Origin of the sequence: Sediminibacterium sp. (assembly GCF_019264485.1) — a bacterium.
Lineage (GTDB): Bacteria > Bacteroidota > Bacteroidia > Chitinophagales > Chitinophagaceae > Sediminibacterium.
Window position 1 is genome coordinate 57,672 of sequence record NZ_JAHVAA010000008.1, and the last position, 57,671, is coordinate 115,342.

A 57,671-nucleotide genomic window follows, 5' to 3' on the forward strand; every position below is an offset into this window, starting at 1 on the left:
CAGCATTATAGCTTACATTCTTTGGGAGATAATAACTCAGTTCCTGTGCATGAAGGTTTACAGATAAAACCAGTAAACTGGCCAGTAGCAGATTTCTCATGGTATTTATTTAGGGTGCCTAAGATAGTGAAAACAAAAAAGCCATCCGCTGGTACGGGATGGCTGGGTGAATTGTTTTCAAAATGACTTAAATAAGTTGCATTTTCATCACTTTGGGATCAATATGAACAGTGTCATGTTCAAAATCTAGTTTTATTCGCCATTTCTGCATCGTGGCTGCGCCTATCACTGCTTCTTCTGTTAGTCCAGGCACTATCAAAAACTCGTCACTGACCAGCACGTCATGAATAAAAAATTCAAGCCAAACTGCATGAGTAACCTTTATCTCATGTGATTCTTTTGCTGTAAGGATTGACCGGGATTGAAACAAAGGCAGAGCAGTAGCAAGATTGCCTATTTTATCCGGGTTAATGCAAGAAATACTTGCCCCACTATCAAATAAAGTATATAAACGGTCTTCACCTTTATGCCCCATAAAGAGAAGAGGAAATTTTATAACAGACATTTTATTGCATTTTAGATTACATCAATTTCAAATCCATCACCTTGGGATTAATATGAACAACATCAAGTTCAAAATCAAGTCTCATACGCCATTTCTGCATCGTGTATGCACCTATTACCACCTCCTCTGTTAAATCAGAAACAAGCAGGAATTCATCACTTACCAATACATCATTAATCCAGAAATCTAAAGCAACACGATGTGTCACTTCGATAAAATGTCCTTCACCTGCGGTAATCAGCTTTCTTGGAACACCCAGTTCAGTAGCTATTTCCAAACCATGTACAAAATCAGGATGAATACAAGAAAGATGCGCGCCGCTATCAAATAGGGTAAATAATCTTCTCTCCCCTAATGAGCCAGCAAATAATAACGGCAATTTAATTATTGACATAAAAATTGGTTGTTTAAATGTAATCTACAGTGTAATTACATTCAAACAACCAATTAGAAAAAATTTGCGGGAAATACGCTACTGCACTACGCTTCAGGCGAATTATGCATACAATTCTTCTCTTAATTCCTTCACACGTTTATCTTCCATGTATTCATCAAATGTCATCAGGCGATCAATAATTCCTTTGGGTGTTAACTCAATAATTCTGTTGGCCACCGTTTGCATAAAAGTATGGTCATGTGAGGTTAACATTACTATACCGGGGAAGCTGATACATCCTTCGTTAAAACTCTGGATACTTTCCAGATCGAGGTGGTTGGTTGGCTGATCGAGAACAACAAGGTTAGGATTCTGCAACATCATTCTGCTTACCATACACCTTACTTTTTCTCCTCCGCTCAGCACATTGGTTTTCTTCATGATATCATCACCACTAAACAGCATCTTACCCAGGAATCCACGAATAAATGGCTCATCAGCATCTGTTACATGCGATGGTACAAACTGGCGCAACCAATCCATCAGGCTCAGTCCCGCTGTAAAAAATTCGTTATTCTCAACAGGCAGGTAGGCTTTGGTGATAGTGGTACCCCATTCAAATTTTCCACCATCGGCCTGTGCCTTTTCATTGATGATTTCAAAGAAACTGGTTACTGCCAATGGATCCTTACTCAGAAATGCAATCTTCTCTCCTTTATTGATACTGAAATTTACTTTATCAAACAACACACGACCATCTACTAATTTTTTCAGGTTTTCGATATTCAGTATCTGGTTGCCCACTTCTCTCAATGGCTGAAAAATGATACCGGGGTATTTTCTGTTGGATGGTTCTATTTCTTCGATCGTCAGTTTCTCCAATGCTTTCTTTCTTGAAGTGGCCTGTTTACTCTTTGAAGCATTCGCCGAGAAACGTGCGATAAAGTCGATCAATGCCTGTCGTTTATCTTCTGTTTTCTTATTCTTATCATTGATCTGGCGACTCATTAACTGCGACGATTCGTACCAGAATGTATAGTTACCGGTAAACACTTTGATTTTAGCACGATCCACATCGGCCACGTGCGTACAAACCGTATCGAGGAAGTGACGGTCGTGACTCACAACCAGTACAATATTTTCATAATCTGCGAGGAAATTCTCCAGCCAGCCGATGGTTTCAATGTCAAGACCGTTGGTAGGCTCATCGAGCAGCAGGATATCGGGGTTTCCGAATAATGCCTGTGCCAGCAACACCCGCACTTTCATGTTGGATGGAATATCTTTCATGAGACTGCCGTGCATATCATCTTTGATACCCAGACTGCTCAGCAAGGTAGCAGCATCGCTTTCGGCGGTATAACCACCCATCTCACCAAATTCGGCTTCCAGTTCACCAGCGCGGATACCATCTTCTTCGGAGAAATCGGCCTTGGCATAAATGGCTTCTCTTTCATGCATGATGGTCCACATTTTCTGGTGGCCCATTAATACAGTATTTAAAACGGTACACTCATCAAACTCAAACTGGTTCTGTTTGAGGAAGGACATTCTTTCTCCGGGTGTAATTTCCACGGTTCCTTTATTGGGCTCAATTTCGCCACTCAGGATTTTGAGGAAGGTTGATTTTCCCGCTCCGTTGGCACCAATAACACCATAACAGTTGCCTTTTATGAAATTGATGTTTACTTCATCGAACAATACCCTTTTACCATATGCCAGGGTGATATTTCTTGCGCTGATCATTGCTTTGCTTTGTTTTCAGGGCGCAAAATTACGGTTAAAGACCGGATTTTCGGCTTTTTTCATAATGGCCTTTCTATCAATAAAAAGGGGCTGCCTTTTCAGGCAACCCCTTTATCCTATTAAAAACTGAACTCTACCTTCTTACTTTGATCAGTTGTACCACTTTGCGTTGGTTACCCTGGGTAAACTCTGCATAATAAGTACCACTTACAAAATTACCACCTACCTGTACTGTGCTGTTGGCACCCAGGTTAGCCCTGCTTTCCACTGCTCTTCCTGTTGCATCTGTAATACGCAGTTGTATCGGCGCATTGTTTTTGCTTTGCAGTTTGAGTGTGAAAATAGTTGCACTTGGGTTTGGCATTACGATTACCTGTAGCTGAGTTACCTCATTTGTTGCAGGTTGTTTAACCGTTTCTGCTGTAATCAGTGCACTTGAAGCTGTGCTGGTTACGGCAACAGTTGGTGCGGGAGCAGAACAACTGAAATTGTTCCAGATAACGTTTTTGCCCTCACTTTCTACCTCTTCGGCTATGAACAAGCCAATCATATGTACGTTATCCTCACAATCTTTTTCCCCATGTCCACGGTGATCGCAATCTCTGTGTCCATGTTTGTTGTTGTTATGCTTGCAATACTTAGAACTGTGTGCCCGATGATCACATCTGTCGTCATCATCATCATTACCATTGCCACCACGTACTTTCAGCTTACCATTTGGCATGTACACATTAGCAATCACTTTCGTGTCATCGCCTTTTACATAGAATTTCTCTTCATCACATTTCAGGTCGCCCATGTAGAACGTTACACTATGGTAATCAGGATTCACGATTACATCGTTTCCAATGCTTACATTTTTACTTACACGTACGCTGGTTGCCTGTGCAAAGCGAACATAGCTCATCGTAGTTCTTGAACCTTTATCAACTCTCAGTACTTCTATATTTACCTGTGCTGCTGTAAACCTGATACTGGCACCTTCTTCTACCTTAATACTTCCAAAGATGGTTCCGTTCAGCGTTACATTGGCGCCTTTACGAATATTAAGATCCCTGAAGTTACCATTCAGTGTTACTGTTGCATTTGAACCTACAGTGTAGTTAGGCAGGTATTTGGTTAGGCTTGTGTTATACTGCATAGCTGGTAAGCTTACAGTGGCCACAGCATTGATCTGACTCAGGATGGTTACACCTTTATCTTTATCAATTTCAGGCGATTTCACAAATGAACCCGGTCCATTCACCTTACTATACTTTTTGAAGTCTGCTTCACCTCTACTGCTCATTACACCCACACTACCTGTCTGAACTTCATTGTACGCGCCCAGTTTTACTTCTTTGTAAGCCAGGATGGTATAACTGTTGGTAAGGTTTTGTTTGTTGTACTGATAAGTAGCAGGGAACTCACTGGTACATCCGTTAGCATCTGTAATAGACAGTTTATACAATCCGTCAGGATTGGTTAATCCAAGTGTCAACACCTGAGTACCGCCTACCGCATTACCATTCAGCGACCAGTTATAAGCAAATGGTCCATTCTGGTTGCCAGATCCTGTTAAAGTGAACTCACTACAGAATACATTGGGTGATGCCGCCTGAACAGTTGGTATTGGTAAAGGATTGATCCTTACCGTGAAGCTGCAGGTTGATACATTACCATGAATATCTGTTACCGAATAAGTTACTGTTGATGTTCCAACTGCAAATGCACCGCTTGCATTGGTTCCGTTTCCTGTTCTTGTTGTAGCACCTGTTATAACATAAGTAGTGCTTGCAATACCACAATTATCAGTCTGCGTAAGAGCAGGGATGGTATAATTATTATTTCCGCCTGTATTCGCACAGAACACCTGGTTGGCAGGACAAACAATAACAGGGTTTTCTGTATCTGCTACCGTTACAGTTTGTGTAGCGGTTGACACATTACCATGAATATCTGTTACCGTCCAGGTTACTGTTGTGTTTCCAACAGGGAATACTGCAGGTGCGTTATTTACCACTGATTGCACACCACAATTATCAGCTGTTATTGCATTACCTACACTTGCTACAGCAGTACACTGACCAGCATCATTATTTACCTGAATTGCTGCAGGAGCCGTAATAGTTGGTTTTTCGGTATCTGCAACTGTAACAGTAAAGCTTCCGATGATAAAGTTACCTGCCGCATCAGTTGCCGTGTATGTAACTGTTGTTGTTCCAACAGGGAATACATCTCCGGGCTGATGTGTTGCATTCAACACAACACCAGAACAATTGTCAGTGGCAGTTGGGAGGCTCCAGATCACTTTGGCTCCACAAATACCAGCATCATTTGATACAGCAGCATTTGATGGTAATCCATTGATTACTGGTTTCTCTGTATCATTTACTGTTACAGTAAAGCTGGCGCTTGTACTGTTACCAGCCGCATCGGTTGCTGTATACGTAACGGTTGTTGTTCCAAGCGGGAACAACTGACCTGAAATATGCGATGAAGCGATGCTTGCACCTGCACAATTATCGGCAGTCGTAGCAGCAGTCCAGCTTACATTGGCTCCACATACGGCTGCATCGTTCGATACAGTAATATTGGATGGTATTCCGTTGATCACTGGTTTCTCTGTATCATTTACTGTTACAGTAAAGCTGGTACTGATTGTATTTCCATGTGCATCTGTTGCTGTATAAGTAACAGTTGTGTTACCCACAGGGAACAGATTTCCTGGCTGATGAGAAGAAGTTAATACCACTCCAGGACAATTATCTGTTGCAGTTGGAACTGTCCAGTTTACATTGGCACCACAAACTGAAGCATCATTTGATACTGTAATGTTTGCAGGGTTATTACTGATAACTGGTTTTTCAGTATCGGCAACTACTACATCAAAGCTGCAAGTTGAAGTATTACCTGATTCATCGGTAGCAACAAATGTATTGGTGGTTGTACCTACAGGGAATAATGATCCGCTTGGTAAACCTGCTGTTTGTGTAATAGTAGCTGATGATGACTGATAGCTGATAATTACTTCTCCGTTGCCATCATTCACACCTGTAATATTTACCTGGTTGTTTCCAACATTGAATGATGTACCACCGCTTACAGGTTGAGTACCTGCACCGCACAGTGTATTGTCTCCACCATTACCACCGGTATAACCACCGCCGCCACCTGGGCCACCGCAGTTACCACCGCCACCTGCACCGCCACCAAAACCACCGGCAGTACCTACATATCCACCTGCATTAGTACCACCAACTCCTGCAAGACCTCCGTTCAAAGGAGATTTGCCACCTAATCCAGGATTGGCACCAGTTCCGGCACCATTCGATAACCAGCCGGCTCCTCCACCGCCACCATTGTTGATACCGCAATTAAAGTTGCCACCCAGTCCGCCATTACCTGATCCGCCTAAAGTAGCCAGACCTGGTTTAGACTGTTGTGAATTACAGGTTCCGAGACCGGTTCCACCACCGGCAGCCAACAACAATGTGTTGCTTGCAGTGCTGTTCCATACAAAGGAACCACCACCGCCGCCGGTATTTAATACATTAGAGTTATTAATTGCATCTTCTCCGTGTCCGGCTACCAGTATTTTTAATACCTGACCGGGAACCACCGTAAAGTCGCCTTGTATAGAAGCACCTTTACCACCGGCTCCACCACCACCAAAACCATTGATGCTGTTACCACCGCGACCGCCCAACGCCTTGATATTAATTTTCGTAACACCTGCTGGAACAGTCCAGTTAATAATTGATCCGGTATAACTAAATGTAAAGCTGCCATTTGGTCCAACACAGTTGTCGGTTGCATTTACTGCATAATTTACCACGGCACCACACTTAGATGGATCATTGTTTACTGCCACATTTGGCTGACATATAATTACAGGAGGAGTTACATCTTTAACTGTAACAGTTTGTACTGCAGTAGTAACATTACCACTTGCATCCGTTACAGTCCATGTAATATTGGTCACCCCTTTCTCAAACTGAGTTGGAGCATTGTTCGTTACTGTCCATCCGGTACAATTATCTGTAATGATTGGTGTACCCAAACTTACATTGGTTGCAATACATAAGCCTGCATCCGTATTTACTGTTAGGTTAGCAGGGGCTGCTACAACAGGCGCGAGGTCATCCACCACTGTAATGGTAGTTGAGCAACTGCTGCTGGCTCCTTTGCTATCGGTAACTGTTAATACCACATTGGTTACCCCTTTTGCATAAGGACCTGCAGGTAATACTGAATAAGTTAATGCATCACCATTAGGATCACTTGAACCGTTATTGAAATCAATAGCAGCTGCAATTCCCTGACAGTTTGCATTGGCAGAAACCGTTAATGGTTTACATACCGCAACAGGAGGCTGGTTACAATAAGAACCCGGATCTGTTACTGTTACAGTAGCTGTACAACTGCTTTGGTTGCCCTGGGCATCAGTAGCGGTTAATACTACATTGTAACTATTACCTACATCAGCACAACTATAAGAAGTTTGTCCTGTGATAGTCACATTAACAGCACCACAATTATCAAAACTGCCATCATTCACTGAAGCTGCAGTAATAGAAGCAGTTCCGTTGGCATCGATGGCTACAGTAATATTTCTGCATTTTGCAACCGGTGGTACATTATCTGTAGCACCTACTACAACTGGTGCAGAGGTATTGGTACATCCGAACTGGTTAGTTACCGTTACAAAATAAGAACCTACTTGTGTAACTGTGATAGCCTGTGTTGTTGCACCATTGCTCCATTGGAATACGCTACCTGCACTCGCAGTAATTACGAGCGATCCATTACAAAGCGATGCACTACCTGAAGGTGTAGTGGTTACTACAGGAGCCGGACTAACCGTTACAGTTACCGGACTTGAAGTACCAGAACATCCGCCAGCATTGGTTACTGTTACAGAATAATTACCTGTTTCAGTTGCCACATATGTTTGAGCTGTTGCTCCGTCAATATCCACCCCATTTTTCTGCCACTGATAACTATCACCCAGGTTGGCATTCATGGTTACTGTTTGTCCTTCACATACCGTTGACTGACCAGTTACAATAACAGCAGCAGGTGCCACCGTTACTACTGCAGTACAGGTTGAAACATTGCCTGCGCGGTCTGTAACAGTTAAGGTTACATTATTGGCACCAATATCTGCACAGGTAAAATTGGTTCTGCTGAGTGCCAGTGATTGTATACCACATGCATCACTTGAACCATTATCTACCATTTGAGGAGTAATAGTAACAGTGCCTGCGGGAGAAAGGGCCACTGTAATATTTTTACAGGAAGCAGTAGGAGCCGTATTATCTATTACGGTACTGTTATTCCTGTATATACGAAGTGTATTGTAATTAATACCGCTTGTTGCAATATCTGGTACATTATCTCCATCAAGGTCACCAATCAATACACCACTGGTTTCTGCCAGACTTGGATAATCTACCCTTGTAGCAAAAGAAATGCTACCTGGACCGGTACTTGTATTTTTATAAACCGAGAATACACTTACACCACTTGATTTTGTAATAAGATCCACATTTCCATCTCCATCTGCATCACCTACACCAATACGATAGTTTGATGAAGGGCTTGTAACATTTACAGTTGGTGCAAATGAAATGGTTCCTGGAACTGAAGTATTTCTGAATACGGAAACTGTTCCGCCACTGAAATTATTTGTTGTAAAATCGATCTTACCATCTTTATCAAAATCACCTAAAAAGAGTCGGTAAGGATAAGCTGAATTGGTTGGATAAGATACAGGAGTTTGAAAAGAGAATGAAGTTGCTCCTACAGCAGTGGTATTACGCAAAGCTGTAACCCTGTTATCACTCGGACAACTGGTACCCACATCTGGTTTTCCGTCGCCATCCACATCTGCAATAGCAACACCTGTAAGGTAATAGGTATTACTAAATGTTCCGGCTGAAGCAAAGCTGATGGTGCCACCAGTAGAAGTGTTACGGTAGGTACCAATACTGCTGCTGCTTCCATAAACGAGGTCCATTTTACCATCGCCATTGATATCACCAACAGACATCTGGTATGCGCCTGATGCAGTAAGGTTGATAGGTCCTGAAAAACTAAGGGTACCGGGAACGCTGGTATTTTTGTAGATACGAATACCTACGCCATTGTCTACAACGGCAATATCAATTTTACCATCGCCGTCAAAATCACCGGGAGCAATACAACGTGTAGCACCCTGAAACGCAAGATCAAATTTGGGAGCAAAACTGAAATTACCCGGGGTACTCAAGTTGCGCATCACAGAAACCTTGTTTGCTGTAAATCCGCAAACCAACAAATCGGGTTTGCCATCCAGATCCATATCCTGCGATATCATCTGATAGCCACCGCTTACATTGGTAGAATAATTTTCTGTATTGTAGGTAGTATTGGTAATAGTTGTTCCACAAAAAATTCCATTAAAGGAAAGTGGTGAACTACCAATCAGTCCACATGCATTACGAACAGTGATCGGACCATAAGTAGCACCTACAGGTACCCTTACTTCCAATACACCAAAAGTAGCAGACAGTACTTGTGCCTGTGTAGCGCCAAAAAACACCTGGTTATTGGCTGGAATAGGATCGAAATTAGATCCGTTAATGGTTACCACACTACCAATAAAACCCGTTACCGGGGAGAAGCTATTGATAGCGGGTTTATTACATACCTGTGCCTGCAACAGGGTTGTGCAGGACAGCAGTATGACCATAAGAAATAGTAATATTCTTTTCATATCTGGGTTTTAGGATTTGAATTCAATGGCAATTTTCACCTGCGCTGGATCATAACCCTCTGGCAGGTCAATTTTCAACACGTTTGTACTCGCATCACTATTGCACTCCGCTTTAGTAATGGTTGCTTTAATTATGCTGAATGAAACTTCTTTGCTGAATTTTTGCTGTGTAGCCGGATTGGTTACTTCAATTACAAACTTGCTGACCTGGTCAACACTGCTTTCATTGAATATCATCAGGTGTACCTGACTTGCAGAGGTGCACTTGATCACACGTGCAAATACATCGATGTGGTTACTGGATTCGCCCAGTTTATCCCAGTTTTTGTAAACCACTTCATCTTTGGGCTGATAAGGCCTGGCATGAAGAGAAAAGGAAAGAGACAAAAGAAAACAAAGTACAGGCAATACAATGCCGTACCGCTTTTGAAGCATTTTCATAGCAGTTAGTTTTGATTATGGAGTATTAGCGCACCAGTTCTAAAACTTCATTTAAAAGCAGTTTGCAGTTAAAATGACGTTTTTATACCTGGCCACGTAGTAAAATCACTACGTACAGTGAATGTCTGTAATATATCATACCAGAAAACACGCATTTGATGATGCTATGAATAAAGTCGATAAAGCAGGGATCTGAGTAGACTAAAAACAGCTCTACACAAAATTGAGTACCCTGTTTATCGATGCAATTCAACAAATACTTATTTAAATTCTTTTTAGTCAACTAGTTAGTGCTTCCTATATTTACACGAATATCAATCATACCAATAGCCAGATGTATACCGTTATTATTGCAGACGATAACCTGATTGAAAGAGACGCACTTGCCTTGCACTTATCGAGAATAAAAACTGTATCAGTGGTTGCAGAATGCTCAAACGGAGAAGAAACTGCTGCCTTTTTACAGAACCAACCGGTTGATATGGTTTTTTCCGATATCGATATGCCGCGTTTAACTGGTATCGATTTACTGAGAGGCATTAACAAACCACCTGTTTTTATTTTTGTTTCCTCCTATCCTGAATATGCTGCTGAAAGTTATAACCTTGATGCCATCGATTATATTGTTAAACCTGCCAGCGCAGAGCGTGTTAAAAAAGCTGTAGACAAAGCAATAGAGTATATTGAAATAAAGAACAACACAAAACTCTACAGTGAAAAAATAGTTCCGGATATACCTTTAGTTGAATTCGGCAACCAGATATCTACTGAAAACTTTTTTTTTATTAAAGAGAATAACAATTACAATAAATTGAATATCCAGGATATCACCCATATTGAAAGCATGGGCGACTTCTCAAAAATTCATACAGCCGGACAAAAAAAGTTTGTAGTACTGGTGAGTCTTAAAAATATTGAGAAACAATTATCTCCTAAAATATTCAGACGAGTGCACCGCCAGTTTATCATTAATATTTTACAGGTTGGCGTAGTAAATAGTACAGAAGTGCAACTGCTCGATAAAACGGCAATTCCCATCAGCAGTTCATACCGACAAAGCCTGATTGAATTAGTGATTGAGAAAAAATTATTGAAAAGGTTTGGCGATTAGTATTATCCTATGTTCTCCGATATCGGCAACCACACAGTAAATACTGTGCCTTCATCGATTTTACTCTTTACTTCCATCCTGCCATTCATCATGGCAACAAATGATTTACAAAGAATCAATCCCAGACCATTGCCCTTCTCCTGCCCTGTTCCCTTTGAACTTTTTACTGAGCGGCTCGCAGCATCATTTATCAATGCTACTTTTTCAGCTCCCATACCCATACCCTCATCTGCAATCACCAGTTTTATATGTGTACCCGTGATCATTGACTCTAAACGTATGCTCCCTTTTTTGTGACTGAATTTTATAGCATTGGAAAGTAAATTTCTGATAACAGATGCCAGCATTTCCCTATCAGCCAGCACACTGCTGCCAGCGATTATATTATGTTCAATCAAGAGTTCTTTTTGTGTTGCTGCGTCTGTTAGTGTTAACAATACCTGATCTGTTATCTCACGCGGATCAACTCTTTCAATATTCGGTGTAAATCCATGCATCTGACTGGTGGCCCATTTCAACAGGTTATCCATCAGCCCCTGGGTATATCCAAGTGTATTTTTCAGTTGCGCCGCATACAGTTTCATTTTGTCTTGCGGTATGGTATCTCTCTCCAGTAAATGTGTAAAAGATATCAGTGAGTTGATGGGTGTACGCATATCATGACTCAGCGTTCCCAAAACCTGATCCTTAACAGTAACCAGTTCTTCCAGCGTCTTTTTTTGTTCACTGATTATACCATTCAGTTTTTTTGTTTTCCGCTGGCTATAATAAATACTACTTGCTGCTCCCAATAAAACCAACACAGCAACCAGGAAAAATAAGTTGAGGTTTCTGTTATACTGCAATTGCAGTTGTTGGTTACTGATTTGTTTTTGCGCAATGGCTTTTTCAAACCTGGAACGGTCTTGTTGCTGCTGAAAAACAATTGACTGCTGACGCGCTTCATTTTCCAGTTTCGACTGTTCCTGTAAAAACAATAAACGCTGAAGGCTTTTTTCTTTCTCTGCCAGTTCCAACTGATCTTTCTGACGCTCGGCTACTAACAATTGCTGTTTCAGTTCTTCATCAATCAATTGTTTACTGTATTTGTATTCTCTTTCTTTGATATCCATATCCAGCCTCAACTGCTGTCTTGTGATTTCTTTTTCTTTTTCTTCCCCGTATAAACTATCTCTTACTACAATGTATTTCTTATAATAGGCCAATGAGCTATCGAACATTCCAACGCGCTCATACAAATAACTCATTTGTTCATACAAAGCTTTGAGTGAACCTATGGCCATGTATTTTTCTGCTACCCGCATAGATGAACGGAAATAATTCAGTCCGTTCATATCATCTTTTAATTTTACAAAATGAATTCCGGTACTCAACAGATTATCTGCCGCAACTGAATAATCTTCATGCTCTCTGTCAAGCTCCATTGCCCGGTTAAAAGCCTGAAAGGCTTTTTTAGCATCCCCCATTTTATCATATATCTCCCCTATATCAGACTGTATATCCGCAGCAAGTGCCGGATCATCTTCTTTCAATGCAATTACATATGCTTTATTGTAACAATTAAGTGCCAGCGTATACTGTTGATTTGCCTTTATCCCTTCCTTGTTTAGTTCTGCCTCTGTGGCCTTCATATATGCAGCTGCAATGGCACTGTTTGCAACAGCCACGCCTCTGCTCGCGGGATCTTCTTTCTCAAATCCGGCCAGTGCTTTCTTCATATAGGGCAGCCCTTCTGAAATCTGTTTCAAATCGAGATAAGTCAACCCGATATTCATCATACAATTCAGCACACCATCTTCCCGCCCCATCTGTTCATACAAATTCAGGCTCATTTTATTGGCCTCAAGTGAATGAACATAATCTTTAATAATCAGGTATAAATCGCCCATATTTAGCAATACACCAGCTTCTCCAATTTTATACTTGTATTGTCGGCATACTTCCAATGCCTTCTCGTAATAACTTACTGCTTTGGCATATTGCGATATTCCATGATGAAGCCTGCCCGCTTTTTCATACACATAATATAATAAACTTCCCTTTTTTAGTTGTTGGGCCAGGGCAATAGCACTGTCTGTATAAGTATTGGATTCAGGCATTCGTCGCATAATACCATACTGCCTGAAGAGGTTACAATAGTGAATGACTTTCATTGAATCGCGAACAGTATAATATCTGTTAACCTTCAATAAACTATCCAATCGCTTTTGTTGCGCCGTGGAAGAAAAACAAAAAAATAAACAGATGAAGACTGCTAAACATCTCACTATCGACATACATCAGCATTAAAACAATAAGATGATAAAAAAAATGATCCTGGTAAATCATGCAGAAAAAACAGATGCAGAAAAAAAATTCTCTTCATGTGCAGTTAACATTTCGATTGGCAAGATAGTTCGTTTTACTGCTGCTTGTCATTAAAAATAGCTTGAAAAATAGTTGCCAAGAATGAAAGATTACCAGGTGGCTCTGGCAGACGGACTGGCATCCAAATCAATAAACTGCTGATCGAGGAATTTGTAGTGAGCGGTGATGGCTATCATGGCAGCATTATCAGTACAATACTCAAAAACAGGTATATATGTTTTCCATCCGAGTTTTTCACCGGTTTCCTGCAGCGCACTTCTTAATCCGCTGTTGGCACTTACACCACCTGCGATACAAATATTTTTAATGCCTGTTTGCTGTACTGCTTTTTTGATTTTTTTGATCAGGATATTTACAATCGCATACTGCACCGATGCACAAAGATCATTGAGGTGTTGTTCAATAAAACCTGGCTCCTGTTTTTGCAGGAAATAAAGTACAGATGTTTTTAACCCACTAAAACTAAAATTAAGCTCAGGTATCTGTGGTTCAGCAAAACTGAAAGCTTTGGGATTACCTGTTTTTGCATGCAGGTCAACCAGCGGGCCTCCGGGGTATGGTAAGCCCAGTAATTTGGCTGTTTTATCAAAAGCCTCTCCTGCGGCATCGTCAATTGTTTCACCAATTACTTCAAGTTGTAAGGGAGAATGAGCCAGTACAATCTGTGTATGTCCACCACTCACCGTTAAACATAAAAAAGGAAAAGAGGGTGGGTTGTCTCCAATTAGGTTGGCCAGTACATGTGCCTGCATATGATGAACACCAATAAGAGGTTTATTCAGCGCTAATGCCATTGATTTCGCAAACTGTGCCCCTACCAGTAAACTGCCAATTAAACCGGGTGCCTGTGTAAAAGCAATGGCATCTATTACCGACAAATCGTTACGTGAAATATGGGCAGCCGACAAGGCTTGGTCAACCACCGGAACAATATTTTGCATATGTGCCCGGCTGGCCAGTTCAGGCACCACACCTCCATACTGCTCATGTACAGACTGATTGGCAATATAGTTGGAGATTATTTTCCCGTCCACACATACCGATGCGGATGTTTCATCACAGGATGATTCAATGGCCAGTATGGTAACAGGTTTGCTGATATATGAGGTATTTCAATGAAATGAGGGGCAAAATTAACTGAATGAAGGATGCAATCCTTCTATTTTGTGCGGATCGCTACCACAGGATCCATTTTAGCAGCAATAGACGCAGGAATGATACCTGAAATAATACCCAGTCCAATACATATACTCAATGCAAGGATGATGATATTGGGAGCAATATATATCGGAAAAGGAAGTACAGCACTCAATACCAGCGACATCAGCCAAACAAGTCCTAAGCCAATAAGTCCGCCGATAATACACAGAAATGCACTTTCGAGCAGGAATTCGGTGAGTATGGTTCTGCGTTTGGCACCAATGGCTTTTTTTAATCCAATCTGGCTCGTTCTTTCACGAACGGTTACAAACATTATATTAGCTACACCAAAAGCTCCCACAATCAGACTCAAACCGGCAATGGCCCATCCTCCCGCACTTACCTGTCCAAAAAAGCCCCCTACCTGCTCACTGAATTGTGCTACATCATTACAGGAGAAATTGTTTTCTTCTGCAGGACTCAGTTTCCTCAACTGTCTCATCACCCCTGTCAGTTCATCGGCCAAAGCCGGCGATGGTACATCTTTTTTACCCTGCACCATAATAAACGGACTGCTGTAATCCGGATTATATACACTGGCAAAGTAGCGGTAAGTAACAATGAGCGACTGATCATAATCAAATCCACCCACAAAACTTTGCCCTTGTTTTTTAATAACGCCAATGATGTTTACACGTTTACCATTATAAGATACCTGTTTACCCACTGCTTTCTGCGGGTTGCCAAACAATTGTTCCGCTACCACATATCCAAGTACTGCAGATGTGGTACCTCGCATAAACTCTGCTTCATTCAGGTAACGGCCATAGTCTATATCAATGGTTTGAATGGCTGTGAATTCCTCTGTAATACCATAAATATTCACATTGCTGAGGATATTGTCCTTATAACTCAGGTTTACATTACTTGAAACAAAAAAACAGAGATTACTGGCCAACTGACTTTTGAGCTTGATAAAACGCATTTCCTCCACTTTCATGTTGGGACGTTTCATGTATTTCCACCAGGGATAATCGGGGCCTCCGCCGCTGTAGTCCCATTTGTCGATATAAATGGTATTGTTACCAAAAGCTTTGATATCGTTCTGTACCTTACGTTCCAGGCTGTCAACCGTTGCCAGTACCCCGATAATGCAGAATATACCGATGGTAATACCAAACAGCGATAAAAAGGTACGCAGTTTATTCACGCGTAACTCCTGTAGCGCCATCCGGAAACTGTTCCATAATATATTCAGCAGTTTGAACATATTTCAAATGTAAGTGCAGATTATGGATAGAGAAACTAAATTTTATGGGCGGGGAAGGGATGAGACCGAAAGTCCGGAAGCCTGAAAGAAGTAGTGTACTTTTGTTTGGCTTGCTATTATTTGCATAGAGGCTTCAACGTTAAACAAGTTTCTACCGGACTTTCGGTCTTTCCAACTACTACTGAACCATTCCGGCTTAAACATTGTTTATCAACATAAATGCATAAAAGTTTTTACGTTTTCGGAAAATGCTATTGCGTTCTGCGCTATTTTTGCAGCGATTTCTTCAACTATAAACTTGCAATATGACCTGGAAACAAATATTTACCTCCTCTGTTGGAAAGAAGCTGGTCATGGGCTTTACCGGTATTTTCCTTATTCTCTTTCTCATTGTACATGCCGGATTGAATGCCTGTATCTGGGCCAATGATGGTGGTGAAATGTTTTTACACGCAGCCCATTTTATGGGTGCAAACTGGGTTCCCCGTATCCTTGAAATAGGTTTATTTGCAGGATTTATCCTCCATATTATACAGGGTTACCTGCTAACCGTAGAAAACCGCAAGAAAAGATCGGTTGGGTATGCGGTGTCTTACAGCGATGGTAGCAAATGGTATAGCCGGAGCATGGGTTTACTCGGTACACTTATCCTCCTTTTCCTCATCATGCATATGTCGCATTTCTGGTTCCCTAACCGTTCCAATCAGGGTTTTCTGTTAGGACCTGAAATCAACCTGTATGAGAAAATGCAAACAGAATTCAGTGTTCTATGGGTAGTGATTCTTTATGTGATTGGCTGTATTTCACTGGCCTACCACCTTGCGCATGGTTTCCAGAGCGCTTTTAAAACACTGGGTGTTCACAATAAAAAATACAATAAAATGCTGACCAGCATCGGGTATGGTTTCTCAATCATCGTACCTCTGGTATTCGCGATGATGCCCATCAGCTTTTATTTTAAATGGATTTAGTAATAAAGTCAAAAGTGAAAAGTCTGAAGTAAAAGACCCTTCACTTTTCACGATTCACTTTTCACGTTATAAACACATCTCGTATGTTGAATGCGAAAATACCTGCCGGGCCATTGGAAAGCAAATGGACAGATTACAAGGGACACTGTAAGTTGGTGAATCCGGCCAACAAACGCAAGCTGGAAGTGATCATCGTAGGTACCGGTCTGGCCGGTGCTTCTGCGGCCGCTTCACTGGGTGAACTGGGCTATAAAGTGAAAGCTTTCTGTTTCCAGGATTCGCCCCGCCGGGCTCACTCTATTGCCGCGCAGGGTGGTATCAATGCCGCCAAGAACTATCAGAATGATGGCGACAGTGTTTTTCGTTTGTTCTACGATACCATTAAAGGAGGCGACTACCGTGCCCGTGAAGCCAATGTGCATCGCCTGGCTGAAGTGAGTACCAATATTATTGACCAGTGTGTGGCACAGGGTGTTCCCTTTGCCCGTGAATATGGCGGACTACTGAGCAACCGTTCTTTTGGTGGTACACAGGTACAAAGAACTTTTTATGCTGCCGGACAAACAGGTCAGCAGTTATTGATAGGTGCTTACCAGGCCCTCGAGCGTCAGGTGGCATTGGGTAACGTAAAAATGTACAGCCGTCACGAAATGCTGGAGATCGTTAAAATCGATGGAAAAGCACGCGGTATTATTGCACGTGACCTCGTTAGTGGTGAACTCGAACGCCATTTCGGACATGCGGTATTATTGTGTTCGGGTGGTTATGGTAATGTATTCTACCTCTCTACCAATGCCATGGGCAGCAATGTAACTGCAGCCTGGAAAGCACACAGACAGGGTGCTTTATTTAGTAACCCCTGTTTTACACAGATTCACCCTACCTGTATTCCGGTAAGTGGCGATCATCAGTCGAAACTGACACTTATGTCGGAGTCGCTGCGTAACGACGGACGTATATGGGTACCCAAAAAACAGAACGATACCCGTAAGGCTACAGATATACCTGAAGAAGAAAGAGATTATTACCTCGAAAGAAGATATCCGGCATTTGGTAACCTGGTTCCCCGCGACGTAGCATCGCGCGCTGCAAAGGAAAGATGTGATGCCGGTTATGGGGTAGGCTCATCGAAACAGGCCGTTTATCTTGATTATGCTTCTGCCATTGAACGTTATGGCCGTACAGAAGCCAATAAACAAGGTAGAAACAATGTTAGTCTCGAAGAAATCATCGCCATGGGTAAAGAAGTGGTGAAAGAGAAATATGGTAACCTGTTCGATATGTATGAAAAGATCACAGGCGAAAATCCATATGAAGTGCCCATGCGCATCTACCCTGCTGTACACTATACAATGGGTGGACTATGGGTGGATTATGAATTACAAACTACGGTTCCGGGTTTGTATGCATTGGGAGAAGCCAATTTTAGTGACCATGGTGCCAACCGTTTAGGTGCTTCTGCATTGATGCAGGGTTTGGCAGATGGTTATTTTGTTATCCCCTATACTATTGGTAATTACCTTGCCGACGAAATTTACAGCAAAGCCATTGCTACCGATCACCCCGCATTTGCGGAAGCAGAGAAGGCAGTTAGTGACAGGATCAATCAACTGATGAATATCAGGGGAAAACAGTCTGTTGAAAGTTTCCACAAACGTCTGGGTAAGATCATGTGGGACAAATGTGGTATGGCCAGAAATGAAGAAGGACTGAAACAGGCTATTCAGGAAATACAGGCACTGAAAAAAGAATTCTGGAGTGATGTGCGTATTCCCGGTGAAATCAACGGCATGAACCCTGAGTTGGATAAAGCCAATCGTGTTGCCGACTTTATTGAACTGGGTGAACTCATGTGTATAGATGCACTGAACCGTAATGAAAGCTGTGGCGGACATTTCCGTGAAGAATCACAGACAGAAGAAGGTGAAGCCATGAGAGATGATGCCAACTTTATGTATGTAGCCGCCTGGGAATTCAAAGGCGAACACCAGTGGGAACTGCATAAAGAAGCCTTGAATTATGATGTAATTAAGCCAAGCCAGCGGAATTATAAATAATTAGGAAATGTGGCAATTTGGAAATTTGGAAATAAAATTGCCCATTTTCGATAGTTGATTAGTACCCAGGGTGGAGCGTGAGAGAAAATTTGAATTGATAGTAAATTGAGATTTATTTCAATGACTTTAATTCAAGCTTATGCGGCGAGATAAGGATAATTTGATCGTAAGGAAAGCAATTGAGTTTTCTTTGAAGATCATTAGATATACTGAAGTTCTTGAACAAAACAGGAAATTTGTAATTGCGAAACAGTTATTGCGATCTGCCACTTCTATTGGCGCGAATGTTTGTGAGGCCCAGAATGCAGAAAGTAAAGCCGATTTCGTTCACAAAATGAAGATCGCCTCTAAAGAAGCTAGTGAAACTTTATATTGGCTGATCTTGTGTGAACGAAGTGATAACTATCATTTTGATGTACAGATTAGAAATGATGTTGATGAAATCATCAGGATACTTTCTAAAATAGTCTCTACATCGAAGTCGTACTAACTGCCCTCATTTTCAAATTTCCAAATTTCCAAATTTTCAAATTGTTACCATGGAACATTATACAATGAATCTGAATCTTAAAGTCTGGAGACAAAAGAATAGTGCTAGCAAGGGCGAGTTTAAACTCTATAGAGTAGAAAACATTTCTTCGGAAATGAGTTTCCTGGAGATGTTTGATGTGTTGAATGAGCAACTCATCCGCGACGGTGAAGATCCGGTTACGTTTGACCATGACTGTCGGGAAGGTATCTGCGGAGCCTGTTCCATGTATATTAATGGCAAACCCCATGGTCCATGGCAGGCCAATACCACCTGTCAGTTACATATGCGCGCTTTTAAAGACGGTGACACTGTGGTGGTAGAACCCTGGAGAGCCAATGCTTTTCCTGTAATCAAAGACCTGATGGTTGACCGTACTGCATTCGACCGTATTATCCAGGCCGGTGGTTATATCAGTGTAAATACCGGTAATGCCGTTGATGGTAATGCTTTACCGATTGAAAAAGACAAAGCAGATGCTTCCTTTGCAGCAGCCATGTGTATTGGTTGTGGTGCCTGTGTAGCAGCCTGTAAAAATAGTTCGGCCATGTTGTTCCTCAGTGCCAAAGTATCGCATCTGGCCCTGTTACCGCAGGGAGCACCTGAACGCAAATCGCGCGTAATGAATATGGTGGCACAGATGGATAAAGAAGGTTTTGGTTCATGTACCAATACAGGAGCATGCGAAGCTACCTGTCCGAAAGAAATTTCCATCAGCAATATTGCCCGACTCAATCAGGAATATTTGATGGCGGGGCTGACTGCTGAATAAGCTGCTAGCCACTCGCTACCAGCTACTAGTTTTTTGAAAAGCATCCGGTAAACCGGATGCTTTTTTAATTTTAGGCACTCGCTATAAAGAATGGTGGGGCATTTCGCTCGAAGCTCATGGCTCACAGCTTACTTTTTCTTCAGAAAAAAAGCACTGATTAAAGACACTACCAAACCTACCGGTAATATTTCCGTATAGGTGATTAAGGCATTGAAGAAGGGATTCTTATACATTTCATTGAACTTGGCTATTTCGGCTGTTTTTTTAGCCAGTTCCGCTGCTGTAGCGCCCGACTCCTTGGCTTTTGCCAGTGTTTCTTTAGCATATATTTCCGCAAAATCTGTAAATACATAGAAATATTCGAACAGCCAGGTCACCACATAAAAGGTTGAAGTAATCAATGCAATCAGCAAACCTATTTTAAAAGCTTTGCCAAAGCTGATGAGTCCACTGTTGTATTTATCTCTATAGCTTTTTATCCCAACAAAAATGAAGATAAATGCCAGGATCATCGAGGCATATCCATAGATCATCCCATTCTCGAAATCTCCTGTGCTCTTAAAATACAGGGTTGCAAGTACCATGAGTGCACTCACAATAAAACCACCAATGATGCCATTAATAAGGATTACTTTTTTCATGTAAGTTGTTTTTCGATTTAAAAGATTATTCGCAAAATCGATCCAATCCGAACAATCGGGTTCATACTTTCGGGTGATTTTAGTTGCATACCCCAATATTCACCCTTAAGTATGGGATTTTATGGAATCAACCCCAGTCTTTTCGCCTTCTCAATAGCCTGTACCCTTTTCCCTACATCTAGTTTTTCAAACAAACGGGCCAGATGCGTTTTTATGGTATTGGGGGATACAAACAATTGTGCTGCTATTTCCTGGTTACTCAAACCAGTGGCCATCAGTTGCAGCACTTCCATTTCGCGACTGCTGATGCCCAATTCATATACCAGCTTTTGATTGAGTTCAAAAGGTAAACTTGTATCGCGGTAAACGATCTTCTCCATTACCTCTGTCCTGATCTTTGGTCTCGTGAGTTTTTTCGATAACCAGATACCAATGATCAGAAAAAAAACGGCAATAAAAACGGCATACACTTCAAATGCATGTTCATATAAAAGGTATTTCAGTTCCATCCATCGCAATAATGCCAGTAACAGCGCCAGACTTAATCCATACCAAATAAGTAATTGATATTTTTTGAACATAAAAATTCACTTCGTATCTAAGATAATAACTAAGCAGGAAAGCACACTACCTTTGTAGCGTGCCCAACTCTTATTTTCAATTTAAACAGTTTACCATCCACCAGCAGCAGGCTGCTATGAAAGTATGTACCGATGCCTGTTTATTTGGGGCATGGGGGGCAAAGAAGATACAAGAAAACAAGTTTCAGGGTTCAAGATTACTGGACATTGGAACTGGAACCGGATTACTCGCATTGATGCTGGCTCAACAATTTAATGGCAGCATCGATGCCATTGACATTGATGCTGATGCAGCAAAACAGGCCAGAGAAAATGTAAATGCCTCTCCATGGAGCAACAGCATACAAGTGCATCATATGCCCCTCAGTGATTTGGATAAGAAAGGATATCATTTCATCATTTCCAATCCGCCTTTTTATGAGCAGGATTTAAGAAGTACAGATAAACAGCGAAACCTGGCGCTACATGATACCGGACTAACGATTAAAGAACTATGGAGCTATGTAAGCAAGGCTATTCATCCGGATGGTTTGTTTGCCGTACTGTTACCCTATCACCGGTTTGAAGATTGTTTGCAGCATGCAGGTAAAAACAGCTTTTCTCTTCATGAAAAAGTAGAAGTACACCAGACAGAAAACCATGCACCATTCAGGGTGATGCTTTTGTTTGGGAAAGAAAAGAAACTACCTGTTCAGAAAAGTATGGTTATTAAACAGGAAGGTACTTATTCACCTGCATTCACGGCTTTGTTACAGGATTATTATCTGTATTTATAGCATCAGAACACAATAAATATTATCATTACTAATGGTACTCTTTACGGAGTGAATGAATGGAACGCAGATCATCGTGATTCTCAAGATTTATCATGAAAAATCATGACAATCATGATGATCAGTGTTCTATTCCTGTATGCAGATTTCTCAACGAGCCGCATAATCCGACAGGTAGGTAAAATGTGACGTGAGTTGTCCGTTTTGCAAAATAGTGGCACGATCCAAAGTATCAGTCCCGCCTTTTATTATATCTTCCAGCACATATTTGATCAACTGTTCCCCAAAATATTTACTCGCATCGCGCGGTAATTCATTGGGCAGATTGCCTACAGCCATTACATCTACACTTCCCGACAGGTATGGTTCCGTTTTTTCAACACTGTTTTTATCAACACCGTATACCGGGTCGTCAATGGTTGCATCGCCAAGGTTACAGGGTATACTTCCTCCCTTATCATCAGTAATATCTGCTATGGTTTGAATGCGGAATGACGGGTTTTTCATATCATCCATTTCAAACAAACGAGGTATTTGTTGATCCCAGTAAATACCATTCATCAGTATATCAGTATGCGGATAATACTGTTTAAAAACACATTCGTATTCACCCGGTGATGCATGAAAATGATCCCGCTGATAAGTTCCGTTCTCTTTATGACGATACAAATCGGCTCCTTTCAAATGCACATAAACAGGGTAACTGAAAGAGCGGCTTATATATTCATCCGGTTCCACTTCCTGCACATCCATCAAATTCATGATCTCCAGGATACCATGAGCCACACGGCCACTACCAGTTACTGCTATTTTAATATTGGGAAGTTTTAATCCAAAGTATGTATGAATGAGTTCACGATAATCTTTTACATCTACCACCCTGTTCAACTGATACGCGCCTGTTCTGTTGCCATAACACATAATACCATTATGCGCCCCAACAATTCCTGCAAAAAAACCAAAACCAATAATGCGTTGCCCGTCTTCATGTTCCAGACACTCATAATCAATCAGGGTAATATTTTTATCGATCAGGGCATGCATCAATGCACGGTTATAGGGCTGCTTCTTCTTGGTATGAGAAAAGAACAGGTAAGTTTTATTGGCCAGTAACATATCAACCGGCACTTCTTTTATGCCCAGTAGTATGGAGCAGGCAGACAGGTCATCGGTTATTTCAATTCCCGCGTCGGCATATTCCTGGTCGCTGAAACAGCGGTTGGGAGAGCGTTGAACCAGTATCTTACAGCCTTCCACATGTTTTTGCAGCCATTTGCACTGCCCCGGCGTAAGTGCCACCCGGTTATCTGCCGGAATTTTTCCCTCTCTGATAAGTCCGATTACGAGCATTCGAGTAATTTTGTGGAAAGATAGGGAGAAGTCCGAAAGTCGGCGAGTCCGGAAGTCCGAAGAGTAGCAATAGTTATTCATCTTACTTCCGGTCTTCCGGACTGTCGGACTCCCGGACTAAAATACCATGACCCATTTCGAACTCTTCAACCTCCCGATTACCCTTAACGTTGATACCAGCGGTTTGTCGAAAAAGTATTTTGAATTGCAGCGGAAGTATCATCCCGACAGGTTTGGGCAGGCATCTGATGCAGAGCAGGAAGAAGCATTGCAGGTATCGGCACAGGTAAATAAGGCATTTAAAACGCTGAAGGACCCTGATGAAACCATTAAATATGTATTGCAGTTAAAAGGGTTATTGGAAGAGGAAGAAAAATACCAGCTTTCACCCGATTTTCTCATGGAAGTAATGGAACTGAATGAAGAACTGGAATCCGGTATGACCGATGCCATACAGGCAAAAATTGATCAACTAAAAAATGAATTGTATGCAACTGTGGAAACGATTATTACAAATTATCAGGAAGGTATTAGTACCGAAAAAGAGTTGCTGCAAGTGAAGGAGTATTATTTTAAGAAGAAGTATTTGGACAGAATGGTTGATAATTTGGAATTTTAAAACAATAGTAGTGGACTATTATGATCTTCCACAAAAGGTTTTACAATATTTTGGTAAAACTTTAAGCATTACTTCCGGGAAGGTTTATCGACTTTATTTTTTCTTGCCAATCGTATAATCCATCTTTATCAGGTATACTTCCTGCTCAATCAGTATTTGTATATCGTGCTTTATTTGATAGTAATTGTCCGTGACTTGCCCGGCATCCAGTTCTCTAACCAACGGTATATCCTTAAATCCTTTCATTTCCTCATTAATCGCATTACTGTCATTGACCAGTTCAGCATGGAACATTTTCAGTTTTATCTTTTCGTGGGGATCATCTGATACCATTCCGACAAATTCACCGGAAGACAGCCCGGATATTTTGGATGCAGGTATGGCAAAATCAAGCTGCATGGATTTGCTTACAGACGTATCGGTTCTATTGATGGAAAGGCTCTGCCTGTCCTGCATGATTTTCCCGAAACGTTCGGACAGTAATTTTGCGATGCCACCGAAGGAAAGACTTAAAAAACTGGAGGCGAATTATCCGTGGATTGTGACATATCCAAGGATCAAGGATTATATGCTGGCGGGGTATTTGGGGATTGATAAGACGACGCTTAGTAAGTACAGGCATGTATAAATATGTATAAAAAGATAATATTTTTTAAATAGATTTAAAAATGTATGTTTATTAAAAAATATATTTATGAGACATATATTTATTTGGGTACTTGGATTGATGCTTTTATTCAGTTCATGTCGCAAATCAATCATGGATTATGAAACAACTGATTCAAACCAGTTAGTGGATGTTAACAGGTTTTTTGCAGTATCAAATAATGCAAATCCTTTGGTTGTTAGCATAATCAATGATATAAAGAAAAAAAACGCGGGTTCTGATTTTCTGAAATCATTTATTAAAGAAAATGGATATCCAAGCTGGGATCATGTAATTGTCAGTGAAGACTATGCTACCGGGGTGAACACCATTGTACAGCGCAGTAGCGAAACGAATACAGGAAATTCTGGAAGAGTACCATTTGTGATCATACCTATGACTGAGAAAAATTCTAAAAGAGTTATTTCCTATACCCAATGTTATCTATTTAATGATTCAACTGTCAAATACATTACGACGCGGAAAAAAGATCTTCTAAGAAAATATCCTGAGAGTATTTATCAAAAAATCAACCGACAAATTTCGTTTACACTGTTTGCTGTCTTTGAAAAAAGGATCAACCCAAGTCAAAGATTCATATTGCCAGCACCCTATAACCAAGATTATTCAAAAGCCAATTTTGGCCGGGTTTCTGGATTGCCTCAAGAGGCAAACAGTATTAGTGTCTCGAGTCAGCATATCGAAGTCAGTACCGGGACGCCAAACAATCATGATATATATTATGTTGACAATGGCGATTACCGTATATACTATATATATCATGCCGATGGACCAAATCCTAAATGGACAATCCTTTCAATAACTATGATCTCGCAAGTTCCACAGAATGATCCTGGAGGAGGCGATCTCCCGCCTAATTATTACCCGATTTTTTATCCAGATCCTTTACCTGGATATAATCAGTATGCCGATAATATTAGCGGAGGCGGTAGTGGAGGGGGATCTATGATTAATTTTCCTCCAGGATGGTTTTCTCAGGACCCTAATGGTCCAGCATTTGCGCCAGATGTAAACAACTTTCAGGAACCCGGTGATACGGATTATATACCAAATTCTTTGTCCGGTAATTCGGCCTGGAATTATATTGCTATTGGATTGGTAAATAACAGCTTTGGTTTGATCGATTTTACCAATATTCCCTGTCCATCTAAGGAAGCATGGCTTCAGTTGGCGGCTTTTAAACCTAATCAAAGTGCAATTGATAAACTAAATACAATTTCTGCAACAATTTATTCAAGTAATGGAAGCTCGTCGATGAGTGGTTATATTGAGCATAAATATGTTGCTGCTATTCAATATCTAAGTTCAGGATTTAGTGCAACAACTAATCTTGATTATTTTCCTATAAAAATAAATACGCTGCCAACTGTGAATGGTCAACAGCTTAGTCCAAATGGATTCCTGAATTATATAAGAACTCATCTGAACCAATTTGTCGACACTACGATCTCAAAGTTTACTCCGTATAACCATTACGGCGTAAACGACAATGCCTTATGGAATTCATCAAATCCTAGTGATGCAATCGTTTCGTTAGATATTTTTGGAAATGATGGTAGTGTAATCACTTCATTTGATCCAGCCAATCCATCAAAATGGATATTTAGTACTATAAAGGATCCATATAATGGTCAACATCCAGTTAGTGGCAACCGTGAATTTAGCATTGAACCTGATCCATCAGGAGGATATATTTTATTTACAAGAGGCGTTGACAGGTTAAGCGATCCAATAGGGACTATTTTACAATTTACTTTTGGAGTTCCTTTTAATACAGCAACTGATTTATGGCAGTCTTTTCAGGCTAGAGTGAATACTTTTGTAAATCAACATGGGGGTAATGCAACTGTTGAATCACCCGTTATTGCCCGTCCCAATTGGGATCTATTAAGGGCTGTAATGAATCGGACGATGCCATTAAGTAGTATCCCATTTAAATCCCCATGTAATTAATATTCATGCCATGAAAAAAATATCTTATTTATTTAAATGGGTGTTTTTTGGATTTGGAATTGTTCCAGTAGTATATAGTCTAATCGTAAGTACGATTGAATTTAATTCCAAGCCCCCAATAAATCCAGCTTTTGAATATGATTCCATTCATTGGACCACTTTTTTTTCAAGGTACTTTTGGTTAACTATCAGTTATTATAGTTATTTTTTCTTTTTTGGTTTGCTGATTCTTGAAGGTGTTAAAGCTTTTATGAATGCCATCTCTGGAATGAAGTCAATCATAATTCAGTTATTTGTTTTCTATATTTATTTCTTTTTGTTTCAGTTAGCTGCCTTGAAAATTACGAATCTGACAACTGATTATTTTCATTTCGGAAATATCACTTCGAAGCTTGTCTTACTTGTTTTGATCGCAAGCACTTTATTTAGCTTTTTGTATTATTTACTCTTTAATCAAAATAAAGATGGAACTGTAGCCGAATAAATAATTTCTACATATAAATTATCGATTTTGAATATGGCAAATCAATCAACTAAATAGTTGCAAAATCCGATCGCATTGACCACTTCTGTCCGATTTTGATGTTCCTATCTGTTCCGATTCAAAATGACCATATCCATCTGGTACAAAATGACCAGTATCCTGTTACTTCCCTTTATCATTATTTTGAGAGCAGCACAGCATTTATTTTCGCTGCAGCATAATCTATCCAGCAACAACAACGATCGTCGATTGTATTTCCTGTATTGTATGTAATTGATAACTACAGTAATTGTATCAAGAGAAGATGAGCTAGTGAAGGTTGACAGTAATTAATGGTAGTGAAGTATCTTTAACGGGATGAGATGATCACACCTGGTATGTATCATCTGTCTATGTATATCGAATGATGATCACAAACATACCCCTTATACGCGAGCAAAAATTGTGGTCAGTTTAATCGGATTTTGCAAAAAGTTGGCAAAAGCAAAACAATCATTGAAATAAGAGGTATTGATAACGGAATTATCATGGATTTCTTTTTTGAGAAAAAGAATGGTAAATGGATCTTAGTAACTTGGATAGATAGTTCGACTTAATCATCCTATACTAATGAGATCGGCTTTTTAATAATTTGGTCAAACAAATTAAGCCTTATACCTTTTAAATATTATTTCATATTATTGACACAAATTTTGACACCTCTCTAAAACAATAAACCGCTTAAATATTGAGTTTAAACGGTTTATAAAACCTGTTTTGTAGGTTTTGTGCCCAGAACAGGAATCGAACCTGCACTACCTTGCGATAACCAGATTTTGAGTCTAGCGCGTCTACCAGTTCCGCCATCTGGGCATTGGGGTTGCAATATTAGGGAAAGAATCTGAGAATCTGACAATATACCGGTTGAAAAAAAGGGTCTTTCTTGTAAAGTATCACACAGCGCACCGTCTACATAAGTTCATCAATATTTTTTACCTGAGACTTGAGAAAAATGTACTTTACGGTACAACTTTAACCCATGCATAAGCGCGATTTTCTTAAATCAATCTCCCTGGCTGGCCTCGCACTACCCTTAAGCAGTAACGCTATGAACGAATGGATACAACAATACGATACCCTCTCTCCTGAAGAGATGGCCAATGATGAAAATTTCTGGTCTGTTATCAGAAACGGCTACAAACTGAAACCCGATTATATTAACCTGGAGAATGGTTATTATAATTTTCTACCCGAAAATATTCTCGAAGCCTATATTAAAAATATCCGGGAAGTGAATTACCAGGGTCCCTACTACATGCGCACGGTGCAGGGCGATAATAAAAAGAAAGCCAATACAGCATTGGCCGAACTGGCTGGCTGCAGTGCAGAAGAACTCATTATTACCCGTAACACCACCGAATCGCTCGATACCATCATTGGTGGTTATCCCTGGAAAGCAGGCGATGAAGCAGTGATGGCCGCACAGGATTATGGTGCTATGTTAGATATGTTTAAGCTGGTTGCTAAACGTCATGGAGTCATCAATAAGATTATTTCTATTCCGCATAACCCAAAAAGTGATGATGAACTGGTACAACTCTATGCCAATGCCATTACACCCCAAACAAAACTGTTGATGGTTTGCCATGTGGTAAATATTACCGGACAGGTAATGCCCGTTAAAAAGATATGCGACATGGCCCATAGCAAAGGTGTACAGGTACTGGTTGACGGTGCCCATGCTTTTGCACAACTCAACTTTAAAATACCCGATCTCCATTGCGATTATTATGGTGCCAGTTTACATAAATGGCTGAGTGTACCACTGGGCGCAGGTTTATTGTATGTGAAGAAAGAGCATATTCACCAGAACTGGCCATTACTCGGACCTTCGGAAGGAGAAGAGAAAACGATCGCGAGATTAAATCATACCGGCACACATCCCGTGGCAACAGATATTACCATTCCTTATGCCATTGAACACTATAAAATGATTGGTGCAGAAAGAAAAGAAGCCCGTTTAAAATACCTGCAACAATACTGGCTCAAACAGGTAAAACAGCTACCCAATATCATCATCAACACACCCGATGATCCGCAACGCTGTTGTGCCATTGCCAATGTTGGGGTAAAGGGAATGAAACCATCAGACCTTGCAACCAAACTTTTAAATCAGTATAAAATCTATACCGTAGCCATAGAACGTGCAGAAGCCAATGTGTACGGATGCCGCATTACCCCCAATCTCTACACCACAACTGAAGAGCTTGATCAATTGGTAACTGCATTGAAGAATATATGATGTCAGATATCAGATCGCAGATGTGGATTTGTTGAAAGTCTTAACTTGCATATCCAAAACATCTGACATCTGACATCTGACATCTGACATCTGACATCTGACATCTGACATCTGACATCTGACATCTGACATCTAACATCTGGCATCCGACATCTAACTTATGCAACACACTCTCTCACCCGACCAATGGATTTCCAACTACGCCGACCTGCTTTATGCTTATGCAAAACCCAGGGTAAATGATGCGCAGGTAGCAGAGGACCTGGTTCAGGAAACTTTTCTGAGTGCATGGAAAGCCAAAGATGGTTTTAAGGGAGAAGCATCGGAGAAAAGCTGGTTATTTACCATCCTGAAAAACAAGATTATTGACCATTACCGTAAAAAGGCAAAAGATATTGTTCAAACAGGTACCGAATCAGATGCCACTGATCTATTCTTTGACCAGCATGAACACTGGACAAAAACCGATCAGCCTTTAAACTGGACCGCCCCTGCTGATGGTATCAACCAAAAAGAGTTTTATACGGTATTTGAAAAATGTAAGCAAAAGCTCCAGCAGGTACAACAAAGTGTATTTGTTATGAAGTATATGGATGATATGGATGCAGCCGAAATTTGTAAGGTGTTGGGTATTACCCCGTCAAACTATTGGGTACTTATACACAGGGCCAAACTTGGATTAAGGGCCTGTCTGGAAAAAAACTGGATCAACCTTAGATAAGAACCTTATAACCATGGGATTATTTAATATCAGTTGTAAAAAAGCAACCCTGCTCTCTTCCAAAAAAGAGGAAGGCCGGTTGAGTTGGATTGAAAAGATCCAGTTGCGCTCCCATATGACCATCTGTAGTCTTTGCCGTTTATTTGAACAGCAATCACAGATCATCGCCCACCATGCCAAACATGCTGAATGCGCAGATAAACTTTCAGAAGAGGCGAAAAACAAAATGCAGGAGGCCCTACACCCAAGTAAATAGCACACAGATTATCATGATTTTTATGATTTATCATGACAAATCATAAAAATCATGATAATCTGTATGCCGTCTAATCGCAAAAAAATGTCGAACGACCTGGTCATTCGACATTTCTTATTCCTTATTTCTCTGTTTCTTATTTCTCCGAAGGATTCTTCTTCCCTGCCAGCAGTTTCTCCAGCGCTGTTTCCAGTCTGCGCTGCTTGGTTTCCTCTTTTTTGGCACCCTGTATCCAGTTTACATATTCTTTCTGGTTGGTGAATGACAGGGAGCTGAAAAATTCTTTGGCCTCTTCGTGTTTGGTGAATAATCTTTCCAGTTCAACCGGTGCTACCACCAGTCTTTTTTCAAAATCAACACCCATTTCCAGGCTCTTCACCTCAGAAAACGCACGTGAGCGGTTAGGGATTTTCTCGGTTCTTTTAAAACGGATAGCACTCCACACATGATCGAGGGCCACCATTCTTACCGATTCATACTCTTTTTTAGTAAGGCAATCCCAGCTACAGTCACGGTTCAGATCACTAACGATCTTACTGGTGGTTTTGGGATAAGCTACCCATAACTTACTGTCTTCATGCAAGGCCGGGATCACTTCGCACAACACATTATTTAACTGTTGCTGACTGATAGCAAACACCAGGGCAAAATCAACCTTTCTGCTTTTGAGCAGTGGTGTGACATTCTTAGCGTAAGTTAACTTGGCAAACTGTTTTTCGATAGCTGAAGGAAGTCCCTGAATAAGCAGGTTCTTCTCATCCTTCAACTGTAACTTTTCCAACACGGTCTGATTTGACATGCCTAAAAACAAATTAGTAGGATGAACAAAAGGAAGGCAAAGTTAAAAAAATGTTATGGGTTTCCGCAAACAAAAGCAATGTATTTTGTGTTTTAGCGGCTTTTTTAACAGAAAAAAGGCCGGAATTACTGAGATATAATTAGTAATAGTTATGTGTTAGCGGGTTATGAGAGTCAGGAAGACGGAAAGTCCGGGAGTCAGGAGTGCGAATATGAAGGTAATCTTCAGACTGCTGCAACTCAACCCGACCCTCTCCTTCGCAAAAGGGTGTAGTACTCCAACTCACTCACCACTAACTACTCACTTCTTATAATATTCCCTCACCATTACTTCCATCACTTTCTGTAACTCGGTAATACGGGTTGCATCGGCTGGGTGTGTACTGAGAAATTCAGGTGGTTTATTACCGCCACCGGCTTTAGCCATGCGCTGCCAGAAAGGGATTGCTTCTCTTGGGTCATAGCCTGCGAGGGAAGAGAACATAAGACCTAATTTATCCGCTTCCAATTCATTCTTTCTGCTGAAGGGTAATATCACTCCAACATTACTGCCAATACCATAGGAAGTCATAAACAGGTTCTGCGTTTCTTTTGGCTTATCTGCAATGGCTACCGATAAAGCCACACCTCCCAGTTGTTGCAATAAACCCTGACTCATCCGCTCGTTTCCATGGCGTGCCAAAGCATGCGCTACTTCATGTCCCATTACCACTGCCAGTGCGGCTTCATTTTGAGTGAGCGGAAGCAGACCGGTGTACACTACAATCTTACCGCCGGGCATACACCATGCATTCGGCTCTTTATTATTTACCAGGTTTACTTCCCAGGCAAAGTTTTCAATGTCCTTTGAATACCCTTTTTCGGTATAATACTTCTTAATGGAGGCTATAATACGTTCCCCGGCCCTTTGTACCATGGCTGCATCATTGTTACCAGCAGGTTTTACAACAGGATTTGTGGAAATAAACTCCTTGTATTCATTAAAAGCCATTGCCTGCACTTCCGAATCGGGCAGAAGGCTTAATTGATTTCTTCCGGTAATGCTGTTCCGGTGACAGGCAGCAAATACTGTACTCAATAACAGTAGGCAAATGATATTCTTTTTCATAGATGCGTTTTGATACAATTCAATAAAAACCGTACCAAAGATAGCATGAGTATGAGGTGAAACAGTACAGACTGATCGATAACTGTGAATGATACAATAAACCGGCTGGATTATACAAAGCACAAGCACCCCTAACCAGTTAGCGGATGCATAAACTCAATAATCTTATTGTTTAAAACGGTCTCTCCTTAATCGTCGCTTATCGCGGTGGCGGAGGATGGGCACTTTGCTTTCTGTGCCTTTGAGAATACGGGAGATATTTTTCTGGTGTGTAAGTACCACCATCAATGCTACCAGTACAGCGAAAATGCGGTATAAGGTTTCTTCTTCTTTGAAGATGAAGAGGATAAATACCATAAATGATATACCTGCAAGGATTGAACTCAGCGATACAAAACGGGTAAGGTATAATACGATCAGGAAAACACCAATACAGCAAAGCGCTACCATCGGCTGGATGGCAACGGCCATACCAAGTAATGTAGCAACACCTTTACCCCCACGGAAATTAGCCCAGATGGGGAAAATATGCCCAAGCACTGCCGACAAACCCAAACCAATCATCAGGTTGGTTCTATCCCATTCGTTCGAAAGATAATAAGGAAGGAAAATATAGAGTGAAGTAGCGAGTACGCCTTTGATTACATCAACCAGCATTACAAAACTGCCCCATTTAGAACCCAGCACACGGAATGTATTCGTAGCTCCGGCGTTACCACTTCCGTAATCGCGTATGTCTATACCAAAGAAAGATTTGCTAACCCAGACAGCGGTTGGGACCGATCCAATCATGTATGCCAATACAATGAGCAATAATTCGTTCATCGGGGGGTGGTTGAAGTTTGGAGGTACAAATATACCTAAAATGAAGATAATAATAAATTAACACACCCCGATGGGGAAAATTACCCCTTGAACCACATAGCTATCCACGCCCCCCTTTGTACTGTTTTAATATGTTGCCAACCCAATGGTTTACAGGCGCTTAATAGGTCGGTTTCATCCTCCAAAAGCAAGCCACTCAGTATAATTTCACCTCCGGCAACAAGGGCTTTAGCCAGGTGATCCAGGTTATCGAGAATGATATTTTTATTAATATTCGCAATTACTATCTGGTATGGTTTATTTGTTTTAGCAGTATCATCTTTTTGGATATCAATGAATTGGCATTTGTTAATTAAAGTGTTTTCTGAAGCATTTTCCACACACCAGTCATCATAATCAACCGCCAGAATTTCGGTTGCACCCAGTTTTTCGGCCAATATAGCCAGAATACCGGTACCTGTACCAAAGTCGAATACCGATTTATCCTGAAAATCAATCTCTTTCATCAACTGCATCACTGAAAAAGTGGTTGCATGGTGCCCGGTACCAAAACTCATCTTGGGGGTAATAACTATTTCATGTGCTACCCCTTTCAGCGGGGCATGAAATCCGGCCCTGATACCCACAAAATCATCTACCAGTACCGGCTCAAAATTGGATTCCCATACAGCGTTCCAATTTTCTTTTTTAATTACTGATTTTGAATAAGTTAGGCTATATAATTTAATTATTTGCTCCAACTCTGTTTCATCCAACGACTCCTCTCCAATATAAGCTTTCAGTGCATTTTCTGATTCTTCAAAGCCTTCAAAACCAATTTCGGCTAATTGAGCAACCAGGATATCACGGGTCGATTCTTCTGTTACGGGGATGGTTATTTGGTAGTGATTCATTGAAATTTGAAAATTTGGAAATTTGGAAATTAAACCCTGCAGAATATTAAAATGGGACCTCCTGTTTTGCAGGAAGTCCCATTTCAATATTCATTATTCAATATTCGATATTGAAAATTACTATGCTTCTCCTCCTTCCTCACGGGGTCTTGCTCCTTCGGGTCTTGGCATCAGCACTTTACGGCTCAGTTTGAATTTGCCTGTTTTAGGGTCAAGTCCAACCAGCTTCACTTTTACCATATCGCCTTCATTGAACAGTCCTTCCATGCTTTCGAGGCGTTTCCAGCTGATTTCGCTAATGTGCAACAATCCTTGTTTACCGGGCATAAACTCTACAAAAGCACCAAATTCCTTAATCCCTTTTACAGGACCTTCATATACTTCTCCGATAGAGGGTACGGCTGTAATACCTTTCACCCATGCAACGGCCTTATCAACAGAAGCTTTATCGGCAGAGAAAATACTCACTTCGCCGGTATTGCCTACTTCTTCGATATTGATAGTAGTTCCTGTTTCGCGCTGAATTTCCTGGATCACTTTACCACCTGGCCCGATTACCGCACCGATAAATTCTTTATCGATGATCAGTTTTATCATACGTGGTGCATGTGGTTTCACGTCATCGCGGTGTGCAGGAATACACTCATACATGGCATCAAGAATATGTAAACGACCCTTACGAGCCTGTTCCAGCGCTTCGCGCATTACATCCATGCTCAGACCATCTACTTTAATATCCATCTGTACACCACAGATACCATCGCGGGTACCGGTTACTTTAAAGTCCATATCACCCAGATGATCTTCATCACCCAGGATATCTGTCAGGATTGCGTATTTACCATCTTCGCGGGTAATCAGACCCATTGCCACACCACTTACGTGTTTAGGCACAGGTACACCTGCATCCATCAGTGCCAGTGAACCGGCACAAACGGTAGCCATTGATGAGGAACCATTACTTTCCAGGATATCACTCACTACACGAACAGTGTAGGCATAATTACTGCTGTCGGGCATCATCTGTTTCAGTGAACGCATGGCAAGGTTACCATGTCCCACTTCACGACGGCTCTGACCACGCATCATTTTCACTTCACCGGTACTGAATGGAGGGAAATTATAATGGAGATAGAATTTAGAATCTACAGATTTGGCGGCGCTTTCTACCAGCAGGTCATCCAGTTTGGTACCGAATGTAACGGTAGTGAGCGATTGTGTTTCACCGCGTGTAAACAAAGCTGAACCGTGCGGTGTTGGTAATGGATCTACTTCCATGGCCAATGGACGTACTTCATCGAGCTTACGGCCATCGAGACGGAAACGGTCGTCGATGATCATGCTGCGAACCACTTCCCATTTCAGGTCTTCGTAGTATTTCTTTGCGAGTTTTTTATCCAGATCGGTAATGTCTTCGCCCAGGCTGGCAATCAATTCATCTTTCAATGCACTGTAGGCATCACTGCGCTCATGTTTGGCTGATCCTTTGCGTGAGATTTCATATACACGGTCTTTGGCAAAAGCATACACTTTTGCTTTCAGTTCTTCATTCTGCTCAGGCTTTTTGTAATCGCGCATGGTGGTTACACCTTTCTTGGCTCTCAGTTCTGCCTGTGCTTTAATCTGAATACGGATGGCATCATGTGCCAGTTCCAGTACTTTAACCAGATCAGCTTCTGAACATTCTTTTGCTTCACCTTCCACCATCATGAGGTTTTTCTCAGTAGCGGCTACGATGAATTCAATTTCAGAAGCAGCCATTTGGCTACGGGTAGGGTTGATGATATATTCACCATTGATACGGCCTATTCTTACTTCACTGATGATTTCTTTGATAGGAATATCAGATACTGCCAATGCAGCAGAAGCGGCTAAGCAAGCCAATGAATCGGGCATAACTTCGGCATCGCTCGATACCAGGCTCACGAGCACCTGTACATCACATAAATAATCTTCGGGGAATAATGGACGCAATGCACGGTCGATCAAACGGCTGGTAAGAATTTCATAGTCGTTCAAACGTGCTTCACGCTTAAAAAATGAACCGGGAATACGACCTGCCGCAGCAAATTTTTCCTGGTAATCAACACTTAAAGGGAAGAAATCCTGCCCTTCTCTGGGATCTTTATTGGCAACAACGGTGGCTAAGAGCACACAATTGCCCTGGCGTACGGTAACAGCACCATCTGCCTGACGGGCCAGTTTACCGGTTTCGATGGTAACAATACGGTTGCCACCGAGATCAAAACTGACACTGATTGGTTGTGATAACATAATTAATTTTTGTAGTAGGGACCATCCTGCACAGGCGGGAAAACGTGCAGAATACCCTGGTTAGGGAAATGAGCTGAAACAGGTACTGATACAAATAACTATTCCCAACCGTTCAAAAGTACCAGTTGGGAATAGCATGTATCATAGACTGAAAAATTATTTTCTCAGACCCAGTTTCTCGATCAGTGCACGATAGCCCTGCAGGTTTGTTTTCTGCATGTAAGTGAGCAAACGCTTACGCTGGCCTACCATCTGCATCAAACCACGGTGTGTGGAATAATCTTTTTTATTGGCTTGTAAGTGCTGTGAAATGTGGGCAATACGCTCAGTCAGTATAGCAACCTGAGCTTCGATTGAACCCGTGTTAGTGGCTTTACCACCAAATTCAGCAAAAATGCTGGCTTTTTTTTCTGTTGTTAAATGCGACATCTGAAAATGTTTAATAGACTCCGGAATGTTTTCCTCTTATTTTTTATCGGCTGCAAAGGTAGGATATATCAGGCAAAATTGATAATTTTAAAGCCTGAATTTTACCCCCTCTATTTGTTACTGGTATAAATAGCCCGTTTGTTTATGCCAATCCATACCAATTCTTTGCTTTGCCAGCCTGCCTTTCGTCGGAATAAGAAAGCAATTTATTGATTTCCAACAGAATAGCATTTATTTTGTATTTATCAGACAATACCCGCAACACCTGAATCATGATGTTTGGCGTAACCATATTAGGGAATAATTCTGCCCTTCCGGCCTACGACAGGCATCCGACTGCCCAGGCTATTACCCTGAATGAACAGGTTTTTCTGATCGATTGTGGTGAAGGTACCCAGATGCAACTGGCCCGTTATAAGGTTAAAAGAGGACGTATCAACCATATTTTTATCTCTCACCTGCATGGCGATCATTATTTTGGTTTGATAGGACTCCTCACCAGCATGGGATTATTGGGCAGGGAGCAGGACCTGCACCTCTATGGCCCCCCGGCTTTAGAGCAAATCATTAACCTGCAACTGGAAGTAGCATCTACCACCCTTCCTTTCACCATTCATTTTCATGGAATTGAGAAAGAGGGCATGATAGTGGATCATCCTAAATTTTCAGTTGAATGTTTTAGTACCCGCCACCGTATTCCCTGTTTTGGTTTTATCATCAGAGAAAAAAAGAAACCAAGAAAAATAAACCGCGATGCGGCTATAGCAGCCAATATTCCCTCCGTTTATTATGAGCGTTTAAAAAATGGCGACGATTATGAAACGCGCGAAGGGAAGCTCATCAAAAACGAAACGGTTACCTATCCGAATATTCCAGGCCGCAGTTATGCTTTCAGCGCAGATACTATTTATGACCCATCTATCGCTGAAAAAACAAAAGGTGTAAACATGCTTTATCATGAAGCCACTTATCTGAAAGATCTTGAAGAACGTGCCGCCGCCCGCTATCATTCCACCACCATACAGGCAGCATCAATTGCCAAACAGGCAGGTGTTCAACAATTACTCATCGGCCACTTCAGCAGTAAATATGAAACATTAGACGATTTCCTTACCGAAGCACAATCTGTTTTCCCTAACACACAACTTGCGATTGAGGGGACAACCTATTTAATTTGAGAATTTGAGAATTTGGAAATTTGTCCGAAGGACTCATAAGAAGAAATGAAGAGGCTTTATTAATAGAGTTCAATACCATCCTAGAACTCTTTCATTTCCTCTTATGAGTCCTTCGGACAAATTAGCACATTTCCAAATTTCCAAATTCTCAAATTTTCGAATTACTACTCATCCACTTATAAAAGTCTTTAAACTCCTGTTTCCAGTAAGTTTCATTGTGCTGGCCGAGGGGGTTGATGACGGTGCGGATGATGAAACGTTGTTTCTTTTGTAAGATATCACTCATCTTCTGCAGATTCGGTACGGCATTGGTTGCTTCCTTACTTCCTGAATAGAGATAAAATGCCGGCATGGATGCAGTAGAAAAATTTTCTGCCATTTGATAGATATCATTACTTAGTTGCAGTGACGGAGAGAATACCCCCGCACCACCAAATACTTCGGGATACTGCAATACCGTATACAGACTGATGAGTCCACCCATACTACTTCCTAATACATAATTATTTTCGGCTGACTTATATGTACGGTATTTACTATCGATATAGGGTTTGAGTGTTTTAGCCAGAAACTCAGCATAAGCTTTCCCCTCTCCTTTTCCATATTGCGGATGATCCCATGGATTGTATTCGTTGATTCGTTTTTCGCCAGCATGCTCAATGGCTACCACGATACATTCTTTTTTGAGTTGCTGTTGCAAAGTATCCAGACATTCATCTACTCCCCATTCGCCGGCAAATGCAGTCTGGTCGTTGAAAAGGTTTTGTGCATCCTGCATATATAGTACTGGATAGTTTTTGGCAGCTGTTGAATAACCTTTGGGCAGGTATATCCAGATTTTTCTTTTACGGTTCAATTGTGGCATATTGAAAGCCGTATCAAGTACGCGTACTTGCGGACTTGCACTATAGCGTTTGGGTTTATCGGGATATTCATCTTTCCAGCCGGGTATATCGAATTCAAGACTGATATCATTGTTTACTTCCAGTACACGGTCTGAGATATCGCGGCCATCTGAAAGCGTTTCAACTTTATCAAAACCACCACGGGTAAATTTGAAAGCATAAGTGCCCGGTGCCATATTCTTCAGCACAATACTTTTTCTGGAGCCTCCAAAGGGCTTGAGTTTATAATTTTCATCTTTGGGGTTCCAGTTATTGAAATTACCTGCCACATAAATATCATCATTGGCTTTGGTAGCAACGGTGTTTACAATAAGGCGAACAGAAAATTGGGCATGCAGCTGTATGGCAACAAAAAAAGAAATGGTAGTGATAAATCGTTTCATACAATTAAAGTACGAAACATGCATGTTTCTGTTGCTTTTAAATGGTTAAAATCTTTTATTCTCCGGACTAAAGTCCGGAGCTGGGTTAAAAGTTTAATCGGATTATAACCTTCTCGTATTTCATAGCAGCGAATAATCAAAAAAGCAATTCTATAAACCCTGCTCCGGACTTTAGTTAACTGCTTTTGTTCTCCGGACTAAAGTCCGGAGCTGGGTTAAAAGTTTTACTGGTTATAATCTTCTCGTATTTCATAGCAGCCGATAATCAAAAAAACAATCCTATAAACCCTGCTCCGGACTTTAGTCCGGAGAAAACAAAAAAAGCCACAGATTCACAGATTGCTCATCTGTTAATCTGTGGCTTACTAAAAATTATTTCAATTAATCCAGTATCTCTACATCTTTCGGATACTTCGCCGGGTTGAAGGCGAAGAGATTATCGGCGAGGTTTTTATTAGGCACCATATTACTGAAACTTACCTGTACAGTATTGTTTCCTTTGTCAAGAATCACTGCGCGAACAATCATATTTTTTGCTTTGTCTACAAAGATGTTCACTTTAGAAAAGTTCTTTCTTGTATCAATAGGTTTCATTTCAATCTCATGCAGGTTTCCTTTTGTACCAACTAAGCGATAAATAAAATCCTTATCGTAAGAGCCGGAAAGAATTTTTTGCGGTGTGAGTGTCTGCCCGCTTTCCTCTACTGCTGATACGGTGATGGTTTTACTGCCATCGTAATTATAGGTTTTAGCACCATCGCACAGTATTTCAGTTTTACCTTCTTTCAACACGTATTTCTGTCCCTTGGTAACAATGGTTCCTGTTTTGGTGCCATTATTAACACCTCTGCTTGTAAGAGATTTGATGCTGAAACTTGCAGAAATGGTTTTATAAGCTTTAACGGTATTACTAACAGCATCCAGAATTTTTTTGGCCTTTGGATCATTCTGCGCTTGAACATTTAACACCATAGCAACCATCACCAGTACCAATGCGTATAATTTCTTCATTCTTTTCATTTGAGGGCGCAAATATAAGTTTTACTGTTTTGTATGACAGTTTGTATGCGCATTAGTTTAGAAGAACGGGCTCAGATAATGTTATAAATCGGTGAAAATGAGGCCGGGTTACATAGAATCCAGGAATTCCTGAAGTTCCATATCGGTTTTAAATAATACTTCACGTGCTTTGCTTCCCTGGTTTGGCCCCACCACCCCTGCAGCTTCTAACTGGTCCATCAGTCGTCCCGCGCGGTTATACCCCAGTTTCATCCTTCTTTGTATGAGTGAAGTAGACCCCATCTGGCTTTGTACAATCAAGCGGGCAGCATCTTCAAACAGCGGATCACGTTCGCTGGCATCAAAATCTCTTCCTTCCATCTCTTTTTCATCCACATATTCGGGCAGCAGAAATGCCTGCGGATAACCACGCTGGTCGCCGATAAATTCACATACATTTTCTACTTCAGGCGTATCTACAAAAGCACACTGTAAACGCGTGATCTCTCCGTTATAACTCACCAGCATATCGCCCTTACCTATTAACTGTTCAGCGCCACCAGCATCAAGAATGGTTCTACTGTCGATCTTACTCGATACTTTAAACGCAATACGTGCCGGGAAATTGGCTTTGATGGTACCTGTAATAATGTTTACCGACGGACGCTGTGTGGCAATAATCAAATGTATACCAATGGCCCTGGCCAGCTGCGCCAGTCGGGCAATCGGCATTTCAACTTCCTTGCCTGCTGTCATGATCAGATCGGCAAACTCATCTACTACCAGTACAATAAAGGGCAGGTACTGATGTCCTTTTTCTGGGTTAAGTTTTCTGGCAGTGAATTTATCATTGTACTCACGGATATTTCTACAGCCTGCTTCTTTCAGCAAATCGTAACGGTTATCCATTTCAATACACAAAGCATTCAATGTATGCACTACTTTTTTGGTATCGGTGATAATTGATTCTTCTTCGCCGGGCAATTTGGCGAGAAAATGTTTTTCAATCACACGGTATAAACTCAGCTCCACTTTCTTCGGGTCAACCAATACAAACTTGAGCTGCGAAGGATGCTTTTTGTACAGCAATGAAACAAGAATGGCATTCAGCCCCACAGATTTACCCTGACCCGTGGCACCCGCCATCAGCAAGTGTGGCATGGCAGCGAGGTCAACAATAAAGTTTTCATTATCGATCTTCTTACCAATAGCAATGGGCAGTGAGAAGGAGTTGGATTGAAATTTTTCACTGGCCAGTAAAGTCTTCATGCTCACTACCGTCTTACGCACATTCGGCACTTCAATACCAATGGTTCCTTTACCGGGAATAGGCGCAATGATACGGATGCCCAATGCTGCCAGACTCAGGGCAATATCGTCTTCCAGGTTTTTAATTCTGCTGATGCGTACTCCCGGAGCAGGTACAATTTCATACAGGGTTACGGTTGGGCCCACCGTTGCTGCAATTCGCTGAATAGCGATATCGTAGTTTTTAAGCGTGGCAATGATCTGGTTTTTATTGGTCTCCAGTTCTGTCGGATCATGCACAATTTTTTCACTGCCATGTGTCTCCAAAAGATCAAGACCCGGATACTTATAATCTTTCAGGTCGAGTGTTACATCGTATTTGGTATTGAGCTTTCCCGGTGCTGGAGCAGGTGTGGGTTCTTCTTCCTCATCCGGTGTTTCTTTTATTTCAAGTTCTAATCCATTCGTATCCATCTCTGCTTTACGGGGTGCGGGCGGAATCACATTAATCAATGGTTCAGGCTTCGAAATAATCTCTTCTTCATAAACAACTTCCTCTTCTTCCTCCAAATCCTCCTCATCCAGGTCTTTCTCGTTCACTTCAAATTCATTCATCGGATCGGTTTCTTCCTCTTCTTCCTGTGGCATAATCACCACCACACCCGATCCTTCTGATTTCAATTTATTTGGTCCTGCTGTTTTTTCTTCTGTTGCCGGTTCTTCTTCTATGTCTGCATTTTCATCCCATTCCTGTCTTACTGCCACTTCATCATCAATCGACAATTTAAAATCGTCTTCATGCGCTTTTACACCCGCCCCCGATTTACCAAACTGCCAGTCGGGTATTTTGAAAGTGGGGTTGAATCGCCAGATCACATAACTGAATACAGATAATAATAACAAAGCCCCTGTGCCGATATTTCCAATCCATTTTACAAACCAGGCATTGAGTAACTCACCTACGCCGCCACCCCATGAAAAAGCGCTGGCCCTCGATACAAAGGCAAATGCCATACTCAGTACTACAAGTCCTACAATCATATAACGCAGGTTCCTGGTGAGGCTGAATACTTTTTTACCGAATAATAAATTAGTACCCAATACAAAAAAGAAACTGCAGAGCAGGTAAGATGCCAATCCAAATCCTTTATAAAAGAGTGAATGTGCCACATAAGCACCCAATACGCCCAGCAGGTTATTCACTTTTACATCATCAGTAGCAAAAATGCGGATACCGAACTGGTGTACTTTATCCTGGTCTTCCTGCCAGGTAAATAAATATGAAGTGAATGCAACAAATAAGAAGATGGTCAGCAATAAGCTGGAGGCACCGAGAATTTTGGTGGTACGTTCATCTTTCACCACTTCCGTTACCGTTACTTCGGGTTCTTTGTCAGGATTCAGTTCTTCCGGACTCGGCGGAGGTGGCGTTTTCTTCTTCAAGCGATTTGCCATGAAAACAAATATAAGCTATGACAATGCCTGCATAACAGAACTACCCACCTATGTGCAAAACTGATAAAAGATGGCTGAGTTTTCCACCAATACTATGCACCCTTGCTTAGGCCCAGTGCCAGACAAACCCAGCCTGCCACGAGCAAACTGCCTCCCAATGGGGTAATAGGGCCTACCCAGGAAAGTCCCTGAATATTAGCGGCCGATTTATAGGTAAGCAGGTATAAGGAACCGCTGAACAGCACCATGCCTGTAATAAACAGAAAACCCGCAGCCTTCATCAATGACGGACTACCCGATGCGAATACCAGTGCGGTGAGTGCCAGGGCAAATACATGATAAAACTGGTAACGTACTGCTGTTTCAAATGTAACCAGCGACTCTGGTGCAACGATTTTTTTTAGCCCGTGCGCACCAAAAGCACCCAATACCACTGAGAGGGCGCCAATAAATGAGGCTGTTACCAGGAATCCTTTATGCATATTGCTGTATAATTTTTTTGAATGAAAGATCACTGATCTCCTTACCGCTTAGTATATGCTTTGCTTTCTCATATACTGGTCTACGCTCTGCGAGTTTGCTTTCGAGAAAAATTTTCAGCTCCGCATCAGATAAGGAACGAATTAACGGACGATGTTCTTTCTCGGGCTGAAGTCTTTCCACCAATGTTTCCACCGGCTCATCAAGCCATATGGTAACCCCGTTTTTATTCATCCAGTCCATATTGTCATGAAAACAGGGAGCACCGCCACCGGTAGCCAGCACAAAAGTTTTCTTCTCCCCAAACCAGCGTAAAATTTTGGCTTCCGATTTTCTGAAATAATCTTCTCCATCTTCCTCAAAAATTTCGCTGATCGTTTTCTCTTCATGAGATTCAATCAGAAAGTCGAGGTCGTAACCTCCTGTCTTTAATTTCTTGGCCAGTTGCCGGCTCCAGTAAGATTTGCCGGAGCCCATCATGCCTATGAGGAATAGTTTCATCAGACTTAGTTAGTGAGTAGTCAGTAGTGAGTAGTCAGTAGACAGAGCAAACACTCACTACTGACTACTCACTATTCACTCATTTAAACGCATTCAACCCGGTAACATCCATCCCTGTTATCAGCAAATGAACGTCGTGAGTGCCTTCGTAGGTAATGACACTTTCAAGGTTCATCATGTGACGCATGATGCTGTATTCGCCGGTAATACCCATACCACCCAGCATCTGACGGGCATCGCGGGTAATATTGGCAGCTATTTCGCAACTATTACGTTTGGCCATACTCACCTGTTGAGGAGTGGCTTTACCTTCATTCATCAACACACCCAATCGCCATACCAGCAGTTGTGCCTTGGTGATTTCGGTGATCATTTCTGCCAGCTTTTTCTGCTGCAACTGGAACCCGCCAATAGGACGATCGAACTGTATACGCTCCATGCTGTAACGCAAAGCCGTATCATAACAATCCATTGCCGCACCCAATGCTCCCCAGGCAATGCCATAACGGGCTTTGGTTAAGCAACCCAATGGACCTTTCAAACCGATAACATTGGGAAGAATATTTTCTTTAGGCACTTTTACATTGTCGAATACCAATTCACCCGTTGCAGAAGCACGCAGGCTCCATTTACCATGGGTGGTGGGTGTGGTAAATCCTTCCATTCCCCTTTCCACAATTACCCCCTGAATTTTATCATCTTCATTCCTGGCCCAAACCACTGCTACCTGTGCAAAGGGAGCATTGCTGATCCACATTTTTGCACCATTGAGAATAACGTGGTCGCCTGCATCTTTAATATTGGTAATCATACCGGCAGGATTACTGCCATGATCAGGTTCTGTTAATCCAAAACAACCCAACCATTCACCACTGGCCAGTTTGGGCAGGTATTTTTTACGCTGTTCTTCGTTACCATAAGCATAAATAGGATACATCACCAGGCTACCCTGAACGCTGGCTGTGCTGCGAACACCGCTGTCGCCTCTTTCCAGTTCCTGCATCATCAGGCCATAACTGATATAATCGAGTCCACCGCCACCATATTCAACTGGCACGGTAGGACCAAAACAGCCCAGGTCACCCATCTGCTTTACTATCTGTTGGGGGAACTCCGCTTTTTGGGCATAGTCTTCAATAATGGGCGAAATTTCTTTCTTTACATAATTCCTTACCGATTCCCGGATCAGTTTATGTTCTTCAGACAATAACTCATCTAACTGGTAATAATCGGGCGATTGAAACAGATCGGTTCTGGCAGCCATGCTGATAATATTTTAATACGTTAGGTCGGTCGCCTGTTAACCCGGCAAAAATAAGGGATGCAGGCTGTACGGGCTGTTTTGTTGCATTATTATTTGTTTCCGGGTTTTTAACATTAAAAATGGGCCGCTTTTCCAACCTTTTCCCATCCGTATACTCTTAGTGTAAAACCTTTACCTCGCATGAAAAAGATCATAACCCTTTGCAGCCTGTTAATGGCGCTTGCTTATACCAGTTTCTCACAGAACAATTATAAATGGGCCGTTACCAAACAAAAAGATTTCAGTAAAACCTACCCTATTGGCTCTGCGGTGGTAGCACTCAGGAACCAGTTTGGCAAGATGGAAATAAAACACTGGGATAAAAACGAAGTAAAAGTAGAAGCTAAAATACTGGTATCCACACAGGAAGAAGCCTATGCAAACACTTTACTCGATATGATTCAGGTTATTGAAAAGACCGGTAGTGATACCATCAGTTTTAAAACACAGATTGGTGACGAAAATAAAGGATGGAGTACCAACCAAAGTAATAAAATGTCGATTGATTACATTGTTTACCTGCCAGCCAATGCAAAACTAAAGGCACACAATAGTTTTGGTCCGATGGAAATCGGCGATCATACCGGCGAAGCAGATTTACAAAGCAGTCATGGCAGTTTAACAGCGGGGAATCTGACCAATACCAAATCATTAAAAGTAAATTTCAGCAAAGCTAAAATAGGTAAGCTGGGTAAAACCGAGGCCGACTTCAGGCATTCAACGATTGATATTGAAGAACTGACCGGCGATATAAAAGCAACTGTTACTTTCTGCAACAGCATCGATATTCCTGTAAGCAATTCAGTAAAAAATATTGACATCAATACCAGTCACACAAGCATCTATCTGCTCTTACCTAAAACCATCAGCGGCGATTATGATATTGCCACCACACATTCAACCGCTACGGGCAAAGGTAGTTTTGAATTAAAAGAAGAAAAAAATGAAGCGCTCCGAAACCGTGTAACTTTTAACCACCACTATACCGGCAAATTCGGCAATGGGGGTGATGCGAAAATTAATATCAAAAGCAATTTCGGAAGCGTAAGATTATTGTAATGGGTCCGGAAGACGGAAGTCAGAAAGTCCGAAAGAAGACCAACTCACCACAATCATCTTTCGGACTTCCGGACTTTCCGTCTTTCGGTCTTCCAGTCTTTCCTTATCTTCCCTTTTCAAACCCAACGCTATGAAAAAGGGATTATTTTTTCTTCTGTTGATAGTCATTACCACCGCTGCTATTGCACAAAACAATTCCACTACTAAAAAGCCTGAGGAACAAATCCGCAAATACTGGTTCGTGATGCTCATCAAAGGTCCGAACCGTAATCAGGATTCGGCTACGGCTGCAAAAATTCAGCAGGGACATATGAGTAATATGGATCGGCTGTATAATGACGGCAAACTGAAAGTGGCAGGTCCGTTTGGAGATGGCAAAGACTGGCAAGGGATTTTCATTTTTGATTGTCCTACAAAAGAAGAAGTAGAAACTTTACTAAAAACCGATCCTGCTATTGCGGCGGGCAGGCTTATCTACGACCTCCGACCATGGTACACTGCCCCCATCGGCAGCTTCATTCCCGGCAAACCCAAACAAACACTCTAACACATTTCTGCGTAAACTCTGCGCTCTCCTTTCTCTGCGGTGACTATTCGAGTAATTTCACCGCAGAGAAAGGAGGACAGGGAGTTTACGCAGAGCGTTTATTAATAGCATTACTTTGAATACAATTACGCAAAAGAAAACATGGTACCATACGGTACTCACCAATCTTACTTTTTATGTGCTCATTGCTATTATTGCAGGTGTACTTCTCGGACATTATGCACCCTCCACCGCCATCAAAACAGAATGGATCGGTAAAACTTTTGTAGACATCATCAAACTCTTTATTGCGCCCATTATATTTCTCACCATTGTATTAGGCATCAGCAGTATTGGTAACCTGAAAAAAGTGGGGCGTATCGGTATTAAGTCGCTGATTTATTTTGAAGTGGTAACTACACTGGCACTTGGTATTGGTATTGTGGTGGCATTGCTGGTACAACCGGGTAATATAGACCGTACCGGTCTCGATTTACAGGATGCCAGTAAATTCACCAAACAGGCGGGCAGTAGTTTTAACTGGATAGAATTCTTTAAAGCCAATCTTACTTTGCAGGTTTTACTGGTTGCGATTATTGTAGGTATACTTTTTAACTATTCAAGACATCGTTTAAAACTCATTCATCTTTTTGGACGCATTTCTCACTATGTATTTGTGGCTTTGAAATATGTAATGTACCTCGCTCCCCTGGGTGCATTTGGTGGCATGGCCTATACAGTGGGAAAATTTGGTCTGCAGACACTGGTGCCGCTCGCCAAACTCATGGCCTGTGTTTACCTGACCATGTTTGTGTTTATCTTTTTTGTGCTTGGCAGTATTATGCGTTATTATGGTTTCAGGATTGGCGCCTTTCTTAAATCCATCAAAGAAGAACTGCTGATTGTATTGGGCACATCATCATCTGAAGCGGCACTTCCTTCCATCATGCGCAAGCTGGAGAAAATGGGTTGCAGTAAATCGGTGGTAGGTCTTGTTATTCCAACCGGTTATTCTTTTAACCTCGATGGCACATCCATCTATCTATCTATGGCAGCCATATTCCTGGCGCAGTTATACAATATTCATTTAAGTGCGGGTGAACTACTCACCATTTTGCTCATACTTATGTTAACTTCCAAAGGAGCTGCAGGTGTAACGGGTAGTGGTTTTATTGTACTCGCATCTACCCTTGCAGCTATTAAAACCATTCCGCTGGAAGGACTTGCTTTTCTACTCGGTGTAGATAAATTTATGAGTGAGGCCCGCGCCATCACCAATATCATCGGCAACGGGGTTGCTACACTGGTGATTGCCAAGAGTGAAAAAGAATACGTTGAAGCAGAAGTCTGATGTCTGATGGCAGATGTCTGATTTTAAACACCCACTATTACCCTGCGAAATCTCTGTTTCCTCTCGTTCTCTGCGGTCAACTTACTCGAATTCACACCGCAGAGAACGAGAGGAAACAGAGGTTTCGCAGAGAGAGACTATACTCCGAATTGTCTTAAATGATGATCAAGATGCTTCCATTGAAAAAGAGCCCATTGATCGGGAGTAAAATGACCGAAGAAAGCATGTGGCTCTTTGGTACAGCCATCCGCTCCTCCCTTCATAAATGCTTGTATATATGCGATCAGTTTTAACTTCTCTTCTTCAAAATTATACTCGCCTGTAAAAATCAAACTTTTATCTGTGGGAGAATTTTTACCAAACGGTTTATCGTTCAGTGCAGTGGCGCGAAACAATGGCCCCAGTATTCTGCCAATAAAGGCCCTTGGAATATGATGTAGTCCCATAGCCGACTCCATCCCTTTATTACAATGTGCCAGCATCTGCGAAACATTCATTTTACCCCATTGTCTTTGTGCATCGGGAATAAGCTTACTGATACGGTTAACTAATTCATTAACATCTGAAGGATTGAAGAGATTTGGCATGAGTTCAGAATATTTAATTCTACATAATAAATGTATTATTAAACATTGAAAACTCACAGGAAAACCTCATTACATTCCTGCCCGGTATTTAAATACCGGGCAGGAATGTAATGAGGTTTGATTGGTATATTTGATCATAGTCAGCAAACAAATCAATCATGCTCAGAAGAATCATCTGCATCGCTTTTATCTTTCTGTTCTTTCAGCAAACCATACAGGCCCAGAAAGGCAGCAGCGGCAATCCTGTTATTGAAGGTTGGTATGCCGATCCGGAAGGTGTTATTTTCAATAACCAGTATTGGCTCTACCCCACTTTCTCTGCCAAATATAAAGACCAGGTTTTTCTTGATGCCTTTTCTTCATCAGACATGCTGAACTGGAAAAAGCACCCGCGTATTATTGATACCAGTATCATCAAATGGGCCTATATGGCTATGTGGGCGCCTTCGGTTGTAAAGAAAGACAATCAATATTTTCTGTTTTTCTCAGCCAATGATATCCAGAGTAAAAAACGAAATGGTGTGAAAGATGACCACAACGGGGGGATCGGAATCGCTGTAGCACCGAAACCGGAAGGACCTTATAAAGACTATTTAGGTAGACCTCTCATCAACCAGTTTTATAATGATGCACAACCGATTGACCAGTTTGTATTTCAGGATAAAGATGGAGAATATTATATCATGTACGGTGGATGGGGTCGCTGTAATTTAGCAAAACTGAATAAGGATTTTACCGCACTGGTCCCCTTTCCCAATGGCGATATCGTGAAAGAGATTACACCCAAGGGTTATGTAGAAGGTCCTACCATGTTTATACGCAAAGGCACTTACTACCTTATGTGGTCGGAAGGTGGCTGGACCAACGGCAGTTATAAAGTAGCGTATGCAAGGGCTAATAATATCCTTGGCCCTTTTGAAAGAGAAACCACCATCCTTGAGGCTGATTCAACGATTGCTACTGGTGCCGGACATCATTCGGTAATGAATATTCCGGGTACTGATGAATGGTATATTGTGTATCACCGCAGACCCATTCCCAATCTCGATCGTGACCACCGCGTGACCTGTATCGACAGGTTGTTTTTTAATGCGGATGGAAGTATACAAAAAGTAAAGATGACATTTGAAGGTGTAAAAAGAGAATTGAAGCAAGATAGTAGGAATTGATGTGTATGATATTTTTCATGAGCATTTGTTTATTAGAAATACTAAATCGTTTCTATGCAATCAAACATTGGATTGATATTAGAAGAAAAAGCAGCCGATATCGGCAATTTTATTGTGGGCAGGTTATTACCCTTCCGTCAGAAACGTGCGGTGGGGCCATTTGTGTTTATTGATCATATAAAACCCACCTGTTTAAAGGATTACCAGAATATGGATGTACCACCACATCCGCATATCGGTTTATCTACCTTGACTTATTTATTGGAAGGTTCTATTTTTCACAGAGACAGTATTGGCAGTGCCATAGAAATAAAAGCCGGAGAAGTAAACTGGATGACAGCAGGAAAAGGTGTAGTGCATTCAGAAAGAACACCCGAATATTTACGAAGGGCTGATAAATTTCTGCATGGTTTTCAGATATGGATTGGTTTACCCAAAGAACTGGAGCAGTCTGAACCCAGTTTTCACCATATCGACAAAAAAGAAATCCCTGTCTGGGAAGAAGATGGTATCAGTTACAAATTGATTGCAGGTGAAATCGTTGGCAAAAAATCGCCCGTACCTGTTCACAGTCCATTGTTTTTTCTGGAGATTAAAACCAGTACTGCACAAAAAATAAATATTGGTGAAAAACTCTTTGGTGAAGTGGGTATGTATGTATTGGATGGCACAGTAAAAATTGAAGGCAATGATTATGGTACGGCCCAATTACTGATTGCGAAAAATGCCAGCTTATGTGAATTTGAAACTAATGGAGTAACCACACTGTATTTGTTTGGCGGAGAACCTTTTGATGAGGAGCGTTTTATTTACTGGAACTTTGTAAACTCGGATAAGCATTTGATTGAGCAGGCAAAAATAAACTGGAAGAATCAGGATGTAAATGCTTTTCCTAAAATTCCGGGTGATGATCAGGATTATGTTCCACTACCTGAATTTCCGATGCATAAGAAACCATAGAAGCCTGTTGGTTTGGTTATACAACCAACACAAACTGCAAGGAATATAATCGTATCAAATAATAATTCGCAACCCTCCGTGCAACTCCGTGTTCCACTCTGTGGTTAAAAAAAATACCATAGTAACCACAGCGTTTCACGGAGTATGGCACGGAGTTACACAGAGGAGGGAGAATAAGATGGAAGAACGGTTGCCGTTGTTGATTACACCTTCACCCCAAACAAATAACCCACCAGCGCCGAAATAACCATGGCAATCGTTCCCCAGATTACAATACGGAAAATGGCTTTCTTTATACCCGACCCACCTGTTCTGGCAGAAACCGCTCCCAGTATAATTAATGACAGGATGGTAAAACCGTAGAGAAAATATTCCATTTGTAGTACCGGAGCTAAAATGGTTACCAATAATGGCAATAAACCTCCCGCAGTGAAAGCTGCACCGGAAGCAAAAGCTGCCTGTATTGGGTTTGCCTGACTAACTTCATTGATACCCAGTTCATCTCTAACATGCGCACCCAAAGCATCTACAGCCGTTAATTCTTTCGCCACCTGCAAAGCAGTTTCTTTTTTGAGTCCGCGCTTTTCATAAATCTCGGCCAGTATATTCAGCTCTACTTCAGGCATTTCTTCCAGTTCCTGTTTTTCTCTGGCAATATCTGCTTTTTCAATGTCGGTTTGAGAACTCACCGAAACATATTCGCCCGCCGCCATCGACAAAGCACCTGCTACCAGTCCGGCAATAGTAGCCAGTAAAATAGGATCTCTGGTGGTGCTGGCCGCGGCCACACCAATGGCCAGACTTGAAACAGATATTATACCATCATTGGCCCCCAATACTGCCGCGCGCAGCCAGTTACTGCGGTGTATATAATGGCTTTCCAAATAATTATCGATGGTGATGTTTTTGTTTGGGGCTTCCATGGTGGGAATGATTTTACTGTATGAAACGGTATTGTTGAAGTTAGGAAGTAAAACTCAAAATGATATGGAGGATTGAAAAGGATATTCACCGCGGAGAACGGGAGAACGCAGAGGTTTCGCAGGGGTGTTTTATAGCCGCCGATGTTGTAGGCCTGATATCAAGTGAATGAGATAAACAACCCTTCATGAAACAGGGTATCCTTCGTCCAAACACTAGTAATCAGGCGACCAACAATGGCGGAGTATTCTTAATTTCCTGATTCCTTATTTCATGTTCCTTATTTCTTATTTCTTACTCCAACACCTTATCATATACCATATACATCATCCGCCCATTGCCGCCAAGTGATGCTGCAAAGCCTCTCGATTCGTGGTTAATTTCATTTACGGGATAATAGAGACTTCTTTTCAATCCCAGCGATTCATGATAGCCGTACAATTGAATGGCCATGGCTTTTGATAAACCTTTGCCTCTGTATGCTTTGGTTACACCGATACCCAATATACCTGCTCTTGTGAATTTACCGGCGGCACCTGTAAGTAATTTAAAAATGGCACCCAAACCAATTTTTCCTTTAAAGCTCCTGAAAAGCGAAGTGAGATCGGGCAGTGCAAAACAAAAACCAACGGGTTTGCCATCGACTTCAGCAAAGAGCATTTGTTGAGGTGCGAGAATGTCTTTCATAGGGCCAAAAAACTCTATGGCTTCTGTATGGCTTAGTTTGGCAAATTCCCATTCGTCTACAAAACATTCATTGATTAAATCGGCCAGTATAGCGATATCCCTGTTCCAGTTCTTTTTAGCAACCGTTCTAATAGCTACCTGGTCATAATGCTCAAAACGTTCTTTGGTTGTTTTGTATTGATCGCTTGCAAAATCTACATCATAAATCCATAACGGGTATGCAGGACGGTAATGAAGTTTTTCTATATATGCTTTATAATACGGTGGGGTCCATACTGTAGGAAACATAGGTTCTTCATCAAAAGCCGTTACAAGTAAACCGAGACTGTTGGGTGCACCGCCATTGGCAGGAGCAATTACTTTGGTTACGCCTCTTTCTTTCAGCCATTGTTCGGCTTCTGTAATCATGGCTGTTACTGCCGGCTCACAGTTTTCTGCTGCGGCAAAAAAACCAATAAAACCTGCACCAGCCTGTTTCTGTGCCTGATACTTTTTATTGATGATAGCCGCACAGCGAGCCACATCCACTCCATTTTCAGTGGCAATAAACAAACCAAATTCCATGTTCGACGCCATGGCTGTTTTGCGGGTAAGCATTTTTCTTACATCATCATCTATTTCTGAAACATAGAGCGGATAGCTTTTCATGAGCTCACGCTCCAATGAAACAAAACGTTTTAAGTCTGACTTATTAGCTGGGTTGATTGGGGTGATGAGCGGGGCATGCATACTGTTGTTATTTATTTTGCCTTTATGGAAGTTATTTTTATCATTGGCGCCGTCATGCACTCAGCGGTAAGAAGCTGCTCTCCCATCTCCTCATAACTGATACAAACCTTAACCCCCATGTGCTGAAATTGCGGATCTATATCCTGTCTGAATACACGGATGGTAGCTGAGTCTCCAAATACCACATACCCATCTATAGTTGCACAGTTGGGGGTATAGTATAGCGTAACATCTTCACAACTGAATGCGTATTTTTTTGTACAGGCGCACAGTAGGGTTGTTATTATAATCGTAAAGAGAACTAATTTTTTCATGTCTATCCCTGATTACATATTTCGTTAAACATACTATGTGTAATTCAACCAACCCTCTATGTCTTTGTTACTCGCTTAACAAACATCAGAAAACAATCAATGTTGACAACTTATACCTAATCGTTGTTGGTCGGGCGACCAATAACGGCGAGATAGTTTGCGCCGCAGTTGTTGTGTATCGCACCTCAGTTGTTCTAATAAGACTGCCCTACATAAAATAACATATCTGTCGTCGCAGATATTTACAATACTTCTTTTATCAGGAATTACTGCCCAAAAACCACTCAATCCTCGTACACTCCGAACAAACAAAACAGGTAGCTGATCGGTCGGCCCAGTCGATACCAAAGAAAGAGCTGGAGGCTTTGTTGAGTTGTGCTTTACGCACCCAAAACAAGTTGTTGCTGCAATGCGGGCAGATCAATGATCGTCCGTTTACCTGCACAGGTTCTGGTTCGGGTATTGTTTTTTTAAAGAGGCTCATCTGCCGTATTTCAATTTGTTATTTAAACTCCACCTGTGTCAACGAATATTTTGCTTCATCACGGTATCGTTGCTTCAATCCTTCCAATTGTTTTTCTGCATCGGCTGCTGTAGGATACACATTGATATTGGAGGTACAGCCCGATTCATTTTTACATGTTTTATTTACCCAGTCGCCCCACATTTTACTCATTTCCTTGATTTTCTCAGGATCGTTAGGCATCTGTTGAATGTTTGTATAAACGACATACTGTTTTCCGGAAACCTGTTTACTACCCCATGCCCCGGAATGATAGAAATAGAACACCTTATTTTCTTCAGTTGCCACAGCCGTATCACTTACAGCGCATACAACAAGGCAAAAGCATAACATAAGCAGTTTCATAGTGCGGATTGATAATGAGAAAAATATTCGTGGGGGGAACTCTAATATAGTAATTATTCTGAATAATGCAAGCCCCAAAGAATAAGAAATAAGGAATATGAAATAAGAAACAGAGGAAGGAAGGAAGGAAGGAAGGAAGGAAGTAAAGAAAGAGGTTTTCATGAGAACACCTCTTTCTTTTCGTATACGGATTATTGCTTGTTGTTTTCCACGTATTCAAGAATATCGGCGGGCTGACAGTTTAGTGCTTTGCATATAGCTTCCAAAGTGCTGAAACGTACGGCTTTTGCCTTTCCTGTTTTTAGAATAGAAAGGTTGGAGAGCGTGAGGTCTACTTTTTCTGACAACTCGTTCAACGACATTTTCCGCCTTGCCATCATCACATCTAAATTCACTACTATCGGCATGGCTTATACAGTTAAATCGTTTTCATTTTGAAGAGCCAGTCCTCTTTTAAAAATCTGCGCTATTGCATACACTACTGCCGCCATCAGAATAAAAGCCTGGGCATCGCCCCAGAACTGGTCAAGGTTTTCGGTTAGATAACCATGATGCTGCATGGTTCTCGCCGACTGCCGGGCAAAATAACTGATCAACCCGATAGAAAAAGTATAATAACTGATATCCAATATTTGTTTGGCAGCAAAATCACTGAAAGGTTTTAACAGGTCAATCTTACTCACCAGGGTAATCAGTTTGTAGAATAAACACACTTTCATCAGCGCAATAAACAGTATAAAACTATACATACAGAAGAAAGCCCATCTACTACGCTCATACATGTCAGTAAGATCAAGTTTCTGATACAGTTTACCAACGAATGCAGGATTTACGATACTGAAGATAAAATTTACCAACAGACCGCCTGCTTCAATACTGAGACCAACAAAAATGATCCAGGCAATGATGGTTAAGGCTTTGAATAAGAAGTTGTTTGTTGTTGACATTGTTATGAATGTTTAGGTTGATAAGGCAAAAGTAATAAATATTTATTGAAAAACAATAAATTTATTTTGATAAAAGGGAATAATAATAAGAAATAAGGTCCAAAGGACTCCCAAGGAGAATAGCAAATAAGAAACAGAGGAGGAATAGAAGCATTTCAATATGTTGCTAAACACCTAAATGTTCGTCATCCTTCGCTCTCCGACTTTGCGTCTACCGGACTTTCGGTCTTTTCGGTCTGGTCCCCTACCTAAAAAAAACTGTGGCTCCCCACCGGGAGCCACAGCCCATTAGAAATCATTCTACTTTCTAATCCCTTGTATCTTGTTCCTTGTCTCTTTATTTCCTGATTTCTTATTTCTAATTTCTAATTTCTCCTCCCTGCTCTTCCATTCTGCTCCACTTCCTTATTCATCTCTTCAATATCTGTTTCTGTTCTACCGGTTTTATCGCCTAACAGGTGTTCTGCGAAATAGTCGGCCTGTCTCCAGAAGAAATACTCTGTCATATCACCATAACCATGACGCTGTCCGGGCAGAATTACCAGGTCGAAACGTTTGTTGGCACGGATCAATGCATTGGCCATACGAATGGTATTGGCAGGGTGTACGTTGTTATCAATATCACCATGCGATAACATGAGTTTACCTTTCAGGTTTTTGGCGATATCGGGGTTCTTTTCAATGCTGTAAAGGAAAGATGTGTCGCCTTTATCGCTCACCGTTTCTTTAACACCATGGTGCTGCTCACTCCACCATCTGTTATACACAGAATTATCGTGGTTACCGGCAGATGATACAGCCACTTTAAAGAAATCGGGATATACCAGCATGGCTGCGGTACTCATAAAACCACCACCCGAGTGACCATGAATACCCACTCGGTTAATGTCGATGTATTTAAAACGATCAGCCAATTGTTCTGCAACTGCTTTTTTATCGGCCAAACCATAATCGCGGAGGTTTCCGTAACCATAGTTGTGGTACCATTTGCTGCGTGCAGGGTGTCCGCCACGGTTACCCAGTGTAATTACAATAAAGCCCATCTGCGCCAAACGGTCGGTTCTGTCGAAACCACGACCAAAAGCTTTGTTTACGGCTTCTGTCTGCGGACCCGGATATACATACTCAATCAGGGGGTATTTTTTGGTACTGTCAAAATCGAAAGGCTTGTAGATGGTTCCGTAGATATCGGTAATACCATCATCGGCTTTGGCCTTGAAAATTTCAGGGAACTTATAACCCGATGCAAACAATGAAGTGAAATCAGCCGTTTCCAGGTCGAGTATTTTTTTACCTTCTGCGTTGTACAATACAGATTTCGGTACGGTGTTTACACGAGAATAGTTATCGATAAAGAAACTGTTACCATCATTCATACGCATGGCATGATCGAAATCGCCGGCATTCAGCAATCTCATACCTGTACCATCGAAGTTAATGCGGTAAGCATGCAGGTAATAAGGATCTTCTCCTGCTTCTTTTCCATTGGCAGAGAAATACAATACACGTTTGGTTTCATCCACACCCAAAACATCTTCGCAATGGAAGGCACCGGTGGTGATCTGGTTTTTCAGTTTACCATTCTCATCATAGAGATAAAAATGTGCCCAACCATCGCGCTCACTCCACTGAATAAATTCTTTACCTCCATTGATCAACGCAATCTGGTTGCTTTCTATATATGTATTAAAACGCTCTTCTACCAGTGCTTTCACAGTTCCTGTAGCCACATCTACCACGCATACATCAATACGCTTCTGATCGCGGCTGGTACGGGTAAAATAGAATTTATCTTTGGTGCCCAGCCAGATGCTTGGTCTCCAGTCATCATCACGTGTATTTACTTTTGCAGGCGTGGCCCATGCACCCACTGCTTGGTCTTTGAAAGCAGAAACATTCAGTTCCTTGCTGGTTTTATTGGCTACATCAAACAAATACATATGGTCTACAGGTGATTCTTTTTCACCGGGCATCCAGTATTTATAGGTTTCGAGTGTAGGACGTGGATTGGCCACACTGTTGATTACCCAAAGACTTTTCACTTTGCGGTTGTCTACCCTGCGCATAGTGAAATATTTTGAATCGGGCGACCATAAAGCAAAAACAGGTCTTCTTCTTTTGGCTTCTTTTTCTTTTTCTTCATCGGTCATACCACTGCCGGAAAGGTTCCCATCATTATAATAACCATATCCGTCAATACCATCTTTGGTGAGTGCATATTCTACAATGGTAGAATCGTTTTCATTCTTCAAAGCTTTTTCATAATTGGCTTTGTCCATCCAGTACACATTGTAGTTTTTACCAAACACAATGGTATTGCCATCAGGGGAAAGATTGGCCCAATTTGGTTTTCTTTTTGGCTTT

The 57,671-nt window shown here is 41.5% G+C and carries 53 protein-coding genes and 1 tRNA gene (2 of these 54 cut by a window edge); 19 read left to right on the forward strand and 35 right to left on the reverse strand.

The window, feature by feature from the left end; translation table 11 throughout:
* The 6 genes from KXJ59_RS05515 to KXJ59_RS05540 form a co-directional block, all read right to left on the reverse strand.
* A protein-coding gene (locus KXJ59_RS05515) for a M14 family metallopeptidase (protein ID WP_295201970.1) crosses the window boundary here: on the reverse strand, positions 1-100 show its beginning. Its footprint begins 2,459 nt before the window's first position; only the first 100 of its 2,559 coding nucleotides appear in the window; it begins with the start codon at positions 98-100; the stop codon falls past the left edge of the window.
* Between the two features lie 87 nt (positions 101-187).
* Positions 188-565, reverse strand: a complete 378-nt coding sequence (locus KXJ59_RS05520) for a retropepsin-like aspartic protease (protein WP_295201972.1) — start codon at positions 563-565, stop codon at positions 188-190.
* 16 nt (positions 566-581) lie between these two features.
* On the reverse strand, positions 582-959 hold the full coding sequence (locus KXJ59_RS05525) for a retropepsin-like aspartic protease (RefSeq protein WP_295201974.1): 378 nt from the start codon (positions 957-959) through the stop codon (positions 582-584).
* Between the two features lie 102 nt (positions 960-1,061).
* The gene (locus KXJ59_RS05530; protein ID WP_295201976.1) at positions 1,062-2,687 is read right to left on the reverse strand and encodes an ATP-binding cassette domain-containing protein; all 1,626 of its coding nucleotides are present in this window, start codon (positions 2,685-2,687) and stop codon (positions 1,062-1,064) included.
* Between the two features lie 133 nt (positions 2,688-2,820).
* Positions 2,821-9,402, reverse strand: coding sequence for an HYR domain-containing protein (locus KXJ59_RS05535; RefSeq protein ID WP_295201978.1), 6,582 nt, complete (start codon positions 9,400-9,402; stop codon positions 2,821-2,823).
* A gap of 33 nt (positions 9,403-9,435) precedes the next feature.
* Positions 9,436-9,867, reverse strand: a complete 432-nt coding sequence (locus KXJ59_RS05540; protein WP_295201980.1) for a hypothetical protein — start codon at positions 9,865-9,867, stop codon at positions 9,436-9,438.
* Between the two features lie 334 nt (positions 9,868-10,201).
* Here KXJ59_RS05540 and KXJ59_RS05545 point away from each other — a divergent pair, with 334 nt between their 5' ends.
* Positions 10,202-10,978, forward strand: a complete 777-nt coding sequence (locus KXJ59_RS05545) for a LytTR family DNA-binding domain-containing protein (protein WP_295201982.1) — start codon at positions 10,202-10,204, stop codon at positions 10,976-10,978.
* 2 nt (positions 10,979-10,980) lie between these two features.
* Here the strand turns inward: KXJ59_RS05545 and KXJ59_RS05550 are convergent, their stop codons facing one another.
* The 3 genes from KXJ59_RS05550 to KXJ59_RS05560 form a co-directional block, all read right to left on the reverse strand.
* Entirely contained in the window at positions 10,981-13,131 is a 2,151-nt protein-coding gene (locus KXJ59_RS05550; protein WP_295201983.1) for a tetratricopeptide repeat protein, read from the reverse strand.
* 303 nt (positions 13,132-13,434) lie between these two features.
* Positions 13,435-14,445 carry a tRNA (adenosine(37)-N6)-threonylcarbamoyltransferase complex transferase subunit TsaD gene (tsaD, locus tag KXJ59_RS05555; protein WP_295202115.1) on the reverse strand — a complete coding sequence of 337 codons (1,011 nt, stop codon included), beginning with the start codon at positions 14,443-14,445 and terminating at the stop codon, positions 13,435-13,437.
* A 59-nt stretch (positions 14,446-14,504) separates the two neighbouring features.
* A complete protein-coding gene (locus KXJ59_RS05560) occupies positions 14,505-15,755 on the reverse strand; it encodes an ABC transporter permease (RefSeq protein ID WP_295201984.1) in 1,251 nt (416 codons plus the stop codon).
* Between the two features lie 305 nt (positions 15,756-16,060).
* Here KXJ59_RS05560 and KXJ59_RS05565 point away from each other — a divergent pair, with 305 nt between their 5' ends.
* From KXJ59_RS05565 to KXJ59_RS05580, 4 genes are all read left to right on the forward strand, one after another.
* The gene (locus KXJ59_RS05565; protein WP_295201986.1) at positions 16,061-16,726 is read left to right on the forward strand and encodes a succinate dehydrogenase cytochrome b subunit; all 666 of its coding nucleotides are present in this window, start codon (positions 16,061-16,063) and stop codon (positions 16,724-16,726) included.
* An 83-nt stretch (positions 16,727-16,809) separates the two neighbouring features.
* Entirely contained in the window at positions 16,810-18,783 is a 1,974-nt protein-coding gene (locus KXJ59_RS05570) for a fumarate reductase/succinate dehydrogenase flavoprotein subunit (protein WP_295201987.1), read from the forward strand.
* 139 nt (positions 18,784-18,922) lie between these two features.
* Entirely contained in the window at positions 18,923-19,273 is a 351-nt protein-coding gene (locus KXJ59_RS05575; RefSeq protein ID WP_295201989.1) for a four helix bundle protein, read from the forward strand.
* A gap of 49 nt (positions 19,274-19,322) precedes the next feature.
* Entirely contained in the window at positions 19,323-20,084 is a 762-nt protein-coding gene (locus KXJ59_RS05580; protein WP_363265709.1) for a succinate dehydrogenase/fumarate reductase iron-sulfur subunit, read from the forward strand.
* 128 nt (positions 20,085-20,212) lie between these two features.
* On the opposite strand, the gene KXJ59_RS05585 is transcribed toward KXJ59_RS05580, so the two are convergent.
* Positions 20,213-20,725, reverse strand: coding sequence for a DUF4199 domain-containing protein (locus tag KXJ59_RS05585; protein ID WP_295201990.1), 513 nt, complete (start codon positions 20,723-20,725; stop codon positions 20,213-20,215).
* A 119-nt stretch (positions 20,726-20,844) separates the two neighbouring features.
* A complete protein-coding gene (locus tag KXJ59_RS05590) occupies positions 20,845-21,306 on the reverse strand; it encodes a response regulator transcription factor (protein ID WP_295201991.1) in 462 nt (153 codons plus the stop codon).
* A gap of 59 nt (positions 21,307-21,365) precedes the next feature.
* Between KXJ59_RS05590 and KXJ59_RS05595 the strand changes: the two genes are divergently transcribed.
* Positions 21,366-22,082, forward strand: a complete 717-nt coding sequence (locus tag KXJ59_RS05595) for a methyltransferase (protein WP_295201993.1) — start codon at positions 21,366-21,368, stop codon at positions 22,080-22,082.
* A gap of 147 nt (positions 22,083-22,229) precedes the next feature.
* Here the strand turns inward: KXJ59_RS05595 and KXJ59_RS05600 are convergent, their stop codons facing one another.
* A complete protein-coding gene (locus tag KXJ59_RS05600; RefSeq protein ID WP_295201995.1) occupies positions 22,230-23,429 on the reverse strand; it encodes an NAD(P)-dependent oxidoreductase in 1,200 nt (399 codons plus the stop codon).
* Between the two features lie 127 nt (positions 23,430-23,556).
* Between KXJ59_RS05600 and hscB the strand changes: the two genes are divergently transcribed.
* Positions 23,557-24,048 (forward strand): Fe-S protein assembly co-chaperone HscB, encoded by a 492-nt coding sequence (gene hscB / locus KXJ59_RS05605; protein WP_295201997.1) that lies wholly within the window; start codon positions 23,557-23,559, stop codon positions 24,046-24,048.
* A gap of 93 nt (positions 24,049-24,141) precedes the next feature.
* Here the strand turns inward: hscB and KXJ59_RS05610 are convergent, their stop codons facing one another.
* Positions 24,142-24,447: a hypothetical protein gene (locus tag KXJ59_RS05610; protein WP_295201998.1), complete on the reverse strand. Its 306-nt coding sequence runs from the start codon at positions 24,445-24,447 to the stop codon at positions 24,142-24,144.
* On the opposite strand from KXJ59_RS05610, the gene KXJ59_RS05615 reads away from it, so the two are divergent.
* The 3 genes from KXJ59_RS05615 to KXJ59_RS05625 all read left to right on the forward strand — a co-directional run bounded on the left by KXJ59_RS05615 (position 24,446) and on the right by KXJ59_RS05625 (position 27,152).
* A complete protein-coding gene (locus tag KXJ59_RS05615; RefSeq protein WP_295202000.1) occupies positions 24,446-24,676 on the forward strand; it encodes a hypothetical protein in 231 nt (76 codons plus the stop codon). The genes KXJ59_RS05610 and KXJ59_RS05615 overlap by 2 nt on opposite strands.
* Positions 24,677-24,742: 66 nt before the next feature.
* Positions 24,743-26,668, forward strand: coding sequence for a hypothetical protein (locus tag KXJ59_RS05620; RefSeq protein ID WP_295202001.1), 1,926 nt, complete (start codon positions 24,743-24,745; stop codon positions 26,666-26,668).
* 10 nt (positions 26,669-26,678) lie between these two features.
* A complete protein-coding gene (locus tag KXJ59_RS05625; RefSeq protein WP_295202002.1) occupies positions 26,679-27,152 on the forward strand; it encodes a hypothetical protein in 474 nt (157 codons plus the stop codon).
* A gap of 768 nt (positions 27,153-27,920) precedes the next feature.
* On the opposite strand, the gene KXJ59_RS05630 is transcribed toward KXJ59_RS05625, so the two are convergent.
* Positions 27,921-28,004, reverse strand: a tRNA-Leu gene (locus KXJ59_RS05630).
* A 166-nt stretch (positions 28,005-28,170) separates the two neighbouring features.
* Here KXJ59_RS05630 and KXJ59_RS05635 point away from each other — a divergent pair.
* The 3 genes from KXJ59_RS05635 to KXJ59_RS05645 all read left to right on the forward strand — a co-directional run bounded on the left by KXJ59_RS05635 (position 28,171) and on the right by KXJ59_RS05645 (position 30,410).
* Positions 28,171-29,433, forward strand: coding sequence for an aminotransferase class V-fold PLP-dependent enzyme (locus KXJ59_RS05635; protein WP_295202004.1), 1,263 nt, complete (start codon positions 28,171-28,173; stop codon positions 29,431-29,433).
* 160 nt (positions 29,434-29,593) lie between these two features.
* Positions 29,594-30,154: a sigma-70 family RNA polymerase sigma factor gene (locus KXJ59_RS05640; protein WP_295202006.1), complete on the forward strand. Its 561-nt coding sequence runs from the start codon at positions 29,594-29,596 to the stop codon at positions 30,152-30,154.
* Between the two features lie 13 nt (positions 30,155-30,167).
* Entirely contained in the window at positions 30,168-30,410 is a 243-nt protein-coding gene (locus KXJ59_RS05645; RefSeq protein WP_295202008.1) for a hypothetical protein, read from the forward strand.
* A 136-nt stretch (positions 30,411-30,546) separates the two neighbouring features.
* On the opposite strand, the gene KXJ59_RS05650 is transcribed toward KXJ59_RS05645, so the two are convergent.
* The 6 genes from KXJ59_RS05650 to rpsO form a co-directional block, all read right to left on the reverse strand.
* Positions 30,547-31,209, reverse strand: a complete 663-nt coding sequence (locus KXJ59_RS05650) for a YdeI/OmpD-associated family protein (protein WP_295202009.1) — start codon at positions 31,207-31,209, stop codon at positions 30,547-30,549.
* A 300-nt stretch (positions 31,210-31,509) separates the two neighbouring features.
* Positions 31,510-32,316: a M48 family metallopeptidase gene (locus tag KXJ59_RS05655; RefSeq protein WP_295202011.1), complete on the reverse strand. Its 807-nt coding sequence runs from the start codon at positions 32,314-32,316 to the stop codon at positions 31,510-31,512.
* 165 nt (positions 32,317-32,481) lie between these two features.
* Positions 32,482-33,141 (reverse strand): glycerol-3-phosphate 1-O-acyltransferase PlsY, encoded by a 660-nt coding sequence (gene plsY, locus KXJ59_RS05660; RefSeq protein ID WP_295202013.1) that lies wholly within the window; start codon positions 33,139-33,141, stop codon positions 32,482-32,484.
* An 80-nt stretch (positions 33,142-33,221) separates the two neighbouring features.
* Positions 33,222-34,034 (reverse strand): 50S ribosomal protein L11 methyltransferase, encoded by an 813-nt coding sequence (prmA, locus tag KXJ59_RS05665; RefSeq protein ID WP_295202015.1) that lies wholly within the window; start codon positions 34,032-34,034, stop codon positions 33,222-33,224.
* A gap of 120 nt (positions 34,035-34,154) precedes the next feature.
* The gene (gene pnp / locus KXJ59_RS05670) at positions 34,155-36,308 is read right to left on the reverse strand and encodes a polyribonucleotide nucleotidyltransferase (protein ID WP_295202017.1); all 2,154 of its coding nucleotides are present in this window, start codon (positions 36,306-36,308) and stop codon (positions 34,155-34,157) included.
* Between the two features lie 156 nt (positions 36,309-36,464).
* A complete protein-coding gene (gene rpsO / locus KXJ59_RS05675; RefSeq protein WP_295202018.1) occupies positions 36,465-36,737 on the reverse strand; it encodes a 30S ribosomal protein S15 in 273 nt (90 codons plus the stop codon).
* A gap of 272 nt (positions 36,738-37,009) precedes the next feature.
* Between rpsO and KXJ59_RS05680 the strand changes: the two genes are divergently transcribed.
* Positions 37,010-37,915 carry a ribonuclease Z gene (locus KXJ59_RS05680; RefSeq protein WP_295202020.1) on the forward strand — a complete coding sequence of 302 codons (906 nt, stop codon included), beginning with the start codon at positions 37,010-37,012 and terminating at the stop codon, positions 37,913-37,915.
* 148 nt (positions 37,916-38,063) lie between these two features.
* Here KXJ59_RS05680 and KXJ59_RS05685 read toward each other — a convergent pair whose 3' ends face one another.
* From KXJ59_RS05685 to KXJ59_RS05710, 6 genes are all read right to left on the reverse strand, one after another.
* Positions 38,064-39,203 carry an alpha/beta hydrolase-fold protein gene (locus tag KXJ59_RS05685; RefSeq protein ID WP_295202022.1) on the reverse strand — a complete coding sequence of 380 codons (1,140 nt, stop codon included), beginning with the start codon at positions 39,201-39,203 and terminating at the stop codon, positions 38,064-38,066.
* 381 nt (positions 39,204-39,584) lie between these two features.
* A complete protein-coding gene (locus tag KXJ59_RS05690) occupies positions 39,585-40,214 on the reverse strand; it encodes an outer membrane lipoprotein carrier protein LolA (RefSeq protein WP_295202024.1) in 630 nt (209 codons plus the stop codon).
* Between the two features lie 117 nt (positions 40,215-40,331).
* The gene (locus tag KXJ59_RS05695; RefSeq protein ID WP_295202026.1) at positions 40,332-42,905 is read right to left on the reverse strand and encodes a DNA translocase FtsK 4TM domain-containing protein; all 2,574 of its coding nucleotides are present in this window, start codon (positions 42,903-42,905) and stop codon (positions 40,332-40,334) included.
* 92 nt (positions 42,906-42,997) lie between these two features.
* Positions 42,998-43,387: a DUF423 domain-containing protein gene (locus KXJ59_RS05700; RefSeq protein ID WP_295202028.1), complete on the reverse strand. Its 390-nt coding sequence runs from the start codon at positions 43,385-43,387 to the stop codon at positions 42,998-43,000.
* Complete coding sequence (locus KXJ59_RS05705; RefSeq protein ID WP_295202030.1) at positions 43,380-43,886, reverse strand: shikimate kinase; 507 nt, start codon at positions 43,884-43,886, stop codon at positions 43,380-43,382. The genes KXJ59_RS05700 and KXJ59_RS05705 overlap by 8 nt, the downstream gene beginning before the upstream one ends.
* Before the next feature lie 79 nt (positions 43,887-43,965).
* The gene (locus KXJ59_RS05710) at positions 43,966-45,150 is read right to left on the reverse strand and encodes an acyl-CoA dehydrogenase family protein (RefSeq protein ID WP_295202032.1); all 1,185 of its coding nucleotides are present in this window, start codon (positions 45,148-45,150) and stop codon (positions 43,966-43,968) included.
* Between the two features lie 180 nt (positions 45,151-45,330).
* Between KXJ59_RS05710 and KXJ59_RS05715 the strand changes: the two genes are divergently transcribed.
* The 3 genes from KXJ59_RS05715 to KXJ59_RS05725 all read left to right on the forward strand — a co-directional run bounded on the left by KXJ59_RS05715 (position 45,331) and on the right by KXJ59_RS05725 (position 48,125).
* Positions 45,331-46,248: a hypothetical protein gene (locus KXJ59_RS05715; RefSeq protein ID WP_295202034.1), complete on the forward strand. Its 918-nt coding sequence runs from the start codon at positions 45,331-45,333 to the stop codon at positions 46,246-46,248.
* Positions 46,249-46,378: 130 nt separating this feature from the next.
* Positions 46,379-46,795: a YciI family protein gene (locus KXJ59_RS05720; RefSeq protein ID WP_295202036.1), complete on the forward strand. Its 417-nt coding sequence runs from the start codon at positions 46,379-46,381 to the stop codon at positions 46,793-46,795.
* Between the two features lie 115 nt (positions 46,796-46,910).
* Positions 46,911-48,125 (forward strand): cation:dicarboxylase symporter family transporter, encoded by a 1,215-nt coding sequence (locus tag KXJ59_RS05725; protein WP_295202037.1) that lies wholly within the window; start codon positions 46,911-46,913, stop codon positions 48,123-48,125.
* Between the two features lie 137 nt (positions 48,126-48,262).
* Here the strand turns inward: KXJ59_RS05725 and KXJ59_RS05730 are convergent, their stop codons facing one another.
* On the reverse strand, positions 48,263-48,712 hold the full coding sequence (locus tag KXJ59_RS05730) for a DUF1569 domain-containing protein (RefSeq protein WP_295202038.1): 450 nt from the start codon (positions 48,710-48,712) through the stop codon (positions 48,263-48,265).
* 158 nt (positions 48,713-48,870) lie between these two features.
* On the opposite strand from KXJ59_RS05730, the gene KXJ59_RS05735 reads away from it, so the two are divergent.
* Both KXJ59_RS05735 and KXJ59_RS05740 read left to right on the forward strand, forming a co-directional pair.
* Complete coding sequence (locus KXJ59_RS05735) at positions 48,871-49,881, forward strand: glycoside hydrolase family 43 protein (protein ID WP_295202040.1); 1,011 nt, start codon at positions 48,871-48,873, stop codon at positions 49,879-49,881.
* A 54-nt stretch (positions 49,882-49,935) separates the two neighbouring features.
* Positions 49,936-50,841 (forward strand): pirin family protein, encoded by a 906-nt coding sequence (locus KXJ59_RS05740; RefSeq protein ID WP_295202041.1) that lies wholly within the window; start codon positions 49,936-49,938, stop codon positions 50,839-50,841.
* A gap of 203 nt (positions 50,842-51,044) precedes the next feature.
* Here KXJ59_RS05740 and KXJ59_RS05745 read toward each other — a convergent pair whose 3' ends face one another.
* The 8 genes from KXJ59_RS05745 to KXJ59_RS05780 form a co-directional block, all read right to left on the reverse strand.
* Positions 51,045-51,764 carry a VIT family protein gene (locus tag KXJ59_RS05745; RefSeq protein WP_295202043.1) on the reverse strand — a complete coding sequence of 240 codons (720 nt, stop codon included), beginning with the start codon at positions 51,762-51,764 and terminating at the stop codon, positions 51,045-51,047.
* 292 nt (positions 51,765-52,056) lie between these two features.
* The gene (locus tag KXJ59_RS05750; RefSeq protein WP_295202045.1) at positions 52,057-53,178 is read right to left on the reverse strand and encodes a GNAT family N-acetyltransferase; all 1,122 of its coding nucleotides are present in this window, start codon (positions 53,176-53,178) and stop codon (positions 52,057-52,059) included.
* Between the two features lie 11 nt (positions 53,179-53,189).
* Positions 53,190-53,492: a hypothetical protein gene (locus KXJ59_RS05755; RefSeq protein WP_295202047.1), complete on the reverse strand. Its 303-nt coding sequence runs from the start codon at positions 53,490-53,492 to the stop codon at positions 53,190-53,192.
* 259 nt (positions 53,493-53,751) lie between these two features.
* Positions 53,752-53,976 (reverse strand): hypothetical protein, encoded by a 225-nt coding sequence (locus KXJ59_RS05760; RefSeq protein ID WP_295202048.1) that lies wholly within the window; start codon positions 53,974-53,976, stop codon positions 53,752-53,754.
* 18 nt (positions 53,977-53,994) lie between these two features.
* Entirely contained in the window at positions 53,995-54,360 is a 366-nt protein-coding gene (locus tag KXJ59_RS05765) for a hypothetical protein (protein WP_295202050.1), read from the reverse strand.
* A 191-nt stretch (positions 54,361-54,551) separates the two neighbouring features.
* On the reverse strand, positions 54,552-54,767 hold the full coding sequence (locus KXJ59_RS05770; protein WP_295202052.1) for a helix-turn-helix transcriptional regulator: 216 nt from the start codon (positions 54,765-54,767) through the stop codon (positions 54,552-54,554).
* Positions 54,768-54,770: 3 nt separating this feature from the next.
* Positions 54,771-55,307 (reverse strand): DUF2975 domain-containing protein, encoded by a 537-nt coding sequence (locus KXJ59_RS05775; RefSeq protein WP_295202054.1) that lies wholly within the window; start codon positions 55,305-55,307, stop codon positions 54,771-54,773.
* A gap of 365 nt (positions 55,308-55,672) precedes the next feature.
* On the reverse strand, positions 55,673-57,671 hold the 3' portion of the coding sequence (locus KXJ59_RS05780) for a DPP IV N-terminal domain-containing protein (protein WP_295202056.1). The gene runs 533 nt beyond the window's last position; the window shows 1,999 of its 2,532 coding nt (coding positions 534-2,532); the start codon falls outside the window, past its right edge; the stop codon is at positions 55,673-55,675.

Excerpts from the sequence above, each read along its gene's own strand:
- KXJ59_RS05700 (WP_295202028.1), bottom strand. The coding sequence starts at position 43,387 with ATGCATAAAGGATTCCTGGTAACAGCCTCATTTATTGGCGCCCTCTCA.
- KXJ59_RS05540 (WP_295201980.1), bottom strand. The coding sequence starts at position 9,867 with ATGAAAATGCTTCAAAAGCGGTACGGCATTGTATTGCCTGTACTTTGT.
- KXJ59_RS05520 (WP_295201972.1), bottom strand. The coding sequence starts at position 565 with ATGTCTGTTATAAAATTTCCTCTTCTCTTTATGGGGCATAAAGGTGAA.
- KXJ59_RS05750 (WP_295202045.1), bottom strand. The coding sequence starts at position 53,178 with ATGCATGCCCCGCTCATCACCCCAATCAACCCAGCTAATAAGTCAGAC.
- KXJ59_RS05575 (WP_295201989.1), top strand. The coding sequence starts at position 18,923 with ATGCGGCGAGATAAGGATAATTTGATCGTAAGGAAAGCAATTGAGTTT.
- prmA (WP_295202015.1), bottom strand. The coding sequence starts at position 34,034 with ATGAATCACTACCAAATAACCATCCCCGTAACAGAAGAATCGACCCGT.
- KXJ59_RS05745 (WP_295202043.1), bottom strand. The coding sequence starts at position 51,764 with ATGGAAGCCCCAAACAAAAACATCACCATCGATAATTATTTGGAAAGC.
- KXJ59_RS05720 (WP_295202036.1), top strand. The coding sequence starts at position 46,379 with ATGAAAAAGGGATTATTTTTTCTTCTGTTGATAGTCATTACCACCGCT.
- KXJ59_RS05765 (WP_295202050.1), bottom strand. The coding sequence starts at position 54,360 with ATGAAACTGCTTATGTTATGCTTTTGCCTTGTTGTATGCGCTGTAAGT.
- KXJ59_RS05770 (WP_295202052.1), bottom strand. The coding sequence starts at position 54,767 with ATGCCGATAGTAGTGAATTTAGATGTGATGATGGCAAGGCGGAAAATG.
- KXJ59_RS05590 (WP_295201991.1), bottom strand. The coding sequence starts at position 21,306 with ATGTTCAAAAAATATCAATTACTTATTTGGTATGGATTAAGTCTGGCG.
- KXJ59_RS05545 (WP_295201982.1), top strand. The coding sequence starts at position 10,202 with ATGTATACCGTTATTATTGCAGACGATAACCTGATTGAAAGAGACGCA.
- KXJ59_RS05695 (WP_295202026.1), bottom strand. The coding sequence starts at position 42,905 with ATGGCAAATCGCTTGAAGAAGAAAACGCCACCTCCGCCGAGTCCGGAA.
- KXJ59_RS05635 (WP_295202004.1), top strand. The coding sequence starts at position 28,171 with ATGCATAAGCGCGATTTTCTTAAATCAATCTCCCTGGCTGGCCTCGCA.
- KXJ59_RS05650 (WP_295202009.1), bottom strand. The coding sequence starts at position 31,209 with ATGTCAAATCAGACCGTGTTGGAAAAGTTACAGTTGAAGGATGAGAAG.
- KXJ59_RS05610 (WP_295201998.1), bottom strand. The coding sequence starts at position 24,447 with ATGCAGCTTGATTTTGCCATACCTGCATCCAAAATATCCGGGCTGTCT.
- KXJ59_RS05730 (WP_295202038.1), bottom strand. The coding sequence starts at position 48,712 with ATGCCAAATCTCTTCAATCCTTCAGATGTTAATGAATTAGTTAACCGT.
- KXJ59_RS05740 (WP_295202041.1), top strand. The coding sequence starts at position 49,936 with ATGCAATCAAACATTGGATTGATATTAGAAGAAAAAGCAGCCGATATC.
- KXJ59_RS05600 (WP_295201995.1), bottom strand. The coding sequence starts at position 23,429 with ATGCTCGTAATCGGACTTATCAGAGAGGGAAAAATTCCGGCAGATAAC.
- KXJ59_RS05615 (WP_295202000.1), top strand. The coding sequence starts at position 24,446 with ATGGATTTGCTTACAGACGTATCGGTTCTATTGATGGAAAGGCTCTGC.
- KXJ59_RS05550 (WP_295201983.1), bottom strand. The coding sequence starts at position 13,131 with ATGAAAGTCATTCACTATTGTAACCTCTTCAGGCAGTATGGTATTATG.
- KXJ59_RS05705 (WP_295202030.1), bottom strand. The coding sequence starts at position 43,886 with ATGAAACTATTCCTCATAGGCATGATGGGCTCCGGCAAATCTTACTGG.
- KXJ59_RS05655 (WP_295202011.1), bottom strand. The coding sequence starts at position 32,316 with ATGAAAAAGAATATCATTTGCCTACTGTTATTGAGTACAGTATTTGCT.
- KXJ59_RS05620 (WP_295202001.1), top strand. The coding sequence starts at position 24,743 with ATGAGACATATATTTATTTGGGTACTTGGATTGATGCTTTTATTCAGT.
- KXJ59_RS05640 (WP_295202006.1), top strand. The coding sequence starts at position 29,594 with ATGCAACACACTCTCTCACCCGACCAATGGATTTCCAACTACGCCGAC.
- KXJ59_RS05560 (WP_295201984.1), bottom strand. The coding sequence starts at position 15,755 with ATGTTCAAACTGCTGAATATATTATGGAACAGTTTCCGGATGGCGCTA.
- KXJ59_RS05710 (WP_295202032.1), bottom strand. The coding sequence starts at position 45,150 with ATGGCTGCCAGAACCGATCTGTTTCAATCGCCCGATTATTACCAGTTA.
- KXJ59_RS05580 (WP_363265709.1), top strand. The coding sequence starts at position 19,323 with ATGGAACATTATACAATGAATCTGAATCTTAAAGTCTGGAGACAAAAG.
- KXJ59_RS05685 (WP_295202022.1), bottom strand. The coding sequence starts at position 39,203 with ATGAAACGATTTATCACTACCATTTCTTTTTTTGTTGCCATACAGCTG.
- KXJ59_RS05760 (WP_295202048.1), bottom strand. The coding sequence starts at position 53,976 with ATGAGCCTCTTTAAAAAAACAATACCCGAACCAGAACCTGTGCAGGTA.
- pnp (WP_295202017.1), bottom strand. The coding sequence starts at position 36,308 with ATGTTATCACAACCAATCAGTGTCAGTTTTGATCTCGGTGGCAACCGT.
- KXJ59_RS05690 (WP_295202024.1), bottom strand. The coding sequence starts at position 40,214 with ATGAAGAAATTATACGCATTGGTACTGGTGATGGTTGCTATGGTGTTA.
- KXJ59_RS05525 (WP_295201974.1), bottom strand. The coding sequence starts at position 959 with ATGTCAATAATTAAATTGCCGTTATTATTTGCTGGCTCATTAGGGGAG.
- KXJ59_RS05585 (WP_295201990.1), bottom strand. The coding sequence starts at position 20,725 with ATGAAAAAAGTAATCCTTATTAATGGCATCATTGGTGGTTTTATTGTG.
- KXJ59_RS05735 (WP_295202040.1), top strand. The coding sequence starts at position 48,871 with ATGCTCAGAAGAATCATCTGCATCGCTTTTATCTTTCTGTTCTTTCAG.
- KXJ59_RS05535 (WP_295201978.1), bottom strand. The coding sequence starts at position 9,402 with ATGGTCATACTGCTGTCCTGCACAACCCTGTTGCAGGCACAGGTATGT.
- plsY (WP_295202013.1), bottom strand. The coding sequence starts at position 33,141 with ATGAACGAATTATTGCTCATTGTATTGGCATACATGATTGGATCGGTC.
- KXJ59_RS05755 (WP_295202047.1), bottom strand. The coding sequence starts at position 53,492 with ATGAAAAAATTAGTTCTCTTTACGATTATAATAACAACCCTACTGTGC.
- KXJ59_RS05565 (WP_295201986.1), top strand. The coding sequence starts at position 16,061 with ATGACCTGGAAACAAATATTTACCTCCTCTGTTGGAAAGAAGCTGGTC.
- KXJ59_RS05715 (WP_295202034.1), top strand. The coding sequence starts at position 45,331 with ATGAAAAAGATCATAACCCTTTGCAGCCTGTTAATGGCGCTTGCTTAT.
- KXJ59_RS05625 (WP_295202002.1), top strand. The coding sequence starts at position 26,679 with ATGAAAAAAATATCTTATTTATTTAAATGGGTGTTTTTTGGATTTGGA.
- KXJ59_RS05775 (WP_295202054.1), bottom strand. The coding sequence starts at position 55,307 with ATGTCAACAACAAACAACTTCTTATTCAAAGCCTTAACCATCATTGCC.
- KXJ59_RS05530 (WP_295201976.1), bottom strand. The coding sequence starts at position 2,687 with ATGATCAGCGCAAGAAATATCACCCTGGCATATGGTAAAAGGGTATTG.
- KXJ59_RS05570 (WP_295201987.1), top strand. The coding sequence starts at position 16,810 with ATGTTGAATGCGAAAATACCTGCCGGGCCATTGGAAAGCAAATGGACA.
- rpsO (WP_295202018.1), bottom strand. The coding sequence starts at position 36,737 with ATGTCGCATTTAACAACAGAAAAAAAAGCCAGCATTTTTGCTGAATTT.
- KXJ59_RS05645 (WP_295202008.1), top strand. The coding sequence starts at position 30,168 with ATGGGATTATTTAATATCAGTTGTAAAAAAGCAACCCTGCTCTCTTCC.
- hscB (WP_295201997.1), top strand. The coding sequence starts at position 23,557 with ATGACCCATTTCGAACTCTTCAACCTCCCGATTACCCTTAACGTTGAT.
- KXJ59_RS05680 (WP_295202020.1), top strand. The coding sequence starts at position 37,010 with ATGATGTTTGGCGTAACCATATTAGGGAATAATTCTGCCCTTCCGGCC.